General features: G+C 62.2%; 47 protein-coding genes and 4 pseudogenes (2 of these 51 only partly in view). 19 read left to right on the top strand and 32 right to left on the bottom strand.

The annotated features are described in order from the left end of the window. From guaD to MCB86_RS16200, 10 genes are all read right to left on the bottom strand, one after another. Positions 1–801, bottom strand: partial view of a guanine deaminase gene (gene guaD / locus MCB86_RS16155; RefSeq protein WP_239611477.1) — the 5' portion only. Its footprint begins 507 nt before the window's first position; only the first 801 of its 1308 coding nucleotides appear in the window; its start codon is at positions 799–801; its stop codon lies off the left edge, out of view. Between the two features lie 123 nt (positions 802–924). After that, on the bottom strand, positions 925–1773 hold the full coding sequence (gene xdhC / locus MCB86_RS16160) for a xanthine dehydrogenase accessory protein XdhC (protein WP_045163256.1): 849 nt from the start codon (positions 1771–1773) through the stop codon (positions 925–927). A gap of 113 nt (positions 1774–1886) precedes the next feature. After that, complete coding sequence (xdhB, locus tag MCB86_RS16165) at positions 1887–4277, bottom strand: xanthine dehydrogenase molybdopterin binding subunit (protein WP_239611478.1); 2391 nt, start codon at positions 4275–4277, stop codon at positions 1887–1889. Next, entirely contained in the window at positions 4270–5709 is a 1440-nt protein-coding gene (xdhA, locus tag MCB86_RS16170) for a xanthine dehydrogenase small subunit (protein WP_045163254.1), read from the bottom strand. Before xdhA ends, xdhB begins: the two co-directional genes overlap by 8 nt. Before the next feature lie 300 nt (positions 5710–6009). After that, the gene (locus MCB86_RS16175) at positions 6010–7365 is read right to left on the bottom strand and encodes an 8-oxoguanine deaminase (protein ID WP_239611479.1); all 1356 of its coding nucleotides are present in this window, start codon (positions 7363–7365) and stop codon (positions 6010–6012) included. Positions 7366–7576: 211 nt separating this feature from the next. Further along, entirely contained in the window at positions 7577–8278 is a 702-nt protein-coding gene (locus MCB86_RS16180; RefSeq protein ID WP_045163252.1) for an ATP-binding cassette domain-containing protein, read from the bottom strand. Positions 8279–8280: 2 nt separating this feature from the next. Next, positions 8281–9048: a high-affinity branched-chain amino acid ABC transporter ATP-binding protein LivG gene (gene livG, locus MCB86_RS16185; protein WP_045163251.1), complete on the bottom strand. Its 768-nt coding sequence runs from the start codon at positions 9046–9048 to the stop codon at positions 8281–8283. Then, positions 9045–10301 carry a high-affinity branched-chain amino acid ABC transporter permease LivM gene (locus MCB86_RS16190; protein WP_239611480.1) on the bottom strand — a complete coding sequence of 419 codons (1257 nt, stop codon included), beginning with the start codon at positions 10299–10301 and terminating at the stop codon, positions 9045–9047. The genes livG and MCB86_RS16190 overlap by 4 nt, the downstream gene beginning before the upstream one ends. Further along, a complete protein-coding gene (gene livH / locus MCB86_RS16195) occupies positions 10298–11221 on the bottom strand; it encodes a high-affinity branched-chain amino acid ABC transporter permease LivH (protein WP_045163249.1) in 924 nt (307 codons plus the stop codon). Before livH ends, MCB86_RS16190 begins: the two co-directional genes overlap by 4 nt. Before the next feature lie 407 nt (positions 11222–11628). Continuing rightward, complete coding sequence (locus MCB86_RS16200) at positions 11629–12747, bottom strand: branched-chain amino acid ABC transporter substrate-binding protein (protein ID WP_045163248.1); 1119 nt, start codon at positions 12745–12747, stop codon at positions 11629–11631. A gap of 200 nt (positions 12748–12947) precedes the next feature. On the opposite strand from MCB86_RS16200, the gene MCB86_RS16205 reads away from it, so the two are divergent. Further along, entirely contained in the window at positions 12948–13265 is a 318-nt protein-coding gene (locus MCB86_RS16205; protein WP_239611481.1) for a DUF2288 domain-containing protein, read from the top strand. 6 nt (positions 13266–13271) lie between these two features. On the opposite strand, the gene phnE is transcribed toward MCB86_RS16205, so the two are convergent. From phnE to MCB86_RS16245, 9 genes and pseudogenes are all read right to left on the bottom strand, one after another. Beyond that, positions 13272–14039 (bottom strand): phosphonate ABC transporter, permease protein PhnE, encoded by a 768-nt coding sequence (gene phnE, locus MCB86_RS16210; RefSeq protein WP_239611482.1) that lies wholly within the window; start codon positions 14037–14039, stop codon positions 13272–13274. Next, positions 14036–14869: an ABC transporter permease gene (locus MCB86_RS16215; RefSeq protein WP_045163245.1), complete on the bottom strand. Its 834-nt coding sequence runs from the start codon at positions 14867–14869 to the stop codon at positions 14036–14038. Before MCB86_RS16215 ends, phnE begins: the two co-directional genes overlap by 4 nt. Further along, on the bottom strand, positions 14863–15696 hold the full coding sequence (locus tag MCB86_RS16220) for a phosphonate ABC transporter ATP-binding protein (protein ID WP_239611606.1): 834 nt from the start codon (positions 15694–15696) through the stop codon (positions 14863–14865). Before MCB86_RS16220 ends, MCB86_RS16215 begins: the two co-directional genes overlap by 7 nt. Positions 15697–15858: 162 nt before the next feature. Further along, positions 15859–16710: a putative selenate ABC transporter substrate-binding protein gene (locus MCB86_RS16225; protein ID WP_239611483.1), complete on the bottom strand. Its 852-nt coding sequence runs from the start codon at positions 16708–16710 to the stop codon at positions 15859–15861. A gap of 312 nt (positions 16711–17022) precedes the next feature. Further along, a complete protein-coding gene (locus tag MCB86_RS16230; protein ID WP_239611484.1) occupies positions 17023–17292 on the bottom strand; it encodes an HI1506-related protein in 270 nt (89 codons plus the stop codon). 124 nt (positions 17293–17416) lie between these two features. Then, positions 17417–17816: pseudogene (locus MCB86_RS16235) on the bottom strand (Mu-like prophage major head subunit gpT family protein); the annotation flags it as partial. Between the two features lies 1 nt (position 17817). Next, a pseudogene (locus tag MCB86_RS22960) lies at positions 17818–18072 on the bottom strand (Mu-like prophage major head subunit gpT family protein); the annotation flags it as partial. A 7-nt stretch (positions 18073–18079) separates the two neighbouring features. Then, positions 18080–18163, bottom strand: a pseudogene (locus MCB86_RS22965) (hypothetical protein); the annotation flags it as partial. Positions 18164–18413: 250 nt separating this feature from the next. Then, positions 18414–18980 carry a hypothetical protein gene (locus tag MCB86_RS16245; protein ID WP_239611486.1) on the bottom strand — a complete coding sequence of 189 codons (567 nt, stop codon included), beginning with the start codon at positions 18978–18980 and terminating at the stop codon, positions 18414–18416. Between the two features lie 1320 nt (positions 18981–20300). On the opposite strand from MCB86_RS16245, the gene MCB86_RS16250 reads away from it, so the two are divergent. From MCB86_RS16250 to MCB86_RS16285, 8 genes are all read left to right on the top strand, one after another. Continuing rightward, on the top strand, positions 20301–20621 hold the full coding sequence (locus MCB86_RS16250; protein ID WP_045163242.1) for a hypothetical protein: 321 nt from the start codon (positions 20301–20303) through the stop codon (positions 20619–20621). A 185-nt stretch (positions 20622–20806) separates the two neighbouring features. Beyond that, positions 20807–21859, top strand: coding sequence for a M4 family metallopeptidase (locus MCB86_RS16255; RefSeq protein ID WP_239611487.1), 1053 nt, complete (start codon positions 20807–20809; stop codon positions 21857–21859). A 9-nt stretch (positions 21860–21868) separates the two neighbouring features. Then, entirely contained in the window at positions 21869–22192 is a 324-nt protein-coding gene (locus MCB86_RS16260; RefSeq protein ID WP_045163240.1) for a protealysin inhibitor emfourin, read from the top strand. A 66-nt stretch (positions 22193–22258) separates the two neighbouring features. Continuing rightward, complete coding sequence (locus tag MCB86_RS16265; protein ID WP_239611488.1) at positions 22259–23149, top strand: NAD(P)-dependent oxidoreductase; 891 nt, start codon at positions 22259–22261, stop codon at positions 23147–23149. Continuing rightward, positions 23146–23928, top strand: a complete 783-nt coding sequence (locus tag MCB86_RS16270; RefSeq protein WP_045163238.1) for a TIM barrel protein — start codon at positions 23146–23148, stop codon at positions 23926–23928. The genes MCB86_RS16265 and MCB86_RS16270 overlap by 4 nt, the downstream gene beginning before the upstream one ends. A 121-nt stretch (positions 23929–24049) precedes the next feature. After that, on the top strand, positions 24050–25396 hold the full coding sequence (locus tag MCB86_RS16275; RefSeq protein ID WP_045163237.1) for an MFS transporter: 1347 nt from the start codon (positions 24050–24052) through the stop codon (positions 25394–25396). 131 nt (positions 25397–25527) lie between these two features. Next, a complete protein-coding gene (locus MCB86_RS16280) occupies positions 25528–26793 on the top strand; it encodes an Hsp70 family protein (RefSeq protein ID WP_239611489.1) in 1266 nt (421 codons plus the stop codon). Between the two features lie 53 nt (positions 26794–26846). Next, the gene (locus MCB86_RS16285) at positions 26847–27743 is read left to right on the top strand and encodes a CHAD domain-containing protein (protein ID WP_239611490.1); all 897 of its coding nucleotides are present in this window, start codon (positions 26847–26849) and stop codon (positions 27741–27743) included. A gap of 23 nt (positions 27744–27766) precedes the next feature. Here MCB86_RS16285 and MCB86_RS16290 read toward each other — a convergent pair whose 3' ends face one another. The 3 genes from MCB86_RS16290 to MCB86_RS16300 all read right to left on the bottom strand — a co-directional run bounded on the left by MCB86_RS16290 (position 27767) and on the right by MCB86_RS16300 (position 29745). Further along, positions 27767–28180, bottom strand: coding sequence for a DUF6306 domain-containing protein (locus tag MCB86_RS16290; protein ID WP_239611491.1), 414 nt, complete (start codon positions 28178–28180; stop codon positions 27767–27769). Between the two features lie 72 nt (positions 28181–28252). Beyond that, the gene (locus tag MCB86_RS16295; protein WP_239611607.1) at positions 28253–28807 is read right to left on the bottom strand and encodes a peptidylprolyl isomerase; all 555 of its coding nucleotides are present in this window, start codon (positions 28805–28807) and stop codon (positions 28253–28255) included. Then, the gene (locus MCB86_RS16300) at positions 28801–29745 is read right to left on the bottom strand and encodes a LysR family transcriptional regulator (RefSeq protein WP_045163232.1); all 945 of its coding nucleotides are present in this window, start codon (positions 29743–29745) and stop codon (positions 28801–28803) included. The genes MCB86_RS16295 and MCB86_RS16300 overlap by 7 nt, the downstream gene beginning before the upstream one ends. 65 nt (positions 29746–29810) lie before the next feature. Here MCB86_RS16300 and MCB86_RS16305 point away from each other — a divergent pair, with 65 nt between their 5' ends. Next, complete coding sequence (locus MCB86_RS16305) at positions 29811–30149, top strand: hypothetical protein (RefSeq protein WP_045163231.1); 339 nt, start codon at positions 29811–29813, stop codon at positions 30147–30149. A gap of 189 nt (positions 30150–30338) precedes the next feature. Beyond that, positions 30339–31685, top strand: a complete 1347-nt coding sequence (locus MCB86_RS16310; RefSeq protein WP_239611492.1) for a DEAD/DEAH box helicase — start codon at positions 30339–30341, stop codon at positions 31683–31685. Positions 31686–31741: 56 nt separating this feature from the next. Here the strand turns inward: MCB86_RS16310 and MCB86_RS16315 are convergent, their stop codons facing one another. Further along, positions 31742–32035, bottom strand: a complete 294-nt coding sequence (locus MCB86_RS16315) for a hypothetical protein (RefSeq protein WP_045163230.1) — start codon at positions 32033–32035, stop codon at positions 31742–31744. A 154-nt stretch (positions 32036–32189) separates the two neighbouring features. On the opposite strand from MCB86_RS16315, the gene MCB86_RS16320 reads away from it, so the two are divergent. Continuing rightward, on the top strand, positions 32190–32561 hold the full coding sequence (locus MCB86_RS16320) for a transcriptional regulator (RefSeq protein WP_239611493.1): 372 nt from the start codon (positions 32190–32192) through the stop codon (positions 32559–32561). Positions 32562–32609: 48 nt separating this feature from the next. Here the strand turns inward: MCB86_RS16320 and MCB86_RS16325 are convergent, their stop codons facing one another. From MCB86_RS16325 to MCB86_RS16350, 6 genes are all read right to left on the bottom strand, one after another. Then, positions 32610–34700: a glycoside hydrolase family 5 protein gene (locus MCB86_RS16325; RefSeq protein ID WP_239611494.1), complete on the bottom strand. Its 2091-nt coding sequence runs from the start codon at positions 34698–34700 to the stop codon at positions 32610–32612. A 577-nt stretch (positions 34701–35277) separates the two neighbouring features. Continuing rightward, positions 35278–37035 carry a S8/S53 family peptidase gene (locus MCB86_RS16330; RefSeq protein ID WP_045163294.1) on the bottom strand — a complete coding sequence of 586 codons (1758 nt, stop codon included), beginning with the start codon at positions 37033–37035 and terminating at the stop codon, positions 35278–35280. Then, the gene (egtD, locus tag MCB86_RS16335) at positions 37032–37997 is read right to left on the bottom strand and encodes an L-histidine N(alpha)-methyltransferase (protein WP_239611495.1); all 966 of its coding nucleotides are present in this window, start codon (positions 37995–37997) and stop codon (positions 37032–37034) included. The genes MCB86_RS16330 and egtD overlap by 4 nt, the downstream gene beginning before the upstream one ends. A gap of 3 nt (positions 37998–38000) precedes the next feature. After that, the gene (gene egtB / locus MCB86_RS16340; RefSeq protein WP_239611496.1) at positions 38001–39296 is read right to left on the bottom strand and encodes an ergothioneine biosynthesis protein EgtB; all 1296 of its coding nucleotides are present in this window, start codon (positions 39294–39296) and stop codon (positions 38001–38003) included. Positions 39297–39566: 270 nt separating this feature from the next. After that, the gene (locus tag MCB86_RS16345; RefSeq protein WP_239611497.1) at positions 39567–40262 is read right to left on the bottom strand and encodes an SDR family oxidoreductase; all 696 of its coding nucleotides are present in this window, start codon (positions 40260–40262) and stop codon (positions 39567–39569) included. Positions 40263–40292: 30 nt separating this feature from the next. After that, positions 40293–40604, bottom strand: coding sequence for a hypothetical protein (locus tag MCB86_RS16350; RefSeq protein ID WP_045163224.1), 312 nt, complete (start codon positions 40602–40604; stop codon positions 40293–40295). Between the two features lie 121 nt (positions 40605–40725). Here MCB86_RS16350 and MCB86_RS16355 point away from each other — a divergent pair, with 121 nt between their 5' ends. Continuing rightward, positions 40726–45120, top strand: a complete 4395-nt coding sequence (locus tag MCB86_RS16355) for a DEAD/DEAH box helicase (RefSeq protein ID WP_239611498.1) — start codon at positions 40726–40728, stop codon at positions 45118–45120. Between the two features lie 71 nt (positions 45121–45191). Here MCB86_RS16355 and rapA read toward each other — a convergent pair whose 3' ends face one another. Continuing rightward, on the bottom strand, positions 45192–48041 hold the full coding sequence (gene rapA, locus MCB86_RS16360) for an RNA polymerase-associated protein RapA (RefSeq protein WP_239611499.1): 2850 nt from the start codon (positions 48039–48041) through the stop codon (positions 45192–45194). 186 nt (positions 48042–48227) lie between these two features. Between rapA and MCB86_RS16365 the strand changes: the two genes are divergently transcribed. The 4 genes and pseudogenes from MCB86_RS16365 to ccoM all read left to right on the top strand — a co-directional run bounded on the left by MCB86_RS16365 (position 48228) and on the right by ccoM (position 49638). Next, positions 48228–48527 (top strand): hypothetical protein, encoded by a 300-nt coding sequence (locus MCB86_RS16365; RefSeq protein WP_045163222.1) that lies wholly within the window; start codon positions 48228–48230, stop codon positions 48525–48527. Continuing rightward, positions 48514–49145 (top strand): annotated as a pseudogene (locus MCB86_RS16370) (alpha-ketoglutarate-dependent dioxygenase AlkB). Before MCB86_RS16365 ends, MCB86_RS16370 begins: the two are co-directional and overlap by 14 nt. Then, entirely contained in the window at positions 49142–49303 is a 162-nt protein-coding gene (locus MCB86_RS16375; protein WP_196298684.1) for a hypothetical protein, read from the top strand. Before MCB86_RS16370 ends, MCB86_RS16375 begins: the two are co-directional and overlap by 4 nt. Positions 49304–49527: 224 nt before the next feature. After that, the gene (gene ccoM, locus MCB86_RS23030; protein ID WP_045163220.1) at positions 49528–49638 is read left to right on the top strand and encodes a cytochrome c oxidase subunit CcoM; all 111 of its coding nucleotides are present in this window, start codon (positions 49528–49530) and stop codon (positions 49636–49638) included. A 67-nt stretch (positions 49639–49705) separates the two neighbouring features. Here ccoM and pulA read toward each other — a convergent pair whose 3' ends face one another. Then, on the bottom strand, positions 49706–52825 hold the full coding sequence (pulA, locus tag MCB86_RS16380) for a pullulanase-type alpha-1,6-glucosidase (protein ID WP_239611500.1): 3120 nt from the start codon (positions 52823–52825) through the stop codon (positions 49706–49708). 382 nt (positions 52826–53207) lie between these two features. Then, the gene (locus MCB86_RS16385) at positions 53208–53678 is read right to left on the bottom strand and encodes a MaoC family dehydratase (protein ID WP_045163218.1); all 471 of its coding nucleotides are present in this window, start codon (positions 53676–53678) and stop codon (positions 53208–53210) included. 276 nt (positions 53679–53954) lie between these two features. Between MCB86_RS16385 and fadD2 the strand changes: the two genes are divergently transcribed. Together fadD2 and fadD1 are read left to right on the top strand one after the other, a co-directional pair. Next, entirely contained in the window at positions 53955–55643 is a 1689-nt protein-coding gene (gene fadD2 / locus MCB86_RS16390; protein WP_239611501.1) for a long-chain-fatty-acid--CoA ligase FadD2, read from the top strand. Between the two features lie 218 nt (positions 55644–55861). After that, positions 55862–57541, top strand: partial view of a long-chain-fatty-acid--CoA ligase FadD1 gene (gene fadD1 / locus MCB86_RS16395; RefSeq protein ID WP_045163216.1) — the 5' portion only. The gene runs 9 nt beyond the window's last position; the window shows 1680 of its 1689 coding nt (coding positions 1–1680); the start codon lies at positions 55862–55864; its stop codon lies off the right edge, out of view.

Below are 57541 nucleotides of genomic sequence, written 5' to 3' on the forward strand. Positions count from 1 at the left end.
CGAGCGCGGGCCAATCAGGCCGTGGTGGTCGTAGACGTCCAGATAGCCCTTGCGCTCGGGGAACAGCTCCTTGACCCACTCGACCTCCTGCTTGTTCTCGGAGATGTGGGTGTGCATGTACAGGTCGGGGAATTCGGCGAACAGCTTGCCGGCCAGGGTGAGCTGCTCCGGCGTGCTGGTCGGGGCGAAACGCGGGGTGACGGCGTAATGCAGACGGCCCTTGCCGTGCCAGCGCTCGATCAGCTCGCGGCTGTCGGCGTAGCCGGACTCGGCGGTGTCGGTGAGGAACTCCGGGGCGTTGCGGTCCATCAGCACCTTGCCGGCGATCATGCGTAGGTTGAGCTTTTCCGCCGCTTCGAAGAAGGCGTCCACCGATTGCTTGTGTACTGTGCCGAACACCAGAGCCGTGGTGGTGCCGTTGCGCAGCAACTCGCCGAGGAACAGGTCGGCTTGCTCGCGGGCATGGGCCATGTCGCTAAAGCGGCCTTCATTGGGGAAGGTATAGGTTTCCAGCCAATCCAGCAGCTGTGTGCCGTAGGAGCCGATCACCCCAACCTGCGGGTAGTGGATGTGGGTATCGATGAAGCCGGGGGTGATCAGCGCGTCGGGGTACTCGACCACATCGGTGCCGGCTTTCAGGGTTGGAAGCAGGTCAGCAGCATTGCCGATCTGGACGACCTTTCCATCCTCTACAACCAGCAGGCCGTCTTCGAAATATTCATGGGATTGCTCGATGCCCACCTCGCGCGGGTCGGCAAGGCAGTGGAGCAGGGCGGCACGGTAGGCTTTTGATTGGGGCATGGTGAGTCTCGGAATCGTTGTATAGAGGTAAGACGTTTGTGTAGGAGGCCTGCTGTCGGCCTGGCCAGTCTATGGCCGGTTCGCCGCGTGACGGGCCTCCCAGAAAGAGAGCGAGGCCCGTGTTCAGCCCGTCTGAGAGCGGCGCGATGCAGGGACAAGCATGGGCACTGGCTTTTCACCGTCGACGGTCTTTTCACCGAAGTTGGCGTTGTAGGTGGCGATCACTTCACCGGCTATGGACACGGCAATTTCGATTGGCAGCTTGCCCTTCACCTCAGCGATGCCCATCGGGCAGCGCATGCGTTGCACCGTTTCCGGTTGGAAGCCGCGGTCGCGCAGACGGTGTTCGAACTTGGCGCGCTTGCTCTTCGAACCGATCAGCCCGTAATAGGTGAAATCGTTACGTTCAAGGATGGCTGCGGTCAGTTCGAGGTCGAGCTGGTGATTGTGGGTCATGACGATGAAGTAGCTGCCCGCAGGCATCTCTGCCACTTCATCGACCACCTCGTCGTTGACCACCTTTTCGACACCCGCCGGGATATGCACAGGGAACTCGCTTTCACGAGAATCGATCCAACGCACCTTGCACGGCAGGCTGGCGAGCAGGGGCACCAATGCGCGGCCGACGTGGCCGGCACCGAACACCGCAATATGCGCCTGCGGTTGGCCCATGGGCTCGAACAGCAGCACGGTAGCGCCGCCGCAGCACTGGCCGAGGCTCGCGCCCAGGGAAAAGCGTTCCAGCCGCGTATCACGCACCCGGTTTTCAAGCATCTCCCGCGCAATCGCCTGTGCCTTGTATTCCAGATGGCCGCCGCCGATGGTGTCGTACAGTCGATCGCGGCTCACCACCATCTTCGAACCGGCATTGCGCGGCGTCGAGCCACGCTCCTCGATGATGGTCACCAGCACGCAGGGTTCGCCTTTGTGTTGCAGTTCGGCGAGGGCGTCGATCCAGGCGGTATTGCTCATGTATATGTCCTTCGTAGTGCGGGTGGCCGCCCCGTGGAAGACCGAGAAACGTCTTCCACCGAAAACATCATGTTGCGTTGAAGGTGGACAAGCAAAGCGTTGTCCACCTTACGTCAGGCTGGCGTAGTTTCCGTTGCCTCGACCGCGACGGCCGTCCGCTTCAGCTTGCGCATCTGCTCAACCCCCCAGAGCACCCGCTCGGGTGTCGCGGGCGCGTCGATCTTCGGCTGGGCCTTGTAGTCCGCCAGGCTCGCCACCGCATCCTTGATCGCGCACCAGACCGAAATCCCGAGCATGAACGGCGGCTCACCCACGGCCTTGGAGTGGAACACCGTGTCCTCCGGGTTCTTGCGGTTTTCCACCAGCTTGACCCGCAAGTCCAGCGGCATGTCCGCCACCGCCGGGATCTTGTAGCTGGCCGGGCCGTTGGTCATCAGCTTGCCCTTGTCATTCCACACCAGCTCTTCCATGGTCAGCCAGCCCATACCCTGGACGAAGCCGCCTTCCACCTGGCCGATGTCGATGGCCGGGTTCAGCGAAGCGCCGACGTCATGCAGGATGTCGCTGCGCAGCATCTTGTACTCGCCGGTCAGAGTGTCGACGATCACTTCCGAGCAGGCCGCGCCATAGGCGAAGTAGTAGAACGGCCGGCCGCGTGCCTGGCTGCGGTCGTAGTAGATCTTCGGCGTGCGGTAGAAGCCGGTGGACGACAGCGAAACCTGGCCGAAATAGGCCTGCTGGATCAGCTCGTCAAAGGAGACGTACTGGTCGCGAATGCGGACCTGGCCGTTCTTGAATTCCACGTCCTCTTCGGTGACCTGGTAATGCCGCGCGGCGAATTCGATCAGGCGTTGCTTGATGGTCTGCGCCGCGTTTTGCGCGGCCTTGCCGTTGAGGTCGGCGCCGGAGGAGGCCGCTGTCGGCGAGGTGTTGGGCACCTTGTCGGTGTTGGTCGCGGTGATCTGGATGCGGTCGATGCCGACCTGGAACACCTCGGCCACCACCTGCGCGACCTTGGTGTTCAGGCCCTGACCCATCTCGGTGCCGCCGTGGTTCAGGTGGATGCTGCCGTCGGTGTAGACGTGCACCAGCGCGCCGGCCTGGTTGAGGAAGCTGGCGGTGAAGCTGATGCCGAACTTCACTGGGGTCAGCGACAGGCCCTTCTTGAGGATCGGGCTCTTGGCATTGAACGCGCGGATCTCCTCGCGGCGCTTCGCATACTCGCTGCTGGCTTCGAGCTCGGCGGTCATCTCTTCGAGCATGTTGTGCTCGACTGTCTGGTAGTACGGCGTGACGTTGCGCTCGGTCTTGCCGTAGTAGTTGCGCTTGCGCACGTCCAGCGGGTCCTTGCCCAGCTGCCGCGCTACTGCGTCCATGATCTCCTCGATGGCAACCATGCCTTGCGGGCCGCCGAAGCCGCGGTAGGCAGTGTTCGAAGCCAGGTTGGTCTTGCAGCGATGGCCATTGATCGTAGCGTCGCTCAGGTAATAGGCGTTGTCGGAGTGGAACATGGCGCGGTCGACGATGGAGCCAGACAGGTCCGGCGAATAGCCGCAGTTACCGGCCAGGTCGATCTCGATACCGTGCAGCAGGCCGTCATCATCGAAGCCGACGTCATACTCGACGTAGAAGGGGTGCCGCTTGCCGGTCATGGTCATGTCTTCCATGCGTGGCAGGCGCATCTTGGTCGGGCGGCCGGTCAGGTGCGCAATCACGGCGCACATGCAGGCGGGACCTGCTGCCTGGGTTTCCTTGCCGCCGAAGCCGCCGCCCATGCGACGCATGTCGATGACGATCTTGTTCATCGAGACGCCGAGCACTTCAGCGACCAGCTTTTGCACCTCGGTAGGGTTCTGCGTAGAGGTGTAGACGATCATGCCGCCGTCCTCGGTCGGCATCACCGAGGAGATCTGGGTTTCCAGATAGAAATGTTCTTGGCCGCCGATATGCAGGCTGCCCTGCAGGCGGCGCGGCGCGGTGGCCAGTGCGCCGGCCGAATCCCCGCGCTTGTGAGTATGGCTGTCGAGCACGAAATGCTTCTTGCGCAGTGCGTCGACCACATCGATCACCGGCTCCAGATCTTCGTATTCGATGATCGCGGCCAGGGCCGCCTTACGGGCGGTTTCCAGGCTGTCGGCGGCGACGGCGATCACCGGCTGGCCGACGTACTCGACCTTGCCATCGGCCAGCAACGGATCGCCGGGCATGACCGCGCCGATATCCAGCTGACCTGGTACGTCCTTCGATGTAATGGCGATGGCGACGCCCGGCACCTTGTAGCAGGGGCTGGTATCGATGTTGACGATCCGGGCATGGGCGCGGTCGCTCATGCGGGCATACACGTGCAGCTGGTTGGGAAATTCCAGGCGGTCATCGACATAGACCGCCTCGCCGGTGACGTGCTTGGGCGCGCTGTCGTGCTTGACGCTGCGGCCGACGCCGGTGACCAGGTCCTGCGTGAACAGGGCGGCCAGTTCCTCTTGAGATTTGGTTGGCTTATGCATAGCAAGTGACCCTCGTCTCGTACGCCGGCGCTTGTTGTTCGTGGAAGCATTTGCGCAGCAGGTTCTGTGCGACCAGCAGGCGGTATTCGCGGCTGGCACGGAAGTCGGTGAGCGGCGTGAAGTCTTTTTCCAGTGCTTCGCAGGCCTGTTCGATGGTGTCGGCATTGAACGGCGCGCCGATCAGGGCTCGTTCGCAGGCAACCGCGCGCTTCGGAATGGCTGCCATGCCGCCGAAGGCGACGCGGGCATCATCGATAACCCCATCTTCGAGCTTCAGGTCGAAGGCCGCACAGACGGCGGAGATATCATCGTCGAGGCGCTTGGACACCTTGTAGGCGCGGAATACCCGGTTCGCCTGCGCGCGCGGGACGATAATCTTCTCGATGAACTCGCCTTGTTCCCGGGCGGTGACCTTGTAGTCGATGAAGTAGTCCTGCAACAGCAGGGTCCGGCTGTTGCTGCCCTTGCGCAGCACCACCTGAGCGCCCAGTGCGATCAAGAGTGGTGGTGAGTCGCCGATAGGCGAAGCGTTACCGATGTTGCCGCCAAGCGTGCCCTGGTTGCGGATCTGCAGCGAAGCGAAGCGGTGCAACAGTTCGCCAAAGTCCGGGTATTCGTTGGCCAACACTTCGTAGCAATCGGTGAGCGGCGTGGCTGCGCCGATCTCGATACCCGTGTCGGTGACCTCGATCTTCTTCATCTCCGCAATATGGCCGACGTAGATCATCACCGGCAGTTCACGGTGGAATTGGGTGACTTCCAGGGCGAGGTCCGTGCCGCCGGCCAGCAGGCGTGCGTCCGGGTTCGCGCCGTAGATCTCCGCCAAGTCGCCCACGGTCAACGGCGATAGGCAGCGCTTGTCGCCACTGTTCAGCTCGGCGGTTTCGCGTGGCTCGATGGCTTTCAGCTGGGCGATGGTTTCGGCTTCGCGCGCATCGAACTGATCCGGCTGCTGGCCGCAGCAGGCCTGCTCGGCGGCTTCCAGGATCGGACGGTAGCCTGTGCAACGGCAGAGGTTGCCGGCCAGCGCTTCGTGGGTGTCGGCCTTGTCGAAACCATCCGCTGATTTCTGCAGGGCGAACAGGCTCATGACGAAGCCTGGCGTGCAGAAGCCGCATTGCGAGCCGTGGCAATCAACCATGGCTTGCTGAACGCTGTGCAATTGGCCCTGATGTTTGAGGTCTTCCACGGTGATCAGCTGTTTGCCATGCAAGGCGGAGACGAAGGTCAGGCAGGAATTGAGCGTGCGGTAGCGCAGGCGATCACCGTCCAGCTCGCCGACCACGACGGTGCAGGCACCGCAGTCGCCGGAGGCGCAGCCTTCTTTGGTGCCTGATTTGCCACGATATTCGCGCAGGTATTCCAGCACGGTGGTATTCGGATCGAGTGTCTGCTCACGGCGCAGTTCTCGATTGAGAAGAAACTGGATCAAGGCGGGCCTCCGGGGAGTTTTTGTTCTGGGCTCTGGTGGGGAAATTAGCCTTATCTGACTTTTCGGTCAACTAATTCCTGACTCAAAAGTCAGTAGAGCCGACAAGCGAGCTTTCCGCAGCAATGTGCATGCCGCTTCGGCTTCTCAGTTCATGCTTTGAGTGTGGCCCAGGTGGGCGGAGATTGCCGTTCGCCTCGATAGGCGTAGTGCGTCGGAGCAGCGATGCTCGCGCCGTAACTGGAATGACCGTTACGGCGCGAGGCATCCCGCTCGTAGGTACCGCTCAGGATGCACGGCGGGTTAACCCGCTATCAGCGCACGAGCGGCCTGGCTGTGGTCGGCGATCAGGCCGGCGACATCGAGGCCTTCGATCTGGCCATCCATCACGCGCCACTTTCCGCCGATCATTACCCGGTCGGCACGATCGGCGCCGCACAACAGCAACGCCGAAATCGGATCGTGGCTGCCGGAGAAGCGCAGCTCGTCGAGCTTGAACAGTGCCAGGTCGGCCTGCTTGCCGACACTCAGCGCGCCTACATCGTCGCGCCCCAGCAGGCGTGCCGAGCCCCGCGTGGCCCAGCCCAGCACACGCTCCGGGGTGATCTGCTCGGCGCCATAGCGCAAGCGCTGGATGTACAGCGCTTGGCGCGCCTCGAGAATCATGTTGGACGCGTCGTTCGAGGCCGAACCGTCCACGCCCAGGCCGATGGGTGCGCCGGCTGCCTCCAGCGCGACGGTCGGGCAGATGCCCGAAGCCAGGCGCATGTTCGAACTCGGGCAATGGCAAATACCGGTACCCGCTTCGCCAAGCCGGGCGATCTCGTGGTCATTGAAGTGAATGCCGTGGGCCAGCCAGGTACGGTCGGACAACCAGCCGACGCTGTCCAGATAGTCCACGGTGCGCAGGCCGAAGCGTTGCTCGCAGAACGCTTCTTCGTCGAGGGTTTCCGCCAGGTGCGTATGCAGGCGCACATCGTGGTATTCGGCCAGCGCGGCGCTGGCGCGCATGATTTCCGGGGTAACGGAAAAGGGCGAGCAGGGCGCCAGGCCGATCTGAATTTGCGCACCCGCGCCACGCTCGTGATAGGTACTGATCAGCCGCTCGCTGTCGGCCAGAATCGCCTCTGCGGTTTGCACCGTGTGTTGCGGTGGCAAGCCGCCGTCTGCTTCGCCCAGACTCATGGAGCCGCGGGTCAGCATGGCGCGCATGCCGAGTTCGCGTACGGCCTCGATCTGCACGTCGATGGCGTTCTCCAGGCCGCCGGGAAACAGGTAATGGTGATCGGCCGCGGTGGTGCAACCCGAAAGCAGCAGCTCGGCCAGTGCCACCTTGCTGGCCAGCGCCAGCCGGTCCGGTGTCAGGCGTGCCCAGACCGGATAGAGTGTCTTCAGCCAGGGAAACAGCGGTTGGTTGACCACCGGCGCCCAGGCGCGGGTCAGGGTCTGATAGAAGTGGTGATGGGTATTGATCAAGCCAGGCAGCACGGCGTGCTCGCGGGCGTCGAAGGTACTGTCGACAGGAGAAGAGGGTGATTGCCCGGCGGCAAGCAGTTCGACGATGACGCCATTGGCGATCACCGGCCCGCCGGAGGCGTCCTGGTCGTTGGCGGTAAAGATGGCGAGGGGATTCTTGATCCAGATACGGCTGGCAGTCATGGCCGGCTTCTCCTGAGTTGAGTTCAGAATTGCCAGCTCAGTTATGCCCTGTCTGCTGATCCAGGGGCGCGCGACTTAGCTGGGACGCCCAGTCGGACGTCAAGGAAGACACGACGCGAGAGGCACGATAAAGGCTTCGACTTCACTTGTCATCCCCGAACGCGCGCATGAAAAAGCCGGGCAGGTGCCCGGCTTTGTCGGTGCCCTGGTTCTAGCCGCCGAGGTAGGCGTCGCGAACCTTGGGGTTGCTCAGCAGTGCTTCGCCAGTGTCCTGCATGACGATGCGACCGTTTTCCAGCACGTAGCCACGATCGGCCAGCTTCAGCGCCTGGTTGGCGTTCTGCTCGACCAGGAAGATGGTCACGCCGTCTTTGCGCAGCTGTTCGATGATGTCGAAAATCTGCTGGATGATAATCGGCGCCAGGCCCAGCGATGGCTCGTCCAGCAACAACAGCTTGGGCTTGCTCATCAAGGCGCGGGCAATGGCGAGCATCTGCTGCTCGCCGCCGGACATGGTGCCGCCACGCTGCTGGAAGCGCTCTTTCAAGCGAGGGAATAGCAGCAGGACTTTGTCGAGTTGCTCCTGGAAATCCGCCTTGTTGGTGAAGAAGCCGCCCATGGCGAGGTTTTCCTCGACGGTCAGGCGAGCAAAGATGCGCCGGCCTTCAGGTACCACGGCAATGTCCTTGCGCATGATGTCGCAAGTCTGCTTGCCGACTAGCTCCTCGCCTTCGAAGCGGATGCTGCCTTCGGAAGCCATGGGCGTGCCGCAAAGGGTCATCAACAAGGTCGATTTCCCGGCCCCGTTAGCGCCGATAAGGGTGACGATCTCGCCCTTGCGGACCTCGACGTCGACGTTATGCAGCGCCTGGATCTTGCCGTAAAAGGTGGAGACGTTTTCGAAATACAGCATGGTTACGCCTCTCCCAGATAGGCTTTGATCACATCCGGATTATCGCGGATCTGCTCCGGTGTGCCGTCCGCAAGTGGGCAGCCCTGGTTGATCACGACGATGTGGTCGGAAATGCTCATGACCAGCTTCATGTCATGCTCGATCAGCAGAACCGTCACGTTGTGCTCATCGCGCAACATCCCAATCAGCGCCTTGAGGTCCTCGGTTTCTTTCGGGTTGAGGCCTGCAGCGGGCTCGTCGAGCATGAGAATGCGCGGGCGCGTCATCATGCAGCGGGCAATTTCCAGGCGACGTTGCTGACCATAGGCGAGGGTGCCCGCCGGACGGTTGGCGATATCGGTCAGGTTGACCTGCTCGAGCCAGTGCGCGGCGAAATCCATCGCTTCGTGCTCGCTCTTGCGGAAGGCCTTGGTCTTCAGCAGTCCGGAGAGGAAGTTGGTGTTGAGATGCCTATGCTGCGCGACCAGCAGATTCTCCACCGCAGTCATGTCCTTGAACAGGCGAACGTTCTGAAAGGTACGCACCACGCCCTTGCGCGCGATCTTGTGCCCGGGGAGGCCATGGATCGCCTCGCCATCGAGGAGGATTTCGCCCGAAGTCGGCTGATAGAAACCGGTCAGGCAGTTGAACACGGTGGTCTTGCCGGCGCCGTTGGGGCCGATCATGGAAACCACTTGTTTGTCATGGACGGTCAGCCCCACCCCGTTGACGGCCAGCAGGCCACCGAAACGCATGGTCAGGCCGCTTACTTCGAGAATCGGGCGGCTCATCGCTTCAGCTCCAGGTGGGGACGTTGCATGGGCAGCAAGCCCTGCGGACGCCAGATCATCATCAGCACCATCAGGGCGCCGAACATCAGCATGCGGTACTCGCTGAACTCACGCATCAGCTCGGGCAGCAGGATCATCACGATGGCGGCGAGTATCACGCCCAATTGCGAGCCCATGCCGCCGAGTACCACGATGGCGAGGATGATGGCCGATTCGATGAAGGTGAACGATTCCGGCGACACCAGGCCCTGACGTGCAGCGAAGAAGCTGCCGGCGAAACCGGCGAAGCTTGCACCCAGGGTGAACGCCGTGAGCTTGATCACCGTCGGGTTCATGCCCAGCGCGCGGCAGGCGATTTCGTCTTCGCGCAACGCTTCCCAGGCCCGGCCGATCGGCATGCGCAGCAGACGGTTGATGACGAACAGGGTCAGCAGCACCAGCAGCACGGCGATCAGGTAGAGAAAGATCACCTTGTTGATGGAGCTATAGTCCACGCCGAAGAACTCATGGAAGGTTTGCATGCCCTCGGCTGCGCGGCGGTCGAACGACAGGCCGAACAGGGTGGGTTTGTCGATGCCGCTGATACCGTTCGGGCCTCCTGTCAGGTCGGTCATGTTGCGCAGCAGCAAGCGGATGATCTCACCGAAGCCCAGGGTCACGATGGCCAGATAATCCCCGCGCAGGCGCAGCACCGGGAAGCCCAGGAGGAAGCCGAACAACGCAGCCATCAGCCCGGCAATCGGTAGCGCTACCCAGAAGCCGATCCCGTAGTAATGCGAGAGCAGGGCGTAGGTATAGGCACCGACGGCGTAGAACCCGACGTAGCCCAGATCGAGCAGGCCAGCCAGACCCACCACGATGTTCAGGCCCAGGCCGAGCATTACGTAGATCAGGATCAGCGTGGCGATGTCCACCGCACCGCGCGAGCCGAAGAACGGCCAGGCGAGGGCGACCAGGATCAGAGCGATGATGATATAGCGCTGGGTCGACGGTAGTGTCAGGAAGTTGCCTGCACCGGCTGGTATCGTCGGCAGCCTGGGGCTGGCGGCCCACCCGGCTGCGGCGTGATGACGGAACAGCTGCCAGAAGAACATGACCACGGCGCAGGCGGCGATGATCCAGAAAGTCTTGGCGTCGCTTCCGTGAACTTCCAGGCGAATGCCGACGGTAGTGAGCTTCAGGCCGAACACCGGCACCGCGACGGCAACGACCAGCAGCGCGCTGAAAAAGGCAGTACGAAGATTGCGGGTCATACCTTTTCAACCTCCGGACGACCAAGAATGCCGGTCGGGCGGAACAGCAGCACCAGTACCAGCAGGCTGAACGCCACAACGTCCTTGTATTGATCGCCGAAGATGTCGGCACCGAAGGCTTCGGCCACGCCGAGCACCAGGCCACCAAGCATCGCGCCGGGGATACTGCCGATGCCGCCGAGTACTGCAGCGGTAAAGGCCTTGATACCGGCCAGGAAGCCGATATGCGGGTTGATCACCCCGTATTGCATGCTGATCAGCACAGCCGCGATTGCCGCCAGGGCAGCGCCGATGACGAAGGTCAGGGCGATGATGCTGTTGGTGTTGATGCCCAGCAGGTTGGCCATCTTCAGGTCTTCGGCGCAGGCGCGGCAGGCGCGACCCAGGCGTGAGCGGGAGATGAACAGGGTCAGGCCCAACATGGCCAGGATGGTGACCACGAAGATCAGCACCTGCATGTAAGAAATGACGACGCCGTTCATCGCGCTTTCACCCAAAATGAAGTTACCCGGCATCAGGTTGGGAATCGCCTTGTCCTTGGAGTCTTGCGAGAGCAGGACGACGTTCTGCAGGAAAATCGACATCCCGATCGCCGAAATCAGCGGAATCAGTCGATTGCTGCCGCGCAGAGGTCGGTAGGCGACGCGTTCGATGCTATAGCCATAGGCGCTAGTGACGATCATGGCAGCTGCGAACGCACCGATCATGAGGATGGGCAATGAATCGAGCCCCATCATGGTCAGGCCGACAATGGCGATGAAGGTGACATAGGAGCCAATCATGTACACCTCGCCATGGGCGAAGTTGATCATGCCGATGATGCCGTAAACCATGGTGTAACCGATGGCTATCAAGGCGTAGGTGCTGCCGACCGTGAGGCCGTTTATCAGCTGTTGGAAGTAGTGGTAGAGCTCAGGCATTACATTCTCCTGAACACCCGCAGCCCGTGCTGGCAGGCGGCTGAAAAACTGTCTGGGTCGGCTATACATCGTTAAAAACGGTCTCAGCTGCTCATTTAGGGAACCTAAACTGCGTCTCTGAGCCTGTTTCTGCCTTGTATTTGCCTGCCTCGCCTACGTTTTTCAGCGACTGCTCGACCGCCAATGCGGACCTGCTTCGAACACGCGGCACGGAGAAATGCAGCGCCAAGGGCTCCGTGCGGATCACGCACATTGCCGACTTCGAGGCGGGCCAGCGCTATGCAGGCACTCGCTTGGATGAAGGTGTTGCGGGGGGCGGCCCAATTGCTTGTGGCCGGGTCAGCCCCGATCAGCTAAAACAAAGCCCACAGCGGATGCCGTGGGCTTCGGTTGGGTTGGTTAACGGATCACTTGGCTTCGGTCTTGGTGCCGTCCTGATGCCATTCGTAAACCACGAAGTTGAAGTCTTTCAGGTCACCCTTCTCGTCGAAGGCGAGGCTGCCGGTCGGTGTATCGAAGGTGTTGCTGCGCAGCGCTTCGGCGACCTTGGCGGTGTCGGTGCTGCCGGCTTTCTCGATGCCCTCGGCAATGACCTGGACCGCAGCGTAGGCCGGGAATACGAACGGGCCGCTCGGGTCCTGATTCTTCGCTTTGAAGGCGTCGACCAGTTCCTGGTTGCGCGGGTCCTGATCGAAGGATTTCGGCAGGGTCACGTACAGGCCTTCGGAGGCCGGGCCGGCGATGGCCGAAATTTCCTTGTTGCCGACGCCCTCTGGTCCCATGAAGCGCACGTTCAGACCGCGCTCTTTGGCCTGGCGTAGCAACAGACCGAGTTCCGGGTGATAGCCGCCGTAGTAGACGAAGTCGACGCCTGCCTGCTTGAGCTTGGAAATCATCGAGGAGAAGTCCTTGTCGCCGGCATTGATGCCTTCGAACAGGCCGACCTTGACGCCTTTGCTTTCCAGGGTCTGCTTCACTGCCGTGGCGATACCTTCGCCGTACTGCTGCTTGTCATGGATGACGGCGACGTTCTTCGGCTTGACATGGTCGGCAATGAAGTTGCCGGCGGTCGGGCCTTGCAGACTGTCCAGGCCGATAGTGCGGAAGATCAGCTCATAGCCGCGCGAGGTGATGTCCGGGCTGGTCGACGCCGCGGTAATCATCAGAATGCCTTCGTCTTCGTAAATATCCGACGCCGGCTGGGTGGAGCTGGAGCACAGGTGGCCGACCACGAAGCTGATTTCGTCATTGACGATCTTGTTGGCGACCGCAACCGCCTGCTTGGGGTCGCACGCGTCGTCATACACGACGCCTTCCAGTTGCTGCCCGCTGACGCCGCCCTTCTTGTTGATCTGCTCGATGGCCATCTGGGCCCCGATGAACTGCATGTCCCCGTACTGCGCAACGGCCCCGGTGACAGGACCGGCCAAACCGATCTTGATAGTGTCGGCGGCAAGCGTATAGCTCGCTGCTCCGGTCAAAGCGATAGCCATGAAAAGTTTGGACAGACGTTGCTTGGTCTTCATATGCGCTCCACTTGCATCATTATTGTTTGAATCCTGCTGGCTGCAGTGTCGTTAAGGGGCAAACGTCCCCAAACGGTACGGCAACTGTACCGGCACAGTGTAGAAGCGTCAGCACCTGTTTGCCCAGTCAGGATTCGATCCATTTGATGGGATTCGCTCGGGCGCTATCATTACGCCCTTTTGGATAACGAGTGAAACCCATGAGCGAAGATCCAAGCACTCTCTATGCCAAGCTGCTGGGCGAAACCGCGCCGATCACCTGGCAGGAATTGCAACCCTTCTTCGCCCGCGGCGCGCTGTTGCGCGTCGCCAGCGACTTCGATCTGATCGAGGCTGCGCAGGCTGTGGCCCAGGATGATCGAGATACAGTAGCCGCATGGCTGGCTAAAGGCCATATATGCAAGCTCGAGGCCGAACAGGCGCAGGATTGGTTGGCGCGCGATCCCGAATTATGGGCAGTGGTGGTGGCGCCCTGGGTGCTGGTACAGGAAAGGGCAGCGAAACCGAGCCTGCACTGATTCAACTCAGCCACGCACCCATCGCATGCGCGCCCAGCCGCTCAGTGCATCGACCGCCAGCACCATTAGCAGCATGGCCAGGATGACCGTCGAGGCCTGGGCTTCCTGAAACAGGCTGAGGCTCATGTAGAGCATCTGCCCCAGGCCGCCGGCACCGACGAAACCGAGCACGGCGGCCATGCGGATATTGTTTTCCCAGCGATACAGGGTGTAGGCCATCAGTTGTGGCCACAGCGTAGGCAGGGTGCCGTAACAGAATGCGGCGAGGCGATTGCTGCCGGCAAGGCGCAATGCCTCGGCCGGGGCGTTCGGCGTATTTTCCAGGGCTTCGGCAAATAGTCGCCCCAGTACACCGGCAGTGTGTAATGCCAGCGCAAGGGTCCCGGCATTCGGGCCCAGGCCCGCCGCCAGCACCATCAGCGCTGCCCAGACCAGCTCCGGAACGGCGCGCAGTGCATTGAGCAGCAGGCGCGAGAAGCCCTTGGCAACCAGACCGAAGCGGCCTGACGCCGGTAGCGCCAGCAATAATCCGAACAGAGCGGCCAGCAGCGTGCCCACTGCCGACATGGCCAGTGTCTCCAGCGCGCCGTAGCCGATCGCCCGCAGATGATCAGGTGACAGATCGGGGTTGAGAAAGCCCGAGGCGTAACGGGCCATCTGTTCCAGGCCGTCACGGCTGAACATTGCGCTGGCCTCGAATTGCAGAAAGGCGAACGAGCCGATCACCGCTGCGATCAACAACAACGGCAGCGCGTAGCGCGAAAGCGATCTCACACGAATCTCCGGCGCAGTAGCTGGCTGATCAGATCCGCCACCAGCACCAGTCCCAGAAAAGTGAGCAGCATGCTCGCCACCTCGCCACCGGCGAACATGCGCATCGACAGATCCATCTGCTGGCCCAGCCCACCGGCGCCGACGAAGCCCATGACTACCGAGGCGCGCACAGCGCACTCCCAGCGATAAACGGTATAGGACAGCATTTCGCCTGTCGCTTGCGGCAGCACACCATAGGCGAACGCCTGTAACCGTGAACTACCGGCACCGACTAGGGCTCGTGTCGGCAGCGGATCGACCGACTCGAAGATTTCCGCATAGACCTTGCCGAGCATGCCGGCATAAGTGATGGCGATGGCCATCACCCCCGCCGTGGGGCCGAGGCCGACCGCGCGGACGAACAGCAAGGCCCAGACGATCTCCGGCACGCTGCGTAGCAGGATCAGCAGTCCGCGCACCGGCCAGCGCACCGCTTGCGCCCAGGGTCGCGGGCGACCGGCGCGGCTGAGTGCCGAGATCGATAGCGCTCGCGTGGCCAGCAAGGCGCAGGGCAGCGCCACGACCAGCGCTAGTGCCATACCGGCAGTGGCGATCGCCAAGGTTTCCAACGTGGCGCGCCCCAGCAGCCGAATAAAGGCTTCGTCGTGTGCGGGCGGCCAGAAACCGGCGAGGAACGCCCCCATGGTTTCGGCATTGCTGCCATCGAACAGCACACCGAGGTCGAGCTCGCTCAACGACAGGCCTGGCCACAGCAAGACCAGGGCCAGCAGGGTCACCGCCAGGCGCGGGCCGGCGGCCGGGTCGCGGTGGCCGACGACCGGGTTCAACATCGCGGAACGTGCAAAGGCTGGTGGGGCAAGGGCAGTGAGGTCTGCGCAGTGTCCAACTGCTCGTTGGCGTACAGCGCCTCCAGTTCGGCTGCTGTCACCTCTGTCGAACGCTTATCGAACAGGACGCGGCCGGCACGAACCCCAATGACTCGCGGGAAATGCTCGAGTGCGAGCTCGACGGCGTGCAGGCTGGCCAGCAAAGTCGCTTGGCGGCGAAGGCTCTCGCGGTTGAGCACGTTCAGCGAATAGGCCGCGAGCACCGGATCCATCGCTGACACCGGTTCGTCGGCGAGGATCAGCTCGGGCTGCTGATAAAGCACGCGGGCGATGCCAACGCGTTGCAGCTGCCCGCCGGAAAGCTGATCGCAACGCTCGTAGAGCTTGTCGGCCAGATCCAGTCGGCTGAGGGCTTCGGCCGCACCCTGCCTGTCCAGCGGGTAGACCAGACTGACCAGGCTACGCCCCAGTGACCAGGCGCCCAGGCGCCCTGCCAGCACCGCCGTAATGACACGCTGGCGAGGAGGTAGCGGTGGCGCCTGATGAATCAGCCCGATGCGCTTGCGCAATTTTTGCCGTCCGCCGGCGGACAGTGACCAAGGGAAGCAGCCGAACAACTCGAGATTTCCGTCGCTCGGTTGGATGTGGCTGGCCAAAAGGCGCAACAGAGTGGTCTTGCCGGCTCCGGAAGGGCCGATGATCGCGATGCGCTCACCTTTTGCGATAGCAAGCTCGATGTCCTGCAGCGCCACATGCCCGTTCGCATGACGATGCGTCAGGCCGGTCAATCGCAGGAGTGGCGCGGGAACGGCCGTGTGGCGATCCGGCATAGGTGAAACTGTTGTCGAACGGCTCATCTTGGCTACCTAGGCGCTGCACCAGGCGGATCCGCCGGTGCATCGCCATGAGGGCATTGGCGCGGGGCGGTCGGGCGAAAAGCCGAGCCGTCCACTTCTGGCGGCACCTCGACCGCGGCGGTCGAGGGCGGGAAATTACTTCAACAGGCCAGCGGCGCGGGCAGCTTCCTCGATACCTTCATAATTTTCCGGGCGGGTCTCGATGAAGCGGCTGGCAGCTTGCAAATCGAGAATCTTCTTGTGTTCCGGATTCTCTGGATCCAGCGCGAGGAAAGCGGCTTTGATCTTGGCTACCAGAGCAGGATCGAGATTGCCGCGCACCGTCCAGTTGTAGTCGTAGTAGGGCGGTGTCGTGGAGATCACGCGGACCTTGTCGGTATCGACCTTGCCGGCGGCGACCAGCTTGTCCCATACCGAGGCGTTGAGCACGCCGCCATCTGCCTTGCCGGCTTCGACCCAGGCAGCGGTGGCGTCATGCGCGCCCGAATAGGCGATGCGCTTGAAAAACTGCTCGGGATCGATGCCGTCCCGGATCATGAAATAGCGTGGCATCAGGCTGCCGGACGTCGACGACACGGAGCCAAAGGCGAAGGTCTTGCCCTTGAGGTCCTGCAGCGTTTTCACGTCCGGATTGGCCGTGATGAATTTGCTGGTGAATTTCTCGTCCTGCTCACGTTGCACCAGCGGGATCGCGTCGCCAGTCTTCAGGCGGGTCTGGACAAAGGTGAAGCCACCGAGCCAGGCGAGGTCGAGACGGTCGGCAGCAAGGGCTTCGACAACTGCGGCGTAGTCGGAAACCGGGGTGAACTTCACCGGCATGCCCAGTTGTTTTTCGAGATATTTGCCGAGCGGTTCGAACTTGCGGATCAGTTCGGTCGGTGCTTCGTCGGGGATGGCCGATACCCGGAGGGGTTCGGCTGCATGAGCGGTAACAAAAGACAGGGATACGGCAAGGCCGGCAAGGGCTGCCAGGGTTCGCTTCAACATTGTGGTTCTCCGGTTCAATAGCGGAAAAAGCGCGCGGATTATAGAGGTACAGAGGTGCGACGGTGCAAGTCATGTGGCATCGGTGACGATTTGAACGGGCTGTTGGCTTGTAAGCGCGCGCTGGATTTGGCACTCATGCAAATCACAGCGACGCGCTTTGTTTGGCACAGCTGTAACACAACATCAGGATCCTGGGCACGGCGCGGTCGGCGGGGGGAAATTCTCGGACGTAGCGCGCCAGGCCTACGTAATGCGTATGTCAACCATGAAGCCTTTAAACAGCTCGGCACATACGTGGCTCCCCTATCGAGGCTACACCGTAGTACCCGGCTTATATGTTTCAGCAGTATTGACGCCGTTCGCGAAGACGCGCACCCAGCCTGCACGTCGTGTCGCAGCGACGTGGTACCACTGACTGGTCGCGAGCTGGTCGAGCAGCTCGACGACCAACATCGGCTCGGCCTGAAGTCGCTTCAGTTCGGCCGAGGTTAAGCTGTCTGCTGGGTAGGTTGTAGCGACGGCCGAGTGGGCGATTCCGCAACGACGGAAGCCGCCCTGCTTTGCTGTGATACGTACGGTCATGTTGGCGTTTCCTTATGCGAGCCACGGGCAAACCAGCACCTTCGCGATGTGGTACCGCTCGTCCGGAGTCGGTGTCTTTCTCCAGCAGCTTGCGCGCAGCGCCTTCAAGGCGTGGCGGGACAACCGGCCGGTTCGAGGTGATGCCCAGCGGGCGGCCGCCGTCGGCCTTGAATTCGCTCATCGCGGCGCGGGCGTTGCCGTAGTGTTCTTCGGTCAACGGCTGGCGCGAGGCAGGCCATTTGCCAGAAGACGAAACCGCCGTTATTCCGAGCGCGAACGCCATGAACGTATTCGTCGTGATCGAACACGTGATCGCTCTTGGTCGGATCGGTTTTGCTGTCCAGCTCTGGCTTGAGCCGCTCCTGGCAGATCAACGGTTTGATGGCACAAGAGGTATCGAGCAGGTACCAGGATGGGCCTGCGCCGGTTTCTGGAATATCCACGTTGCTGACGGTAGAAGACCGCACCAGTACAGTCGACTTCGGCGTACACGGGGAGGTCCGTGTCGAAGAAGTACCGGCCATCGAAGCACGTGGTGGTGAAGCCGGCAGCGAGCAGCGCAAAGATCCGTTCGTCAGGATGGCTACCAGCCGCGCGGCCCATCTCCTCGAGCATCGGGCGATAGATTCCTGCGGTGTCGTCCTCCACGGCAGTACGCGGAATGGCAACGGTGCCTTCGAACAGCTTGTTGGTGACCGAATACCCATGCGCAGCCATGTCCTTCAGGGACGCGCGCACCCATCCATTCACGCAGCTTGGGAAACTGACCCAGCCAGCCATAGGTACTGCTCGCGGTCGCGCTGGGTACAACCGTGGCGATTTCTTTGAACTGACTGGAGGCGGCTTGCCAGGCTACGCTGGTAATCGGCACGGAAGCCAGCTAACGGCGCCTGCAGTAGAGCCGGGGTTACTAGGCCATTACTTAGCGTCCGGGTTGATTAAGGAGAAATATTCGTTTCGCCCATGCCAAGCAGGGGCGCGGCCGTCTTTTGCTCGTTGAAGGCGGTGCCGGTGTTGGGTTTGAAGGGGGCGGTTTGAGTGTTCATGCCGCCATGGTCGGCGGCATGAGGGGGGCGGGATTAGAGGGCGGGTGTCAGTAAATGACCGGTGCGGGGCCAGCTCTACGTTCGCAGGACGGACGACTTACGGTAGATGTCCGCTCCTTTTTCGGTCAGGCGGTAACGGTTGCCCTCCCAAGTAGTGACCTGCTCGACGATGTCTGCCGCGCCCAGATCTATAAGTGCGTTAGTGAGCAGGTTGGCTGGGACACCCATTGCAAAAAATTTATCGATGGAGATGCCTCCGGTCTGGCCCCTCGTTTGATGCAAGATCTTGATGATCTGGAACTCAACGGAGCTGCGGTCGAAGTACCTCTTTGGAGCGGCGCTAACCGCCGTTGTCGGCGCAGTTTCGGCCTGACTGAGCGTGATGGTTTCGGTCCGTTTCCCCAGGTTCGGCTGATGTTTGTAAAAGAGAGGAGGCGTTGAGTTTGCTTCCACTGTGTCGACACCGAACCCGAACCACAAAAACAAGACCGACAACATTGCTGTCACTGCAATGGCGATTTTGTGGTTCGGAAGCAAAGGGTTTTCAATGGTTGCGATCAAATACACCAAGCCACAGAACACACCTACCAAGGACAGGAACGCGCCGGTATTGAGGCAGCAATCTTCCTTCAAGGTGCTCATCGTCCAAGCCAGCGGATTCCTCATTCGCCACGTTCGTAACCACGCCCAGGTGGCTAAGACAACGGCAAGGATAATGCCGCCGACAACGGTATCCCTGACGCCTGGCGTCCAAATATCTCCCAACCCCATCACGCAGCTGCCTCTACTCCCGAAAGAGAGCGACTTTAACCGCGTTAGAGCTGCGTTAGAATCCGTTTTAGCCTGTTAGCCCTGCATAGCCGTTCGACGCGTAGCGGGCCATTCTGAGCGGTCACTCCTTGGGCGGCGTCGCGGCCTCTTTATCGGCGAGCAGCTGTTGCGCCCTGGCGAGCCTGGACACCCTCCCGGCGTTGTTTGGAATAGTATCGTCCCGCAAATAGGAGCAAGCAGGCCTTATTCGGTTGTTCCGATTCTCTTTTTTGCATACTCACCTCTCGTTTTTTGATATTTTTATTAAAATCAATGATATACGAAGAATCCGAACAAGGTTCGCCATCGGGACAGGCAGTTCCGTTTGCTATAGATGGGATAGGAACCCGAATTTTGACCGTTGCGGATTCTATCCGTCCCGAAAAGCGGCTGCTCAGGCCGCTGGGGTTGCCTTGTCGTCGCTACAGCGGTGGATTGCTGAAGAGGGGACGCCTGCGATCGATTCGGTTGCGCGGCTCGCTTACAACAAGGGCGTATCGCCGGACTGAATTGCCACCGGCTCCGGCAGCATGTATCGAAACGCGGCGGGGAGCCCTCAGACGAGGCGGGCGATCCGTACGCATATATCCCGCTGTACGATGCGCACTGCAATGCAGGCCACGGCTCGTGGAATGAGCGCTGCAAAGTTTTGACCCAGTTAGCCTTTACTCGATACACGCTGCGCAAAAAAGCTCGAACCCGGCGGCCCGATCGGCATTGCGCAAACCGGCTGGATGAGCTGCAGATTGTCGGTCGAACAGTATGGGCTGGTGGTTGGCTGATCTAACTCACTATTTGGTGAGTTACTGGATGCCAAAGAGCCCGCTAAATTGCGGACTCTTGGTTTAAATCGGTCGGCTACCGCTTAGCGCTGCTTTGGCACCGGCCCGTCTGTCGGTTCACCCAACGAACCCGCGCCGCGTCTGGCCTGCCCAGGTCCTCCCGCTTTGTTCCGGCTCATCCCACCGACTTTCCCCCTGTGCCATACATAAAATCTCCCCACACTTGTGAGCCTTTCGCCGAGCGATGGACGACGGCATAAGGACGGTCAGGCGAGACGTCCTGAAGCGGTAAACAAGCCGTTGAAATGTTTTGTGATTCAGCTCACGGTTAATCTAGAATCGCCGCCTTCATGGAAGATGGCTAATTGCTATGGAAGAGCAACAAGACAAACGCACGCTCCACGCCCTTCGAAAACACGTCGACGAAATGCTCGCTGCCGGCGCGACGATCGTCTCGCGGGATCCGGTGACGCTGTTGCGCGACGGCCAGACGCTGAAGATCAGGCATGGGATGCTCGTCGGCTACTCCGCGTTGCTCGATCTGGTCGAACCGATTTCCGACCATGAATGGCCGGACGCCCTGCGGCAGATGGCGATCGATCTTTGCATCCAGCAATTGGACGAAGCGATCCGCGCCCTGGAAGACAAGTCTGCTCCCGCGCGCCTGGGGCATTCGGCGAACGACAGCTAGACTGGCCCTCAGGTCTGCACAGGCTGTTCTTCGCGCCGCTGATGGTTACCGATGGCGCGTGTCGTGTTCCGGTTGCGTTGTTGCCGCTGACAAATAAATGTCCGGACGAAGCAACGCAACGGGCAGGACCTGATCAGAGAGGTATGGGTGCACACCGCAGCCATGTGATTTGAAGGGGGCTCTTCATGCTCGATCGAACTTCGTGCCACGGCTTCATCCCGCCCTACATCCTGCGGCACATCATCGATAACGGCTCGGAATGGCAGCGTGAACGTGCGCTGGGAACGCTGGGCCACGTGCGTGAGCTGTTGCCTAATCCAGGGCCGCCCAATCGCCAGCCAAGGGTCAGCGTGTTGCCCGAACGCGGCCAACCAGGCGAGCCGCGGCGCAGCATTCACGATGCCCAGCAGCAGATGGTGCTGCCGGGCGTGCTGGCGCGGATCGAAGGCCAGCCGCCGGTCGCCGACGCGGCGGTCGATGAGGCCTATGACGCGCTCGGCATCACGCATGAATTCTTCTGGCAAGCGTTCGGTCGAGATTCGATCGATAACCACGGCTTCCCGTTGGTCGGGACGGTGCACTACGGTGTCGGTTACGAGAACGCCTTCTGGAACGGCGCGCAGATGGTGTTCGGTGATGGCGACGGCGAAATTTTCAATCGCTTCACCCTTTCGCTGGATGTTGTGGCTCACGAGTTGGCCCATGGCGTCACCGAAAGCGAGGCCGGGCTGGTGTACTTCAATCAGTCCGGTGCCTTGAACGAGTCGGTTTCCGACGTATTCGGTGTGCTGGTCCGGCAGTTCAGCCTCAAACAGACGGCGGACCAGGCCGACTGGCTGATCGGTGCCGAGCTGCTGACCGACAACGTGCAGGGATCGGCGCTGCGTTCGATGGCCAACCCCGGCAGCGCCTATGACGACCCCGTGCTGGGCAAGGATCCGCAGCCCGGGCACATGCGCGACTTCATAGAAACGCGCGATGACAATGGTGGTGTGCACCTGAACTCCGGCATTCCCAACCGCGCGTTCTACCTGGCCGCCACGGCGATGGGCGGCCACGCTTGGGAGAAGGCCGGGCGCATCTGGTACGACACCCTGTGCGATCCTCGTCTGGCCAATGATGCGGATTTCGTCGCGTTTGCCCGACTGACCGTGGACAACGCGACCGTTCGCTTCGGTGACAGCGAGGCGCAGGCAGTGGAACAGTCTTGGGCGGGCGTCGGTGTGATGGTGAACTGAGGAGGCTCCATGAAACAGTTACCGGCATTGGGCAGTGACGCGACTGTCCGCCTGTCAAGGCAGGGTGGCATTGCCACGATGCAGGCGCTTAGCCGCCCGCGTGAGATTGATTTCGCCCGTTGCGACGAGCAGCAACGCGGGCAGATCTGCTCGGTATTGGAAGGCTGCCTGCCGCTGGCCACCAGTACCAGCGGGCAGGGTGACCGCCGTTATTACCAGATCGAGCTGCGCTACCGAGAAAATGAGCGTGACGACGAACTTGTTCTCCAGATCCCGGAGGAGCGGGCACCCGGTGAACTGGTGCGGCTCTGGGACAAAGGCGAGGTGTCTTGAGGGGCGCTTGTTCGCAGCGGTCATTGCGGCGCTAGAATCGCCGCCATCTTTGCTCAAGGGATTTCATTGATGTCTGAACTGCCATCCATTGCCTTTGCCGGCATCGGCCTGATGGGGCTGCGCATGTGCCGTCGGCTGCTCGCTGCCGGTTTTCCACTGAGTGTCTGGAACCGCTCGCCTGAAAAATGCATGCCCCTTGTCGATGCCGGCGCGCGGCTGGCGAACAGCCCCGCCGAGCTCTGCGCCGAGGCCGATGTGGTGCTGCTGTGTCTGGCCGATACAGCAGTGGTGCGCGAGGTGGTGTTCGGCGCTGGTGGCATCGTCGAGAGTGCTCGGGCGGGTCAGGTGCTGGTCGATCATTCCAGCCTGGAGCCGGCCGCCACGCGCGCCATGGCCGCGGAGCTCGAAGCACGCAGTGGCATGCGTTGGGTCGACGCACCGGTGTCAGGCGGTACGGCGGGCGCCGAGGTGGGGAGCCTGGCGATCATGGCCGGCGGGCGCCGCGAGGATGTCGAGCGGGTGCGCCCCGTATTGGCGTACCTGGGCCAGCGCTTGACGCACATGGGCGATGTCGGTGCTGGCCAGGTGACGAAAGCCTGCAACCAGATGATCGTGGCCTGCAATGCACTGGTCATCGCCGAGGTGGTGGCGCTGGCCGAGCGCTCCGGCGTCGACGCCAGCCTGATCGCACCGGCGCTCGCCGGTGGCTTCGCCGATTCCAAACCATTGCAAATTCTCGCCCCGCAGATGGCTAGCAGCGAGTTCGATCCGGTGAAATGGCACGTGCGGACCCTGCTCAAGGACCTCGACACGGCCGTGCAACTGTCCCGCGAAGAAGGCAGCGCCACTCCAATGACCGGGCTGGCGGCGCAGCTGATGCGACTGCATGGCAGCCAGGGAAACCTTGAAAACGATCCATCCACGCTGGTGAACATGTATCGGGAGCAGAACCCATGAAGATCGCCGCCAACCTGTCCATGCTGTTCAGCGAGCTGCCGCTTGCTGAACGCGTCATGGCGGCCCGCGTTGCCGGGTTCGATGGTGTCGAGATCCAGTTTCCCTATGAACTGCCAGCGATCCATCTCAAGGAACTGCTCGAACGTGCAGATTTGCCTTTGGTGCTGATCAACCTACCAGCCGGCGATTTCATGCACGGCGGTCCTGGCCTGGCTGCGGTACCGGCGCGTCAGGCCGACTTCGATGCTGCGTTGCAGGAGGCGCTGACTTACGCGGCCATGGTACGGCCGGTGTGCGTCAACGTACTGCCGGGCCGGCTGGCCGAAGGCGTGACTCGCGATCAGGCGCTCGAAACCCTGGCGGGCAACCTGCGCAAGAGCGCCGAGGCCTTCGCGTTGCTGGGCATTCGGGTGGTTTGCGAGGCGATCAACCCGTTGGATATGCCGGGCTTTCTGATCAACACGCCGGACGATCTGCACGCGTTGTTGCAGCGGGTCGATCACCCCAACTGCCAGGCGCAGCTGGACCTTTATCACATGGCTCGGCAGCAGCTGGACGTGGCTGCCGGTATTGGCCTGTTGGGGTCGCGCATTGGCCACGTGCAGTTCGCCGACTGCCCCGGCCGCGGCGCGCCCGGCACCGGTTCGCTGGCGTTCGAACCGTTGCTCGATGCGTTGCAGGCGGTGGGCTATGACGGCTGGTTGTCGGCCGAATATCGACCCGAAGGCACAGATACCGCTGCCGGCCTGGGCTGGCTGGAAACGTGGCGAAAACACTGAACGGTCGCATTGCCCGGCATAAGCGAAGATGATGGTGACAGACAGGCGAGCGCCGGCGCTCTAGAGTCGGCGTCGAGTCGGTCAGACGACCGGCGTATAACAATAAATCGAGAGCGACGTCATGCAGCCATCTACCCAAGCCGCGAACGCCTGGCGCGTCCTGTTCCTGCTGTTTCTGGCCAATCTGTTCAATTTCTTCGACCGGACCATTCCCGCCATCATTGCCGAACCGATCCGTCTGGAGTGGAACCTCAACGACTTCCAGTTGGGGCTGATCGGTACCGCGTTCACCATCATCTACGCGATAGCCGGTGTGCCCTTGGGGCGCATGGCCGACGTTGGATCGCGTCGCAAGATCATGGGCTGGGGCCTGACGGCCTGGAGCGGGCTAACGGCTGTAAATGGGCTGGCGTGGAATTTCTGGACGTTCCTGCTGGTGCGCATGGGCATCGGCATCGGCGAAGCCAGTTATGCGCCGGCCGCCAACTCACTGATCGGCGACCTGTTTCCGGCACACAAGCGCGCACGGGCGATGGGCATCTTCATGCTCGGCCTGCCGCTTGGGCTGCTGCTGGCCTTCTTCACCATTGGTTCGATGGTTGAGTACTTCGGCAGCTGGCGCGCACCCTTCTTTATCGCCGCCGTACCCGGGCTGGTGCTGGCGTTGTTCATTTTCTTCGTCAAAGAACCTCAACGCGGTGCCGCCGAGACGGTGAAAGTTTCCCAGGAACGCGTACAGCAGCCGGTACGCAAAGTGCTGGCGATTCGCACGTTCTGGTGGCTGGTGCTGGCAGGGCTGGCGTTCAACTTCGCGACCTACGCCTGCAACGCCTTCATGGTGCCGTTGCTGATGCGCTATCACGCCGTGCCATTGGTCGAAGCATCGATTGCCACCGGCGTGATCGTCGGATTGACCGGTCTTATCGGGCTGACTTTGGGCGGCTGGGTCGCCGACAAGATTCATCAGCGTTTCGCCCGTGGCCGGCTGATCTTCGCCGCCGTGAGCATGCTCATCGCCACGTTCGCCACCGGTTACGCACTGCTGGCGGGGCGCATAGAGGTTGGCGTGTTCGTCGCGGTGTTCAGCATTGGCTGGCTGTTCTCCTACAACTTCTACACATGCGTCTATACCGCCATTCAGGACGTGGTCGAGCCGCGTCTGCGCGCCACCGCCATGGCGCTGTTCTTCGCCGGGCTGTACCTGCTCGGCGGCGGCATGGGCACGGTGGTGGTGGGGCTGCTGTCGGATCATTTCGCCGAAGCGGCAATGCTCGCCGCGGGCGCCAGCGAGATGAGCGAAGTGTTCCGTGCGGAGGGCCTGCACGGCGCCATGTATCTGATTCCGGGCTCGCTGTTACTGACCATGGTATTTCTGTTCCAGGCCTCGCGTACTTTCTGTCATGACTCCAAGCGCATGACGGATGGCATGACCGACTCCGCCGCGGCTGTCGAGGCGGCGCTGGCCTGATCCTTCCCTGGTGCTGTGGTGAACAACCGCAGCACCAGGCGCAGCCTTGCCCTATCAAAACGACGATTGGCCGACATTTGGCTGCTGGCTCGCATAAACTGCGCGGCCGTTTTTGGCAGTCCGGAACGCACATGCACAATTCGTCACCCGCCCGCGCCTGCGGCATCGATTTCGGTACCTCCAACTCCACTGTCGGCTGGTGGCGTCCCGCCAGCGAGCCGCTGATCGTGCTCGAAGACGATCAGCACACGCTGCCATCGGTGGTGTTCTTCAACGCCGAGGAGCGTCGTCCTGTCTATGGACGTCTGGCACTGTCTGAATACCTGGAAGGCTACGAAGGGCGGCTGATGCGCTCGCTCAAGAGCCTGCTGGGCTCGAAGCTGCTGAAGAGCGAAACGACCGTGCTGGGCAGCGCCATGCCATTCAAGGACATCCTCGGATTGTTCCTCGGCACGCTCAAGCAGCGCGCCGAAACCCGCGCTGAACGAGTCTTCGACGAGGTGGTGCTGGGTCGCCCGGTGTTTTTCGTCGATGATGATCCGCAAGCCGATCGGGAAGCGGCGCAGACCCTGGCTGCGGCGGCGAACAAGATCGGCTTCAAAGATGTGTCGTTCCAATACGAACCCATCGCCGCGGCGTTCGATTACGAGTCGCGCATCGAGCAGGAAGAGCGGGTGCTGATCGTCGACATCGGCGGCGGTACCTCGGACTTTTCGCTGGTGCGGTTGTCTCCGCAACGTCGCCACATCGATGATCGACAGGACGACATCCTCGCCACCTCGGGCGTGCATATCGGCGGTACCGATTTCGACAAGCAGCTCAGCCTGCAGGGCGTGATGCCGCTGTTCGGCTATGGCAGTCGGATGAAAAGCGATGCGCCAATGCCCACTAGCACGCACCTCAATCTCGCGACCTGGCACACCATCAATGCGGTGTATGCGCCGGCCTCGCTGCGCGCGTTGCAGAGCATGCGCTACGACATCGTCGACCCGACGGGGATCGATCGCCTGTTCAGCCTGATCGAGCAGCGTGCCGGGCACTGGCTGGCGATGCAGGTGGAGCAGGGCAAGATCGAGCTGACCGAGCGGGACCGCTATCTGATCGACTTCGCGCGGATCGAGGCGGGGCTTCAGGCGAATCTGACCCGTGACGGCTTTGAGGCCGCAATCGACCCGTTGCTCGAACGAATCCGTAGCACCGTCAGTCAATTGCTGGCCAGTGCCGGGCTCAAGCATGAGGAAATCGACACGGTGTTCTTTACCGGCGGTTCCAGCGCGATTCCGGCACTGCGCGACAGTGTCGCCAGATTGCTGCCACGGGCGCGTCACGTCGAAGGGAATCGCTTCGGCAGTATCGGCAGCGGCCTGGCGATCGAGGCGCGTAAGCGCTACGGTTGATTACCCGTTAACGCCGGCGAAGTCGCACCGCGGCGGGCCTGATAGGAGTCCTCATGGGGTATAAGCTGCGTCCGCACGATCCTGCTGCCGAAGTACGCAAGGTGGCGCGTCAGGGTATCGACAAAGCCATGGAAGCGCTGGGCGCGCCGGTCGCGGAACGTGCCGAAGGGATTCACCAGGCGCGCAAGCGCTTCAAGGAGCTACGCGCGCTGTTGCGCTTGGTACGCGAGCCCTTGGGCGGCGAGTTCAAACGTGAGAACCAACGCTTGCGCGACCTTGGGCGTGCCTTGGCCGAGTCCCGCGATGCCGCTGCGATGCTCGAAAGCTGGGAGTTGCTGGCGAAGCGATTCCCGGATGCTTTTGCGGAGGCGGGGTTAAAGAACACGCGGCGGCGGCTGCGGGACCGGGCGCGACGTGGTGAGACCGAGACCAGCGGCATCGATCAACGAATTGTTGAGGCGAAAGCCGAGCTTCAGTCGCTACGCGAGCGGGTCGAGAAGTGGAAGCTGGCGACGAACGACTTTGATTTGTTCGCCGCTGGCGTGCACCGCACTTACGCGGATGGCTGTGCGGAGCTGGCCAAAGCCCGTCTTGATCTGAGCGATGAGCAGCTTCACCAGTGGCGCAAGCGGGTCAAGGATCACTGGTACCAGACGCGACTGCTCGCGCCGAGCTGGCCGACGCTGATGCAACTGCGTAGCGATACGCTCAAGCGCCTGGCCGACATGCTCGGCGACGATCACGACCTGGCGATGATGCAGCAGCTGAAACAACGGCAACCCGAGCTGTTTGGCGAGCCGAGCCAGCATGAGCGGCTAGACGTAATGATTGCCGAGCGTCGCAGCGAGCTGCAGAGCGGTGCGCTGAAGATCGGCAGCGAACTCTATGTCGAAGCTCCAGAGCAGTTGGTTGCGCGCTGGCGGCGCTATTGGAACGACGCACAGCGCTGAGCATCCCATGGCGGTCGATTTGCTCAGGCGGCCCGGCTGTTGATCTCGTGGATAGCCAGCATCTTTTCCAGTTCGGTACGGATGAAGGCGTCCTCACAGCCCGGTAGGTATTCGCGCAGCTTGCGGATCACCCACTGCTGCCCCCGATCAACGAAGGGCAGGCGCTCGTCCAGCGACTCGATAGCCATGGCCTTGTCATAGAACGCACCGGTTTCGCGGTTAGGCTCGATACCCAGGTGATTGAGGCAGTTGAGCACCAGCCTGCAGCTGTCGACCTCGCCCTGACGAATCTGCTCCAGAAGTTTTCGCTGCGCCGGATCTTTGCAATGCTGCAGGCTTTCACCCGCGACCTTGGCGCCCGCGCGTTCGGCACTCAGCAGATCCTGCAGCAATTGGGCTTCGCCTTGCGCCGTATTCAGGGGATGCTGATCATTCATGCGGGATCTCCTGTACTGGTGGCAATGACGCACGGCTGCGAGCGGCGTGCGTCAGGATGACTGCGTCGGGGGTTACAGCTTCTTCGCGGTCACGATCTTCACCGGCGTCAATGGCACGTTCTGCATCATGCTGCGATTGCCGGTCGGGACCTGGGCGATCTGGTCGACCACGTCCATGCCGCGCACCACCTTGGCGAACACCGCATAGCCGAAGTCGCGGCTGCCGTGGTCGAGGAAGGCATTGTCGCGGTGGTTGATGAAGAACTGGCTAGTAGCCGAATTAACATTCTGTGTGCGGGCCATGGCCAGGGTGCCGCGGACGTTGTGCAGGCCATTGTCGGCCTCGTTCTTGATGGGTTCGCCGGTCTTCTTCTGGTTCAGGCCTTCATTGAAGCCGCCGCCCTGCACCATGAAACCGGGGATCACGCGGTGGAATACGGTGCCGTCGTAAAAGCCGCTTTCGACGTAGCTGAGGAAGTTCTTCACGCTGATCGGCGCTTTCTCGGCCTCCAGCTCGATTTCGATTTCGCCCATGCTGGTGTTCAGCAGCACGCGCGGGTTTTCCGCCGCCAGCAGGTTTCCAGCGAGCAGCAATGAGCAGGCGGCGAGTAGGAGTCGTTTCATGATGTAGTCCTGGTGAGGGAGGAAGCCTGGGTGAGCCCACCGTTGGCAGGCTGCGATTGCGCATCGTACGTCTTGATCAGGTCGATGAGAATCTGGGTTGCCGGGCCGAGCGGCTTGTTCGGGTTAGTGTAGAGATAGAACAACGGGCGACGAATACTGCCTTGGACCAATGGCAACGGTTTGAGCACGCCTTCGGCCAGCTCGCGTCCGATCATGTGGCGCGGCAGCCAGGCGAAGCCGAGCCCGCTGCTGACGAAGCCCACCGAGGTGGCCAGGCTGCCCACGGTCCAGCGCTGTTCGGCGCCCAGCCAGCCGCTGTCGCGTGGTTGTCGCTGGCCGGAATCGCGCACCACCACCTGCATCTGGCTCTGCAGGTCCTGCACGCTGAGCTTGCGCTGCAACTGGTGCAGCGAATGGTCGGCGTGGGCGACGGCGATGAATTCCACGTGGCTCAGCTCCGCGCCGAGGTAGCCGGTGATATCCAGGGCGCTGATGGCGAGATCGGCGGTGCCGTCCTTGAGTACGTCCTCGACGCCGGACAGTACCTCTTCGCGTAGCCGAACCCGGCAACCGCGGCTTTTGGGCATGAACTCGGTCAACGCACGGATCAGTTTGGCGTTGGGGTAGGCGGCGTCCACCACCAGGCGGACCTCGGCTTCCCAACCCTGCTCCATGTGATGAGCCAGTTCTTCGAGCTGTCCGGCCTGGACGAGCAGTTGCCGGGAGCGGCGCAACAATACTTCGCCGGCGTCGGTGAGCACCGCCTTGCGGCCGTCGATACGCAGCAGTGGTACGCCCAGCTGCTCCTGCATGCGCGCTACGGTGTAGCTGACCGATGACTGCGAGCGGTGCAGCATCTCGGCGGCCTGGGCGAAGCCGCCGTGGTCGATCACCGCCTGCAGGGTTCGCCATTGATCGAGGGTCACGCGTGGCACTTTCATTCCATGGTTTTCCTGTGGCGTCTGTCTGGTACGCTGGCAAGCCTTGACAAGGAGCCCTTACAAAAATGAAAAGCATCTGCTTCGCCGCGCTCGCTTCGCTCGCCATCATCCCACTGAGCGCCCTGGCCGTCAGCTACCCAGTGGAAGTTGAGCAGGAACTCAACGGCGCCGACGTGCTGGCCACCACTGAAACCATCGACCGAGACATGGCCGGCCTGATACTGCAGAACTTCAGTGAACACCCGGTCGACTGCACCGCGGTGTTCCGCAATGGGCCGGAGGCGCCGCGAACCCGCCACACCGTCCTGAAGGCGGGCGAGCGTAAACCCATGGTCGCCAAGTTCAAGCGTGATGTGATCCGCCTGCGCATCAAGCTGACCTGTGAGCCGCAAACGTCTTCCTGACGGGCCGCTAGCGCCGCGTCCGCGGGCTCGGCTTGGCTGCGGCCGCATCGCCAGGCACCGGTCGCGCTCGCACGATCCGCAGATGCTCGCCGGGCCGGTTGAGCAGCTCAGGCCGCATAAAGGCGCCTCCGCGGCGGCTGGACGCGTTAATCTATGCGACGTTTTTTCGACCTACCCGAGGTGTCACCCTTGTTTGACCAATTCGCCCTGCACGAACGCCTGCTCAAGGCGATCGCCGAACTCAAATTCGTCGAGCCGACGCCGGTGCAGGTGGCGGCCATACCTCCGGCGCTTGAAGGGCGTGACCTGCGGGTAACGGCGCAGACCGGCAGCGGCAAGACCGCAGCTTTCGTGCTGCCTATGCTCAACCGTTTGATCGGCGATGCGGTGGTCCGCACCGATGTGCGTGCGCTGATTCTGTTGCCGACCCGCGAACTGGCCCAGCAGACCCTCAAGGAAGTCGAGCGCTTCGCGCAATTCACCTTCATCAAGTCGGCGATGATCACCGGCGGTGAGGATTTCAAGGTCCAGGCCGCGATCCTGCGCAAGGTGCCGGATATCCTCATCGGCACCCCGGGACGCATGATTGAGCATCTGAACGCCGGCACGCTGGTCCTCAAGGACGTTGAGCTGCTCATCCTCGATGAAGCCGATCGCATGCTCGACATGGGCTTCGCTGACGACGTGCAGCGCCTGGTCGGCGAATGCGCCAAGCGCCAGCAGACCCTGCTGTTCTCCGCCACCAGCGGTGGCGCCGCGCTACGCGAGATGTCAGCCAGCGTGCTGCGCGATCCGCTGCATCTGCAGCTCAACCGCATCAGCGAACTGAACGAAGGCACCCGCCAGCAGATCATCACCGCCGAAAACACCGAGCATAAGGAAAAACTGGTGCATTGGCTGCTGGCCAACGAGACCTACAAGAAGGCGGTGATCTTCACCAACACCCGCGTGCAGGCCGACCGCTTGTACGGCCGTCTGGTGGCCGAGGGTGTGAAGGCTTTCGTGCTGCACGGCGACAAGGACCAGAAGGACCGCAAGCTGGCCATCGACCGGGTCAAGGAAGGTGGGGTCAAGGTTCTGGTGGCCACCGATGTGGCGGCGCGAGGGCTGGATATCGAAGGCCTGGACCTGGTGATCAACTTCGACATGCCGCGTTCCGGCGACGAGTACGTGCATCGGATCGGCCGGACCGGTCGCGCCGGTGCCGAAGGGCTGGCGATCTCGCTGATCTGCCACAACGACTGGAACCTGATGTCGAGCATTGAACGCTATCTCAAGCAGCGCTTCGAGCGACGCGTCATCAAGGGGCTGAAGGGCAGTTACATGGGCCCGAAGAACCTCAAGGCTTCAGGCAAGGCGGCGGGCACCAAGAAGAAAAAGGACGACAAGAAGAAGGCCATCGACAAGAAGGCCAAGCCGACTGGCAAACCGACCGCCAAGCGGCCGAAGAACGCCAAGCGTGAGACGCCGCCATCACAGATCGTGAGCCAGGACGGCATGGCGCCGCTGCGTCGCAAAAAGCCCGCCGCTGAATAATCGGTTCAGAGCCGGGGCGGCCTCACTGCCCCGGCTTAAGCGCCTCTCAGCGCCTCTCAGCGCTTCTCAGCCGGTGCGATATCGGCTTTCTTCTCCGCTTCTTCCACGTGCTGCAGGCGCTTGTCATAGGCTTGACATTCGTCGCCAAGCTGCTCGGCAGTCTGCTTGACCTCCATCTCTCGCAGTTCCTCGTTGATCTCGGCCGCGCGCTCGGGGTCGCTTTCGGTCAGCTGATTCACCCGTTGGGCAAGCTCCTTGGCCTTCGCATCGATCTGATCGGTGGTGCATTCGGCGAATACCGGCTGGCTGGCGAGCAGGGCGGCGGCGAGGGGAATCATCAGGTATTTCATGGTGCGCTCCTTCTAACGACTTGTTCGGTGGATCGCCGTCGACGCGCTTTAGTTCAGCCTCTGCGGCCGCACCGGTGATCGAACCATGCCGCCATCGGCAGGGTCCGTATTAGCAAGAGCCGCCCTGCTGAAGCGGTGCAACAGGAGAAAGGACATGACTTACGACTGGGATCTGATGCTGCGCCTGCTGCGAGAAGCGCAGAAGCCCGGCAACGAGGCTTTCGCCCCGCGCCAGTACGCCGACGAACACGCGATGGCCATGGAGGACGCCGGTCAGCCGTTACCCAACATGGATTCGTTGAAGGCCGAGGCGCAGAACTACGAAAGCCTGCTGTTCGAGGGCGGCTTCATGGTGACGCGGCCGGAAGAAGAGGGCGGCAACGGCGAGAACTTCGTGTTGACCGAGCGCGGCACGCAGTTGCTGCGCATGCTCGAAGGTGGCGATGGCAGCCACCGCCAACGGCTGGAAGAGAAGGGGGAAGCGGCGCTCACCCCGGAAGTCTTCGATACCCTGGCGACAGGGTGAGGTCGGCTGTGCGCCGTCGAATGGGACGCAGCCGACCACGATGGCCGATTACAGCGGGCCGACCGCTCCGCACGTCTTGTTGGCGGCGTGCTTTTGCAATACCGGCAGCTGCGGACGTGGCTTACCGTTTTTGACGTCCAGCGACAACGGATAGTCGTTCCACCAGGGCCCGGCTGCCCAGTAGGTGCTCGGAATGCAATGCTGGCCCAGATAGCGGAGCAGGTTGTCCGTCGCGGCGACGGCCGAGGGTGAGAAGTCCGGTGCGCCGTGTTCGCCGATAAAGCCTCGCAGGCGGTACTTGCTAAGCCATTCGACGAAAGGCTTGGCTCTGACCACGCCGATCATCGGGTCATAAACCTCGTTCCTGTTCGTGTAGTAGCCGGAGTAGTCCTTGTCGAAATACAGGTGGGCTTCGAACATCAGGTTGTTTTTCGCATCGCGCATCCAAGGGTCGCTGACCAGCTTGGTGTTATAGGACGGCCAGTGGAACGCGCTCGACCAACGATCGCCGGCGATGATCACCCAGCGTTGCGAATCGACGCTGCGAATGCTTTTCGCGGCCGCAAGGGCGGCGACGGGCCACTTGCCGTTGGTGGTGTGCGGCTCGTTCATCAAACCGTAGCCATAGACCGCCGGGTGATTGGCGACCTGCTGCGCGATGCGCTTCCAGGTATCGGCGAAGGCGCTCACCGGTACTTCATTGGAGCCAATCATTTTTCCGTAGTAGCGATAGTAGTTATGCATGTCGAGGATGACCTGCATGTCGTATTTCCTGGCATGGTTGAGCGTCGCCAGAAGACGTCCAAGCTCGGCGCGGTTCAATTCGCCGTTAAGCCGCGGTTGGATGCGCTCCCAGCGAAACGGCAGGCGTACCAGCTTCAGGTTGCGTTCGGCGTAGCGTTTGAAGTCCGCTTCGCCGGGGTAGATGTACTGTTTCAGATAGGTGCCGGGTAGCGCGACGTCGGCGCCGAATTCGGCACCCGCCAGGTTGATGCCCACCAGATTGATCGGGTTTGCCGGCGCGCCGCCGGTAGCGGGTGTCTGGCTGCCGGCGTTCGGGGTCTGCGTGTTGAATCCCGTGTTGCTGACCGAGACGGTGCGCGGATAACCCACGGCCTTACCGTTGAGGGTGCCGCCATCGACCATGACGGTCATGTTACCGCCAGATTGGTAGATCAGCTTGATGGTGCGAATCTGGCCATCGGCGAATCGGATCTTCGCGCCTTTATGGAATGCGGCCTTGTTCTCAGCCGTCGCCTTGACCGATACGCCGTTGAACTTGCTGGTGTTGTAGATGCCATTGACGAAGTCGCCGCCGTTGAAGGCGTTCAGTGCCACGACCTGAGCTGGCGTCTGGTTCGCAGGCGGCGTGACCACGGGCGTAGAGGGTTGACTCGGCGCGGACGGGGCCGGGGTTGGTGCCGCCGTGCTGGTAGTCGAGAACAATTTGTTCGGGTAGCCGAGCGTACCGCTGAGGGTGCTGCCCGAGAGCATCACGCTCATGTTGCTGCCGGAAGTGTACACGGCGGTAATGGTGCGGATCTGGCCGTTTGCGATTTTCACCGAGGCGCCGGGTTTGAATACAGAGCGGTTGGTGGTGTTCAGGGGAATCGAGAAGCCCGCCGACTTACGCCACACCCCATTCAGCCAGTCGCTGTTGGTGTAGTTGTTGATGGCGCTGCTGTGGGTCGTCGTGCTCGGCGTCGGTGCGGATGTCGCCGGCGGCGTGCTGGAAACCGGCGCCGAGCCCAGCGCTGCAACGGTGCGTGGATAGCCGGCGGCCGCAGCGTCGAGCGTCGCACCCGACAGCATCACGCTCATGTGGGCGCCGGAAAAATAGACGACCTTCACGGTGCGAATCTGGCCATTCGCCAGCCTCACCTGCGCACCTTTCTTGAAAGCTGCTTTGCTGGCTGACGTCGCTGGAATGGAGAACCCGGCGGACTGGCGCCAGATGCCCTTGTTCCACTGGGGGCTGGTGAAGTCGTTGACCTGAGCGGTGGCGACGGTCTGAAGGGTGTTCGTTGTTGACGTGGCTGCGTATGCCTGCTGGATCGGCGTCGCGACCCCGAACATGGCGGCCAGCACGACGGCACCCAGTACCGCCCTTGGCACGTTCGAAACTGCTCTGAGGGACATTGATATCTCCGGACTTAATACGACAAAAGGCACGAGTGCCTTTTAAAAAATTCGGAAGCATTCTCGGAGTGATGTAACAAACGAAGCACTGCCGACGACGCCACCTAATACACAACGCAGCGAAACGACGGAGCCGGCGACTCGCTTTGTATGGATAGGCGTTATATAGATCGAACAACGGATAGTAAAATTATTTTGGCGCCGGTAAATCGCCAATAACCATATCTTTGATTATTTAATTGCATAGTGACATTATTTGATAGCAATCAGCTATTAGTTATATGTGTACATAAATAGCTGATATATAAGTATTTTTAATTGTATTTGCTGGAGGTGCGATTATTTCGCGCTGACAAGTGCCGTTTCGTTTGTTAGTTCTGTTAGGCGGAGGTAGCGATGATTGTTTATTACAGGATGTTTCGCGAGGAGCAAGATAAGAGAACAAGCGAAGCGTTAACGACGCACTTGTAGGCGCTGCAATAAAACGCGTTAGATGAAAGAGCGGCACTTCTGGGAGTGTGCTTCGGCATGCAACCGCAGCAGCCGGGAGGCTGAATGGCCCAGTTGACCGAGGCGGTTAACGCGCCTGATTCAGACTGTCGAAAGTCAGCTCCAGCGCCTTGCGCATGTCCAGCCGAGCCGAGCGGCCGATGTCCTGATTGTTCAGCTGATAGCTGCGCTCCGATGGCAGGATCGGTGCGGTCAGGTCGTCGGCCTCTGCCGCTTCGAAATCATGGTCGCGGCCGATGGTCAGTGCGCTGCGGCGCAGCAGCTCACGCAGCTGATCAGGTGCAAGCTGCGGATTGATCGAGAGCATCGCCGCAACGACCCCGGTCACCATCGGCGTGGCGTATGAAGTACCGCAATGCACGTCGCCGCGTTTGCCGGGTTCCAGCGTTGCAGCGCGGGTGCAGGCCGAGGCGGTGATGTCGACACGCATGTCGACATTCGACGAAGGCCGTTTGGTGACGTATTCGGGATGCGTGACCGGAACGTCACGCTTGCCGTTGCGCTGGTGGCCCCCGACGACCAGCAATTGCTCGGTGATGAACGAGGAGGGCAGCCGGTAGTCGTCCTGGCCGGAATGGGCCGAGCCATTGCCCGCAGAGTTCACCACCAGCACATCGGGATGCTCGCGGCGCAGCCAGAGAAAGAACTCCTCGAGCAATTCCTCGTAGCCGCTCATGGCAATGCCGGAGCGAATCAGCGAATCGACCTCTTCGCCCTCGACGTCCCGCGCGCCAACGCGGTGGATGCCCCAACTCCAGTTCAGTACTCGCACACCGTCCTCGACCAGATTGACCGAGGCGGCGACGTTGGCGGTGATGCCAGCATCGGAGTTGCGCTCGACGATGACCTCGAAGCCGGCGCTGGCCGGTTCCAGTGCGCTCAGAAAGCCGCTGTCGCCGGGTTCCTCACTGCGCGCGGCGAGAATGCCGGTTACCGTGGTGCCGTGCTCGGTGGGGTCTTCAGCATCCCTGGCGTAGACGCAGGTGCGCGGCGCCTGCGGTTCGCAATCACCGATGTATTGGGCGAATTCGGGCGAGTCGAAGTCGAGATTGCGTTCGATGACGCCGATGCGCACCGGATGCATCTTGGCCGAGCTCTGTTGGGCCGGCAGGCGATGCCGGTAATAATCCACGGCGTCGAGGAACCGATTGGCGACCCATTCACTGTTCCGGGGCTTCTTGCCACGGTCCTGTTCCACCGGCTCCTCAGGGCCGGATTCTTCGACGACCACCGCATCCACGCTCACCTCACTACCCAGACGCAGCACCATGGCGTCTCGCTCGGTCAGGTCTTTCACCGGCAGGCGCAACTGATAGGTATTGAGCGGTGCGATGGCGCCGACCACTTCGGCGCCATATTTGCTGGCCAGGCGGCGCGCTTCGTCCAGGCCGTCGTGGTTTTCTTCGATGATCAGGCTGATCAGGTTCAGATAGGTATTCAGCCCGTCCATGTTCTTCGCCACCTCGTCAGGGCCCGCCGCCAGCACATGGCTGCCGTTCAGTGACAGCCACACCGGGTTGCTCCGGCGTTCGCCCTGTTCGAGCCAGAGCGGTCCGCTCTGGTGCTCAGCCTTACGCAGCGACAGGCGCAGGTTGCCTTCGCCGGTCGGCGAGCTTTCGACCGGTTTTCCGCCGAGCATCAACCTGGTCTCGCCGTCGCCGAGCCCGGTACCGCGCAGGCAGAAGGTCAGCAGATCGGTGGCGAAGAGGTCACCGCAGCGTTGTACCTCCTTGATGCGTAACGGAGCGGGCTCGGCCATTGCCGGGCTCGGATTCAACGCTCCGAGCACAAGACCGATCGACAGGAAAAGCCGTGCTGTCCTCATTGCCGACATTGCAGATAGTGCACGCTGAACAGGTCGCGGGAATCGGTCCATTGACCACTGCAGTCGAAGCCAGCGCTATTGGCCAGGTCGGCGAAAGATCCCAAGGTGTACTTGTAGGAGTTCTCGGTGTGCAGGCTTTCGCCGGCATCGAAATGAAAGCGCTGGCCTTCGATGGTCACGTCCTGTGCCTCGCGGCTGACCAGGTGCATCTCGATGCGCGAATCCTGTTCATTGAAGAAAGCCCGGTGGGTAAAGCGTGAGGGGTCGATATCGCTATCCAGCTCTTGGCGGATGCGCTGCAGCACGTTGAGGTTGAAGGCCGCCGTCACGTGAGCACGGTCGTTATAGGCCGCCTCAAGCACATCTCTGTCCTTGATCAGGTCGACGCCAATCAACACGCCACCACCGGGCGGAAGGATTTCGTGCAGGTGGCCGAGCAGCTTGCGAGCCTCCAGTGGAGTGAAATTGCCGATGCTTGAACCGGGGAAAAACACCAGCGGATGGTGAAGCGTGAAATCGTCCGGCAGCTTCAGCTCGTCAGAGAAATCAGCGCACGCCGCATGCACCTCCAGCCAGGGGTAGTCCGCCGCCAGACGCTGGGTGCTGGTGAGCAGAAAGTCTTCGGAGATGTCGATGCCCAGATAGCTGACCGGTCGCAGGCCTTCGAGCAGCAGGCGCACTTTGCGGCTGGCGCCGCTGCCCAGTTCGATCAGGTCGGTCTGTGGCCCGGCGATCTCGAGGATGTCGTTCGCTGCGTTTGCAAGAATCTTTTCCTCGGTGCGGGTCACGTAGTACTCCGGCTGCAGACAGATCTGCTCGAAAAGCTCGGAGCCGCGCCGGTCATAGAAGAACTTCGGCGAGATTCGCTTGGGCGCCGCGGCGAACCCCGCCAGCGCTTCGTCACGCAAGGACGTATCGTGTGCCGGTTGTGTCTGGTCATGGAAATGAACGGCTAATGCCATTGGTCATAGCTCCCTGGCCAGGCGCAGCCCGGCGAATTGCCAGCGCATGGCCGGTTGGAAAAAGTTGCGGTAGGTGGCGCGGATATGGGCTTCCGGCGTAGCGCAGCAGCCGCCGCGCAGGACCATCTGGCCGGACATGAATTTGCCGTTGTATTCGCCCAGGCTGCCTTCCAAAGGATGGAAACCGGGGTAGGGGCGGTAGGCACTGGCAGTCCATTCCCAGACATCACCGAACAGTTTCGCCGGCCCTTCATGGGGCGTGTTCGCCGCGACTGGCTGTAGATGGTCGCTCTCGAGAAAATTGCCGCGCAGTGGCTGGTCCGTCGCCGCGACTTCCCACTCGGCCTCGCTGGGAAGCCGGGCGCCGGCCCAGCGTGCGTAAGCATCGGCCTCGTAGAAGCTGACGTGGCAGACCGGCGCCTCCAGATCCAGTGGTCGTAGACCGCCCAGGGTCATCTCATGCCAAGCATCGTCCAGGCGCTGCCAGTACAGCGGCGCGTGCCAGCCGCACTGCTGGATTTGCGCCCAGCCATCAGACAACCAGAGCTCGCTGCGGGCATAACCGCCATCGGCGATGAACGACAGATACTCTCGGTTGCTGATCGGCCGATCGGCCAACTGGAAATCCTCAAGGAACTGCCGATGCCGCGGTGTCTCGCAATCGAAGGCGAAGCCGCTATCGGCGTGGCCGATGTGGCGCACGCCACCGGCATAGTCGTGCCAGCGGAGACGGTCGTTGTGCAGTGTCGGCGCCGACTTCAGGTCGCTCCGGTAAACCGGGTGCAAGGGGTTCTGCGCCAGGATGTGTTTGATGTCCATCAGCAGCAGTTCCTGATGCTGCTGTTCGTGCTGCAGGCCCAGTTCCACCCGGCGCAGGATCTCGGCGGCATGCTGCTGTGGAGGATTGGCCAGCAGTTCGTCCATGGCACGGTCTACATGCTGGCGGAAGCGATACACCTCGTCCACACCGGGCCGTGAGATCAGACCGCGTTGGGCTCGGGGGAAGGGCGTGCTGTGCGTTTCGTAGTAGGAATTGAACAGATGGTCATAGGTCGTGTCGAGCGGCTTGTAGCGCGCAAGATAGGGCTTGAGCAGGAAGGCCTCGAAGAACCAGCTGACGTGCGCCAGATGCCATTTCGGCGGGCTGACGTCGGGCATGCTCTGGATGACGTAATCCTCGATCTGCAAGGGTGCACAGATCGCCTCGCTGGTGGCGCGCACCTGTCGGTAGCGCTGCAGCAGATAGTCCAGCTCGGCGAGTGCCGGTTGCTGTTTTGGCTGTTCGGCCAGGTTGCCCATGGGCTTCCCCCTTTGTTCGATACCCGAAGTTCGATCCCCGAATGCTCAACGCCTGGAACGGCCGCAAGGCGCCTCTATAGCGACCCGAAGCGAGGCGCAAAAGTTTCTGCCGCTGCTGCTGCGAGAGCCTTGCATGGGTTCATGTCGCCTTTGATGAAAGCAGTACACATCCGAATGCGAAAGGCGCTGCCGGCTAATCGCTGGAAAACGCGCCGAACGAACAGGCGAGACGTCTTGGTCAAGCCCGCTCGGTCCCTGCGCTCCATCGGCTCAGCGGTTTTCGATCGGCGGGGTAGGCCGGATCAGCATCTCGTTGACATCCACATGTGCTGGCTGCGAGAGCGCGTAAACCACTGCCCGGCCGATGTCCTCGGGCTGCAGGGCATAGGCGGGCGGCTTGTCGAACAACGGTGTGTCGACCATGCCCGGCTCGATCAGCGTGACCCGCACGCCGGTGCCGCGTAATTCTTCGCGCACGCTCAGCCCCATCCCGGTGATCGCCCACTTGCTGGCGCTGTACATCGAACCGGGAATGACGAAACGCCCGGCGGCGGAGCCGGTCAGGAGCAGGTGACCACGGCTGGCCTTGAGCGCCTCGAGACTGCAGCGTAGGGTCAGGCCGACGCCATAGACGTTGGTCAGTAACATCTCACGCCACACTTCAGGGTCGGCACCGCTGAAGCCACCCTCGCTGCCCGGTATGCCGGCGTTGGCGTAGACCGCATCGAGCTGTCCGAAATGGTCCAGCACCTGCTGCACCATGGCCTCCTGGTCTCCGTATTCCTTGACGTCGCAGCGGATCGCCAGGGCGTGCGCCGGCCCGCCGAGATCGCTCACCAATTGCGCGAGCTTCTGTTCGGAGCGCGCGGCCAGCGCCACGCGATAACCCGCCTCGGCGGCCAGTCGGGCCGTGGCCGCGCCGATCCCGGAGGACGCGCCGGTAATCAGAAGAACGAAGTCGCTCATGTCATCCTCGCTCGGTGGCTGCTAAAGGCTTCAGTAGTTCGGTGGCGTTTCCGGAATGCCGGTGTCATCAGCGAGCACCGGCATGGTCCAGGGTTCGAGTCGATGATCCTTGTCCTCAACCTCCAGTCGCGCCTGCTCGATGACGCTGCCCAGATGTTGCGGGTTGCTGTATTGCTCCCTGGACACGCTGGGCACCCGCAGCACTTCGATGCCGCTGCCGGACATGACGGTAAAGCCGAAACTGTCTTCGTCCGGGTTGGCACTGGTCACGCAGCCGCATGGAAGGAAGGCTTCGCTGACCAGTTGCATCGCATCGTCGAGATTCAGTGGTGGGGTTCTCATGGCGTTCTCCGTCGTCTGACTGTCTGAAGTGGACCGCCGCGGCGAGCCGCCGTTTCCGGCAGGCGACGGGCTGCGCTTGCTCGCTCTTGTAGCCGAGCCGCGGCGGCAGCATATTCGGAGCATGAAACCGATCCCTGACTACGACCCGCTGGCCGCTTTCCACCCGGCGGTTGCCGGCTGGTTCAACCGCAGCTTCGCTGCTCCGACCCCGGCCCAGACGCGTGCATGGCCGCTGATCCGTTCCGGCCAGTCGACTCTGGTTGCGGCGCCAACCGGCTCGGGCAAGACCCTGACGGCCTTTCTCGCGGCCTTGGATCAGCTGGTCAAACAGAGCCTGGACGAGGGTGGCCTGCCGGACGAAACGGCGGTGCTCTACGTGTCGCCGCTCAAGGCGCTGTCCAACGATATCCATCTGAATCTCGAGCAGCCGCTGTCAGGAATATCCGCCGAGCTGGAGCGACTCGGCCTGCCGACGCTGCAAATCCGGACGGCCGTGCGCACAGGCGATACCCCGCAAGCCGAGCGCGCGGCCATGCGCAAGCGGGTCCCGCATATCCTGGTGACCACCCCGGAATCCTTCTATGTGCTGCTAGGCTCCGAATCCGGTCGGCAGATGCTGGCGGGCGTGCGCAGCGTGATCGTCGACGAGATTCATGCGATTGCTGGCAACAAGCGTGGCAGTCACCTCGCCTTGTCACTGGAGCGGCTCGAAGCGCTCTGCGGGCGCCCGCTGGTGCGGGTCGGTCTGTCGGCGACACAGAAGCCCATTGAAGCGGTGGCCGATTTTCTCGTTGGTGTCGGGCGCCGCTGCGAAATCGTCGATATCGGTCATGGTCGCGCGCGCGACCTGGCGCTGGAGGTGCCACCGGTGCCGCTGGAAGCGGTGATGAGCAACGACGTATGGGCACTGGTTTACGACCGGCTGGCGGCGTTGGCTGGCGAGCATCGCACCACCTTGGTCTTCGTCAACACGCGCCGCATGGCCGAGCGCGCCGCGCGGCATCTCAGCGAGCGCCTCGGCAACGCGGTGGTGGCTGCGCACCATGGCAGCCTGGCGCGCGAACAGCGATTGGACGCCGAACAGCGGCTCAAACGCGGCGAACTGCGCGTGCTGATTGCTACCGCATCGCTGGAGCTGGGCATCGATATCGGCGATGTCGAGCTGGTCTGCCAGTTGGGTTCGCCGCGCTCGATCGCCGCCTTTCTGCAACGTGTCGGTCGGGCTGGACACCAGGTCGCTGGCGTCTCCAAAGGGCGATTGTTCCCCAGCTCGCGCGACGACCTGATCGAATGCGCCGCCTTGCTCGACAGCGTGCGTCGCGGTGAACTGGATAGGCTGGTGGTCCCAGACGCGCCGCTGGACGTACTGGCGCAGCAGATCATCGCCGAGGTGTCCTGCCGTGAATGGACCGAGGATGAACTACTGGCGCTGATCCGACGTTCGATGCCCTACGCGACCCTCGGCGAGGCGCGCTATCAGGCTTTGCTGACTATGCTCGCCGAGGGTTACACCACCCGCCATGGTGCGCGAGGCGCCTATTTGCATCGTGATGTGGTCAACCATAGCTTGCGTGGCCGGCGCGGCAGCCGGCTGACGGCGCTGACCTCCGGCGGAACCATCGCCGACAACGCCGATTACGCGGTGCTGCTCGAGCCGCAGGGCTTCAACATCGGCACGGTGAACGAGGATTTCGCCGTGGAGAGCCTGGCCGGCGACGTGTTTCAGCTGGGCAATACCGCCTATCGCATCATCAGGATCGAGCCCGGGCGGGTCCGGGTCGAGGACGCCCAAGGCCAGCCGCCGAACATCCCGTTCTGGTTGGGTGAGGCGCCAGGGCGTAGCGATGAGCTGTCGTTGGCGGTGGCGAGGCTGCGCGGCGTGATCGATGCACGTCTGGGCGCCGCCGAAGCCTGCAGGCGCGAGCAGGCTCACGAGTATGAGTCGGCCTCGGCGTTGGCCGGCGAGCTGACGCCTGTAGAAACTGGCGGACGGCTTCAGCCCGCCATTGATTGGCTCACCGACGCCCTCGACCTGCCGGACGCCGCCGCTCGGCAGATCGTCGAATACCTGGCGCGCTCGCGTTCCGCGCTGGGCGCGCTGCCGACTCAGCAGCGGCTGATCATGGAGCGCTTCTTCGACGAGTCCGGCGGAACCCAATTGGTCATCCATTCGCCGTTTGGCAGCCGGATCAACCGCGCCTGGGGCTTGGCGTTGCGCAAGCGATTCTGTCGCACCTTCAACTTCGAACTGCAAGCCGCCGCGACCGAGGACGCGATTATCCTCTCGTTGTCCACCAGTCACAGCTTTCCGCTTGAGGAGGTGTGGCGGTACCTGCACTCCAATAGCGCCGAAGGCGTGCTGATCCAGGCACTGCTCGATGCACCGCTGTTCGGCGTGCGCTGGCGCTGGAACGCGACCACCGCGTTGGCGTTGCCCCGGATGGCGGGCGGACACAAGGTGGCGCCGCAGCTGCAGCGGATGAAAAGTGAAGACCTGCTCGCCACGGTCTTTCCCGATCAGGTGGCCTGCCTGGAAAACATCGTCGGCGAGCGCGAGATTCCCGAGCATCCGCTAGTGGCGCAGACGCTGGATGACTGCCTGCATGACGCCATGGACAGTAAGGGCTGGCTGGCTCTGCTGCGGCGCATCGAAAACGGCGAGATCGAAATCTTGGCGCGCGACCTGCCGACGCCATCACCGTTGGCAATGGAAGTGCTCGGCGCGCGCCCTTATGCCTTCCTCGATGATGCACCGCTGGAAGAGCGCCGCACCCAGGCGGTGCTCAATCGGCGCTGGACCGATCCTGAGTCCAGCGCCGACCTCGGTGCACTGGACGCCGCAGCCATCGACGCGGTACGTGAGGAGGCCTGGCCACAGGCGCGCCATCCGGACGAATTGCACGAAGCGCTGATGGGGCTGGGTTGCCTGGCCGAAGCCGATACGCAGGCCGATTCGCAGTGGCCTGCCTGGTTGAGCGAACTGGCCCGTGGCGGACGCGCGACCCGCATGCAGGTCGCGCAGGATCGCGCGCTCTGGCTGCCCATCGAGCGCCTGGCGCTGTTGCAGTCGATCTACCCCGGCGCTCGTTGCGAGCCGGCCCTGACGCCATTGCCAGGCTTCGACCAGCTGTCGAGCGAAGAAGACGCATTGGTCGAGCTGATCCGTGCGCGGCTGACCGGCTTCGGCCCCTTGCCGGTCCCGCTGATCGCCAGGCCGCTGGCCTTGCCGGCGTCGGCCGTAGCGCTGGCGCTGACTCGACTGGAATCCGAAGGTTATGTGCTGCGCGGTCGCTTCACGCCAGGGGCAAGTGAGGAAGAATGGTGCGAGCGGCACTTGCTGGCGCGCATCCACCGCTACACGGTCAAGCGCCTGCGCCGCGAGATCGAGCCGGTGGAGCGCGCCGATTTCATGCGGTTTCTATTCGACTGGCAGCATCTTTCCGACGCGACACGAATGCAGGGGCGTGACGCGCTCGGCCCCGTGGTCGAGCAGCTTGAAGGCTTCCAGGCCGCCGCCGGGGCCTGGGAAAGCGAACTATTGCCTGCACGGTTGCACGACTACGGCGGCACCTGGCTGGACGAACTCTGTCGTGCCGGGCGTATCGTCTGGACCCGTCTGGCCGGACGTATCAAGGCCAGCAGCGGTCCGGTGCGCGGTACACCGATCGTCTTGCTGCCGCGCCGGCATCTGGCCGCCTGGCATGCGCTGGCCAGCGAAGCACCGCAGCCAGAACTGTCGTCACGCGCGCAGCGGGTGTTCGAGACATTGCAGGCGCAGGGCGCACTGTTCTTCGACGAGCTGCAACACGAGGCGCATCTGCTACGTAGCGAGTTGGAGGATGCGCTCGGCGAGCTGGTCGCCGTGGGATTGGTCAATGCGGACAGCTTCGCGGGCCTGCGCGCGTTGTTGGCGCCGGCGGCCAAGCGTCCGCGCGCTACGCGACAGAGCCGCGGCGGCGCGTTCATCGGCGGTATGGCCGATGCGGGGCGCTGGGCGCTGGTACGCAAGGGACCCGCTCCGATGGTCGATCCCACGCCGCTACGCCGATCATTCGATCCTGACGCCTTGGAACACATCGCCATGGTGCTGCTGCGCCGTTACGGCGTGGTGTTCTGGCGATTGCTGGATCGCGAAGCGGACTGGTTGCCGCCGTGGCGTGACCTGCTGCGCGTTTACCACCGGCTCGAGGCGCGTGGCGAAATTCGGGGCGGTCGCTTCGTTGCCGGCCTGCCTGGCGAACAGTTCGCGTTGCCGGAGGCCGTCGGTCTGCTGCGCGAAATCCGCAAGCGGCCAACGTCAGGGGAAATGATCGCGGTCTCAGCGGTCGACCCGCTGAATCAGGTCGGGACCTTACTGCCGGGTGATCGCGTGCCAGCGGTGGCGGGCAATCGAATTCTCTATCGCGACGGTGTCCCGCTGGGTTGGTTGATCGCCGGCAAACCGGAGCTGCTGGCGGAACTCGACGAAGACGATCAGCGCAAGGCGCGGCAACTGCTCGCGGTGACGCGCCGTTAGGTGCGAGGCTGCCAATGAAAAGGCCGGCTGCGAGCGCTCGCAACCGGCCTTCCGGACCCTCCAGGCCTGAATCAGCCGGCGACCAGCACCCGAATTGCCTCCAGGCGCAGTGCGGCTTTTTCCAGCATCGTCAGGCCTTCTTCACGCTGCTTGCGCAGAGCTTCGATCTCGCTGTCGCGCACGCTCGGATTGACCGACTGCAACGCGGTCAGGCGCGCCAACTCTTCGTCGAGACTGGCCTTGAGCTTGCGCTGCGCTTCGGCGACACGCTCGTTATGACGCGGGGCGATCTTGGCTTCGGCATCGGAAATCTGCACCGCCAATACATCGCGCTGGGCCTGGATGAATTTGTTGGCGCTGGCCCGCGGGACGCTTTCCAGCTGATCGGTCAGCGTCTCGAACGCGACTTTGGGTGCCAGGTCGTTGCCGTTCGAGTCCAGCAGGCAACGCAACGCCAGCGGCGGCAGGAAGCGATTGAGCTGCAGCGCACGCGGCGCCACCACTTCACTGACGAACAAGAGTTCCAGCAGGACGGTGCCGGGCTTGAGTGCCTTGTTCTTGATCAGCGCCACCGCGGTGTTGCCCATGGAGCCGGACAGCACCAGGTCCATGCCGCCCTGCACCATGGGATGTTCCCAAGTGAGGAACTGCATGTCTTCGCGCGCCAGTGCCTGCTCGCGGTCGTAGGTGATGGTCACGGCTTCGTCGTCGCCCAGCGGGAAGCTGGCGTCGAGCATCTTTTCGCTGGGACGCAGAATCAGCGCGTTCTCGGAATGGTCTTCGCTGTCGATGCCGAAGGCGTCGAACAGTTCTTCCATGTAGATCGGCAGGGCGAACTGGTCGTCCTGCTCCTCGATGGCTTCGACCAGCGCCTTGCCCTGTTCGCCACCGCCGGAATTGAGCTCCAGCAGACGGTCACGGCCGGCGTGCAACTCGGCTTCCAGCCGCTCGCGCTCGGCGCGGGCTTCGTCGATGAGTTTCTGGAATTCGTCGTCGTCACCTTCCTCCAACTGGTTCAGGAGGCGCGGGCCGAACTGATGCTGCAGGGCGTTGCCGGTGGGGCAGGTGTTGAGGAAGGCGTTCAGCGCTTCGTGATACCACTTGAACAGGCGTTCCTGCGGGCTGGTTTCCAGATAGGGCACGTGCAGCTGGATGATGTGCGCCTGACCGATCCGGTCGAGACGACCGATGCGCTGTTCCAGCAGGTCGGGGTGAGACGGCAGATCGAACAGCACCAGGTGATGGGCGAACTGGAAGTTACGGCCTTCGCTGCCGATCTCGGAGCAGATCAGCACCTGCGCGCCGAACTCCTCGTCGGCGAAGTAGGCGGCGGCGCGGTCGCGCTCGAGGATGCTCATCCCTTCATGGAACACGGTAGCGGGGATGCCTGAGCGCACGCGCAGAGCGTCTTCGAGATCCAGCGCGGTCTCGGCGTGGGCGCAGATAACCAGCACTTTGAATTTCTTCAGCATCTTCAGGGTGTCGATCAGCCATTCGACACGCGGATCGAACGTCCACCAGCGATTCTGCGCATCGGGTACTTCCTGCTGGGTCTGGAAGCTGACTTCCGGATACAGCTCTGCATGCTCGCCCAGTGGCAGCTCCAGATATTCGGCCGGGCAGGGCAGCGGATAAGGATGCAGCTGGCGCTCGGGGAAGCCGCGTACGGCGGCGCGGGTGTTGCGGAACAAGAGGCGGCCGGTGCCGTGGCGGTCGAGCAGTTCGCGGATCAATCGGCTGCTGGCTTCGATGTCGCCATCGGTGGCCGCAGCGAGCAGCGCTTCGCCTTCGGCTCCGAGGAAATCGTGGATGGTCTGGTGCGCTTCCTGTGACAGGCGGCCCTCGTCGAGCAGCTCCTGTACCGCCTGGGCGACCGGCTGGTAGCTGGCGCTTTCGGCACGGAAGGCTTCGAGATCGTGGAAACGGTTGGGGTCGAGCAGGCGCAGGCGGGCGAAGTGGCTTTCCTGGCCCAGTTGCTCGGGCGTCGCGGTCAGCAGCAAGACGCCGGGAATCACTTCGGCCAGCTGTTCGACCAGCTTGTATTCGGCGCTGGCATCTTCCGGATGCCAGACCAGGTGGTGCGCTTCGTCCACCACCAGCAGATCCCAGCCGGCAGCGAAGGCGGCGTCCTGGGCACGTTCGTCGTCCTTCAGCCATTCCAGCGAGACCAGAGCCAGCTGAGTGTCTTCGAACGGGTTGCTGGCATCGCTCTCAATGAAGCGCTCGTCGTCGAATAGCGCGACCTGCAGGTTGAAGCGGCGACGCATTTCCACCAGCCACTGATGCTGCAGGTTCTCCGGAACCAGGATCAGCACGCGGTTGGCGCGCCCCGACAGCAGTTGGCGATGGATCACCAGGCCGGCTTCGATGGTTTTGCCCAGACCCACTTCGTCGGCCAGCAGCACGCGCGGGGCGATGCGGTCGGCGACTTCGCGGGCGATGTGCAACTGGTGCGCGATGGGTTGCGCGCGCACGCCGCCCAGGCCCCAAAGTGAAGAGGTCAGCTGTTTACTCTGATTTTCCAGTGTGTGGTAACGCAGCTTGAACCAATTCAGCGGGTCTATCTGGCCAGCGAACAGGCGGTCGCTGGCGAGGCGGAACTGGATGAAGTTCGACAACTGGGTTTCCGGCAGAGTACGGGCTTCGTTCTGCGCGGTCAGACCGTGATAGACCAGCAGCCCGTCGACGTCGTCGACTTCGCGCACGGTCATCTTCCAGCCTTCGAAATGGGTGATTTCATCACCGGGAACGAAGCGCACGCGGGTCAGCGGGGCACTGCGTGCGGCGTATTGGCGGGTTTCGCCGGTCGCCGGGTAGAGCACGGTGAGCATCCGCCCATCCTGCATGAGGATGGTTCCCAGACCGAGTTCCGCTTCGCTGTCGCTGATCCAGCGTTGCCCCGGTAGATACTGCTGCGCCATGCTGCCTCCCGCCTGTGAAAAAAGCGCGCTATGGTAACGGAACCCTGCCGATAGAGCGACGACAGATGCCGATTCGATAGGCAGTGTAGCGTTGCTGTTAAAGTCGACCGCAATTCAGCCGATCAACTGGTGCAAGCCCGCATAAAGACACCGATCGAACTTGGGGCTGCTCATGGGAGAGCACAGATGCTGCCAATCATTCCACCGGGCACCGTTCAGGTTACCGCCCAACAGGATGTGGTCAAACCGCGGCCGGAGGTGGCCCCGGTAGCTCCGGTGCAGCCAAGCGCCAATGAAAGTTCGGTGGGGCTCGATCGGCGACACCCGCAAGAAGCCGAACAGATGCTGCGCGACGAACAGCGTAGGCGGCAACGTCGGCGTGGTTACAGCCCGCAGGAACTGGCCGAAGGCGAGACTGCCGAAGAGGATCAGGACGCACTCGAGGAGCTGCCACGCCAAGGTCTGTGGGTTGATGTCGAGGTATGACGAGCCGCCTGCTGAGCACAACGGCGATCCAATGAACGACCTGCCGCAGGCTGATCTGCGCTACCTGCCACAATGGATCAGTGCAGAAACCGCCGATCAGTGGCTGGAAGAGCTGCTGGTACAAACGCCCTGGTCGCAACCCGAGCTCAAGCTATATGGCCGTCGCTTCGCCATGCCCCGGCTGGTCGCCTGGTACGGCGACCCTGGCGCGCGCCTGCGTTACTCGGGTCTGATCCACGATCCATTACCCTGGACGCCTTTGCTGGCCGAGATTCGCCAGCAGGTGCAGCGAGAGTTGACCGGGACATGAATGGCGTGCTGCTCAATCTTTATCGCAACGGCCAGGACGCGATAGGCTGGCACAGCGACGACGAGCCGGAACTGGGTTCGGAACCGCTGGTGGTCTCGCTCAATCTGGGCGCGACGCGGCGCTTCGATTTCCGTCGCAAGGGTGCCAGCCGTATCCAGCACTCAATCGCTCTCGAGCATGGATCGCTACTGGTCATGGGCGGACCGACGCAGCATTATTGGCAACATCAGATCGCCAGGACGCGCAAGGTAACCGAACCGCGCCTCAACCTGACATTCCGTCAGATCACTTGCGAGCCAGCCGTATGAGCCATGAAGTAAAGCTGATCGACCTCAGCACCGAACGTGAAAAGCGTATCCACGACATCAAGGAGAAGCGCCTTGCCGAGATGCGTGAGGCGTTCGAGCAGGCGCTGCCGCTAGCCAAGCCGAAGAAGAAGTCCAAGACCAAGCCGAAGAAGCGCTGACAGGCCTCATAACCAGGCGCCGCTCCAAGCCTCACCGCGACGGTTCGATGCTGTCGCGCCCTCCGTAGCTCCCTCCGATCCCCTCCGTTTTTTTGACTCAGATCAGCTTCCGCGATGCCTTTTGCCGTCGGCTTGGGGCCTATTGACGTCGGTCAATTTTTTATTGGCGGGAGAGGACGACTATGCAGCCATCAGACAGCACAACGGCTTGGGAGGCAGGAATCATGTTCGTCGATAATGTGGTGCTCGCAGGGGTGGTCACGGTCGGCCTGATGGTCGCCTTCCTCGGCGGTTTCGGATATTTCATCTGGCGGGATGCACACAAAAAGCAGTGATTCCGCAGATAGACAGAGCACGCAAGGCATTTGGGCGACTTAGGTCGCCCTTTTTTTTGCCTGTGAATCAACGACGGCGTTGGGGTTGCAGGAATACGGCGCTGGTGAACGGCGGTACCTCGAACTCGCCAGCGACGACCCTGGCTTGACGGCTGATCGGGTCGCTTGAATCCCGCTGTACCGGATGCGGCTGGTAGCCGTCAGCGCCAGGTAGGCGAACCCGCTCTGCAGAGGCGTTGAACACCACCATCAGCGCCTGGTAGCGCCGGTCGAGATCGCGGCCGTCGCCAGGGCCATCGGCCAGGCTGAAGGCGATCACACCCGGCTGCTGCGTTGGACCTGTGTTGTGAAAACGCAAACGGCGCTGCACCTCGCGCGCGCTGTCGAGCTGAAACAGCGGGCTGTCGCTCCGGATCTTCAGCAGTTCCAGAAAGCGCCGCTTGGCCGCGACTATGTTCACGGCGCTCGGCTTGGTATGGGGGTTGGCGATGACTTGGCGGACCAGCGGCCAGTTGTCAGCATCCTTATCGGCCCGCGGCAGGCCCTTGTTCCAATTGTTGTCCTGGTAGCTGAAATCCACCGCATTGAACCAGTCGCCCGAGTCGTAGCTGTCGCGTTGCATGGATTTGGAACGGAGGATATCCGAGCCGAGGTGAATGAAGGGCACGCCTTGACTGAACAGCGGCACGGACAACGCCAGCAGTTGCAAACGGACACGGTCGGCGACGGGCAGACCCACCGGCAGCTTGTACTGGTTGTTGTCCCATAGCGTCTGGTTGTCGTGCTTGGAGACATAGTTGATGGTCTCCTGCGGGTCGAGCGTATAGCCGGCGGGCTGCCCGTTGTAGTCGATCTGACTACCACTGCGCGTGCTGCCGTCGGCGGTGACGAACTGGTAGTCGCGCAGTCCGCCGGCGATGCCAACGCGGACCAGGTCTGCGGCATGCAGCAGCTGCGCCTTTTCCTGCGCGCCGGCGCCGGTCAGCTCGTTCGGCGCCACATAAAGGCCATTGGCGAAGCCCTGATTGCGCCGGATGCTTTCGCCGCTGTCGAAGGGACTGCCGCCGCGAACCGCGTCGCGCTGCCGATCGTTGAAGGTGCCGATGCCGGTACCGGCCATGTTCAGCTGGGTGGCATTGATGCCCCGGGCATTGCCGGCGACTTCGCCGAAATCCCAGCCCTCGCCGTAGAAATAGGTGTCCCGGTCGATCTTGCGCACCGCGCGGTACGCATCGACCAGATTCTTGCGCAGGTGATGGCCCATCAGATCGAAGCGGAATCCGGCGATCTTGTAGTCGCGTGCCCAGACCTCCAGCGAATCGGTCATCAGCTTGGCCATCATGCGGTGTTCGCTGGCGGTGTTTTCGCAGCAGGTCGAGGTTTCGACGGCACCGGTGGATGGGTTACGGCGGTGGTAGTAACCGGGCACGATCTTGTCCAGCACCGACTTGTCCGTCAGTCCTGATGCGTTGGTGTGGTTGTAGACCACGTCCATCACCGTGGCGAGGCCGTCGTTGGCGAGCGCCTGGACCATCTGGCGGAATTCGATGATGCGCTGCGCGCCCTCGGCATCGCTGGCGTAGCTGCCTTCAGGTGCGCTGAAATGGAAGGGGTCGTAGCCCCAGTTGAAGTTGTCCAGGGCGCGCAGGTCGTTATACAGCGCTTGCGCCTGGCCGCTGGCCGGATCGAATCCTTGCAGCACCAGGCGGATGCTCGCGGCGCTGCAGTATTGCGACCAGTTTTCACGGGCCTGGGTAGACAGATCGCAAAGCTTGGCGAACGGGTCGTCGAGGTCGACGCGGCGGGTCGGGTCTTCATCGATGGTGGCGATATCGAATACCGGCAGCAGCTGCACGTGGGTCAGCCCGGCATTTTTCAGGTCGCGCAGATGCCGCATACCGTTGCTGTCCGGGTGGGTGAAGGCGCCGTAGGTCCCGCGTAGTTCGGCAGGCAGGCTGGCGTCGCTGGCACTGAAGTCGCGCAGATGGGTTTCATAGATCACGCTCGCTTCGGGGCGTGCCGGGTGCGGTGGGCGCAGCGCATCCCAGCCGGAGGGCTTGAGATCGTCGGCGTCTAGGTCGACGACCTGAGCGTACTGGCTGTTGCGCGACAGGCTCAGGGCGTAGGGATCGCTGACCAGCGTCGTCTCGATCTTGCCGGTACTGGGCCGGTAAGCCGTGACCTCGTACTGGTAATACTGCCGATCCAAGGAGCGCGGGCCGTCAAGGCTCCACACGCCGAGACGTTCTCGCATGATCTTCGGATAACCGGGCAACAGGCGCTTGGCCTCGTCGAACACATGCAGGCGCACCCGCTGCGCGGTGGGTGCCCAGAGCGTGAAGGACACGCCACGTGCATCGACGCGTGCACCGAGTTCGCCGTTATAGGCGAACAGCAGGTCGAGAATCCCGGCCGTTTGCACTTCAGTGGCGTCGAGCACCTTGTCATCGTCGTCATAGGTGACCACCACCAGCTGGCTCATTACGGCGCGCCGCAGGTCGCGGGCATGGGCGGAGAGATGGAACGCCGGTGCCTCGGCCAGGTGTGGATGCTGGCGTTTGAGGCCGTCGCGCAAGGTCGCCGGTTGCAGTGCGAGCGCGGTGCCGCCACGGACCGTACGTGTTTCACTGTCGATGCGAATGTCGGCGCTGGTGGAGTAGCGCAGTTCGATTCGGCTGGCGTCGGGGGCGCCATCGACGAGTGCCAGGGTGAACGGGTCGAGCCAGTGGGCTCGGGCGCCCTTTATCGCCACGGCGGGCCCGCTCATGGGGGTGCCGGAGAGCTGTGCGTTGCCGCTGAGGGTAAAGGCGCGGCGACCGATTTCGTCGAAGCGCCAAACCAGGTCATCACCACCCAGATCCTTTTCGTCGCCCTTGTGCATGATCAGATTCAGGCAACCGGCGTCGGCGGTGAGGGCGATGCGGTAGTAGGCGCCATGGTCCGGGTCGATACCGGCGGCGGGCAATGGCTGATCCCAACTCGTCTCGTTCAGGCTGCCGGCGCAGCTCGCCGTGTTCCACAGATGTGGACCCCAGCCGGCATAGTTGCCATCGGCCCGTTGGTAGTACAGCAGAGCCTCGTCGGGGCCAGGGTCGAGCGGCACGGCCGAAGCCGCTTGGATGGCTAGCGAAAAGCCGCCGAGGACGAGCGCCGCCAGGCGCCGATAAGCAATCGAGCGTATGAGCATGGATGAGGTCCCGGTGTTGTTCTTGTTGTACCGCTTGCGGGATGGTCGGTGCGTGGCCGACTGTGCGCATCCTCCATGGAAGATGCTTTCGGGGCGTAGCCGAGGGCCGTAATAGCGTTCTGCTGGTATTCGTCCGGCTTAGTTTTTCGCTGGTTCGCTCGACTGTCTGCCGCAACTGCTACAAACCGAGCTATCGACCGTTCATGAACGGTATGCGGCGGATGCAACGCCTGCGGGAAGGCGTTGCGAGCAGACCTTGCGTCGCGGAGATTCTACTGGCTGAGCGCAGAAGGAAGGCGCCGCGGAGGCGCCTATTGGCTGTCGCCGTCAAGCGCTGGGCTTGTCGGCCAAAACTGACGCTAGTGAGCGCGCGTCCCCTGTATCAGCCGATGCTGACCGGTGGCAGGGCTTTGATCTCGACGGTTTGCGCTTTGCGCGGTGCGAGGATTTCGGCCTCGCCATCGACGACCATTTCGTCGCGCTGGTTGAACACCTGGGTGGCGATGCGGACGCGAAACTTCGGCAGTTTCTCTAGAATCTCCAGGCGCACGGTCAAGGTGTCGCCGAGCTTGACCGGCAGGGCGAAGCGCATCGTTTGTCCCAGATAGATGGTGCCCGGCCCCGGCAATTCGCAGGCCACTGCGGCACTGATCAGCGCACCACTGAACATGCCATGGGCGATGCGCTCGCGGAAGATCGTCGAGGCAGCGAATTCGGCGTCCAGGTGGACCGGGTTGTGGTCGCCAGACATCGCGGCGAACAGCTGAATGTCGCGCTCTTCCACCGTCTTGCTGTACGTGGCCTTCTGGCCGACTTCCAGATCGGCGTAGGGTGTGTTGCTTAGCGTACTCATGCGTAAACCTCTGAATGCGATAACAAACGGAAAACCCCGTCGCGGCAGGGGTTGCCGCACGGCCATGACGGGCACGCCGTGGAGGGCGCTTGGGTGGCTGCATTCTAGAGGGCGGCAGGCCGGTTGTCCCGGTTCGCTTTGGCTTTGCCGCCGTGGGCCGAGATTCACGTCGCTGATTTACACGGTCGACCTATTGCTCTGCAATGCGGAGCTGTTAAGTTCGCCACAGCCCGCGACGAGTGGGCCAGACACTCTCAGGTAACGAGGCCAATAACAATGCAACCTGACTTCTGGAACGACAAGCGTCCCGCCGGTGTGCCCGACGATGTGGATATGGGGGGCTTCCGCTCGGTGGTGGAGGTGTTCGAGCGCTCCTGCAAAACCCATGCGAACCGCCCTGCTTACAGCAACATGGGGGTGACGTTCAGCTACGCCGACCTGGAACGCTACTCGGCCGCATTTGCGGCCTGGCTGCAGAACCATACTGATCTGCAACCGGGAGATCGCATCGCGGTGCAGATGCCCAACCTGTTGCAGTACCCGATCGCGGTTTTCGGCGCCTTGCGTGCCGGGCTGATCGTGGTCAATACCAATCCGCTGTACACCGCGCGTGAGATGCGCCATCAGTTCAAGGATTCCGGCGCACGGGCGCTGGTGTACCTGAATACGTTCGGCAAGCTGGTGCAGGAAGTGCTGCCCGATACCAGCATCGAAGTGCTTATCGAGGCGCACATTGGCGACATGCTGCCGCCGGTCAAGGGGCTGCTGGTCAATGCCGTGGTCAAGCATGTGAAAAAGATGGTCCCGGCCTACAGCCTGCCCCAGGCCGTTTCGTTCAAACACGTGCTCGCCGAGGGGGGACGCCATAGCCTCAAGCCGGTTCCGTTGACGCTCGACGACGTCGCGGTGCTGCAATACACCGGCGGCACCACCGGCGTGGCCAAGGGCGCGATGCTTACGCACGGAAATTTGGTGGCCAACATGCGCCAGGTCCATGCCAACATGCAGCAACTGGGCGCTGACGGCCATCCGCTCATCAAGGATGGGCAAGAGGTGATGATCGCGCCGTTGCCGCTGTATCACATCTACGCCTTCACGGTTAATTGCATGTGCATGATGGTGACCGGCAACCATAACGTGTTGATCACCAATCCTCGCGACATCGACGGCTTCGTCAAAGAACTGCAGAAGTGGCGCTTTACCGCCTTTCTCGGGCTGAACACGTTGTTCGTTGCGCTCATGTCGCATCGAGACTTCAAGAAAATCGATTTTTCGGCGCTCAAGGGCACCAACTCGGGTGGCACCGCGCTGGTCTCCTCGGTGGCCGAGCGCTGGAAGAGTTTGACCGGTGTCACCGTGACCGAAGGCTACGGGCTGACCGAGAGTTCGCCGGTGGTCTGCGCCAACCCGCACGGCGACCAGTCGCGTCTGGGCACCGTTGGCCTACCGGTACCGGGTACGACGCTCAAAGTGATCGACGACGAGGGCAACGAGTTGCCGTTGGGCGAGCGCGGCGAACTCTGCGTCAAGGGTCCGCAGGTGATGAAGGGGTACTGGCAGCGGCCTGAAGCCACCGCCGAAGTACTCGATAGTGAAGGCTGGTTGAAGACCGGCGACATCGCGGTGATCGATCCGGACGGCTTCGTGCGCATCGTCGACCGCAAGAAGGATTTGATCATCGTCTCTGGTTTCAACGTCTATCCCAACGAGATCGAAGACGTGGTCATGGCTCATCCGAAGGTCGCTGCTTGTGCCACGATCGGCGTGCCGGACGAGAAGTCAGGAGAGGCGGTGAAGCTGTTTGTGGTCCGTAGCGATCCCAGCCTGACCCTCGAAGAGCTGCAAGCCTATTGCCGGGAGAATTTCACAGGTTACAAGGTGCCGCGGCACTTCGTGTTCCGTGACTCCTTGCCAATGTCCCCGGTTGGCAAGATTCTGCGCAGGGAGCTGCGCGATCAGGCCTGAGTCCACCAAGACGCGGCTCTCTAAGCTCGCACTGAGTGACTGGATTTGTCCTGTCAGTCACTTTGTGTGTGCTCGCATCACTCGGAGCCACTGTTCGGGCTGTTGCAAAACTGCTAACCTCGCCCCGCCTTTTGCGCGGAACTGCCGTACAAAAGTTAACAAAACACAACAAAACAGCTGCCATATGCAGTAAAGCTGTCGCTTAGGAGTGGGGTTTCATGACCGATAACTTCTGGAAGGATAAATATCCTGTCGGGGTCGAAAGCGAGATCGATACCGATGAATACCGGAACATCCAGGCTGTGCTCAAACAATCCTGCGAGCTGTTCGCGGGCAAGCCGGCCTTCAGCAATCTCGGCAGAACCCTGACCTACGGCGAGCTGTACACGCTGTCCGGCGAATTTGCCGCCTATCTCCAGCAGCACACCGATCTACAACCGGGCGACCGGATCGCGGTGCAACTGCCCAACTTGATCCAGTATCCCATCGTGGTATTCGGCGCCATGCGCGCCGGCCTGATCGTGGTCAACACCAACCCGCTGTACACCGCGCGGGAGATGGAGCATCAGTTCAACGACTCCGGCGCCAAGGCGCTGGTGTGCCTGGCCAACATGGCCCACCTGGCCGAAGACGTGTTGCCGAAGACTGGCATTCGCCATGTGGTCATTACCGAGGTCGGCGACATGCTGCCGACCATCAAGCGACTGCTGGTCAATGCGGTGGTCAAGCACGTGAAGAAGATGGTGCCTGCTTACCATCTGCCCAAGGCGGTCAAATACAACGAGGCCATGGCCCTTGGGCGTGGCAAGGTGCCGAGCGAGGCCAACCCGAGCGGTGACGATATCGCCGTGCTGCAGTACACCGGTGGCACCACCGGAGTCGCCAAGGGCGCCATGCTGACCCATCGCAATCTGGTCGCCAACATGCTGCAGTGTCGTGGGTTGATGGGCACCGAGCTGGGCAGTGGCTGCGAGACCATGGTCGCGCCGCTGCCGCTTTATCACATCTACGCGTTCACCTTTCACTGCATGACAATGATGTTGATCGGCGCGCACAACGTGTTGATCACCAACCCGCGCGACCTGCCGGCTTTCGTCAAAGATCTGAGTAAGTATCGGTTCACCGGCTTCGTCGGCCTCAACACGCTGTTCGTGGCGCTGTGCAACAACGAGAGCTTCCGTAAGCTGGACTTTTCCGCGCTCAAGGCCACCTTTTCCGGCGGTATGGCATTGCAGCTGGCGGCGGCGGAGCGTTGGCAGCAGGTGACTGGCTGCTCGATCTGCGAAGGCTTCGGCATGACCGAAACCAGTCCGGTGGTGTCGGTCAATCCGTTCGGTGGCATTCAGATTGGCACCATTGGCATCCCGATGCCCTCGACCCAGTGCAAGGTCATCGACGAGGATGGCAACGAACTGCCGATAGGCGCTACTGGCGAACTATGCGTGAAGGGCCCGCAGGTGATGAAGGGCTACTGGCAGCGTCCGGAAGCCACGGCCGAAGTGCTCGACGAGCAGGGTTGGCTGAAGACGGGCGACATCGGAATCATCCAGGACGACGGTTACATGCGCATCGTCGATCGCAAGAAGGACATGATTCTGGTATCCGGTTTCAACGTATATCCCAACGAATTGGAAGACGTGCTCGCCACGCTGCCTGGCGTGTTGCAGTGTGCCGCGATTGGCGTACCGGACGACAAGTCTGGCGAGGCGATCAAGCTCTTCGTGGTGGTCAGGCCGGGCGAGAGCCTGACCAAAGAGCAGGTCATGCAGCACATGCACGACAACGTCACCGGTTACAAGCGTCCCAAGACCGTCGAGTTCCGCGACAGCCTGCCCACCACCAACGTCGGTAAGATTCTGCGACGTGAACTGCGTGACGAAGAGTTGCGCAAACTCGGC

The organism is Pseudomonas sp. KSR10 (assembly GCF_022355455.1).
In the GTDB taxonomy this organism is placed as follows: Bacteria; Pseudomonadota; Gammaproteobacteria; order Pseudomonadales; family Pseudomonadaceae; genus Stutzerimonas; species Stutzerimonas stutzeri_E.

What these genes read in the sequence shown, in the direction of transcription:
- egtD (WP_239611495.1), bottom strand. Translation starts at nt 37,997, where the DNA reads ATGGCATTAGCCGTTCATTTCCATGACCAGACACAACCGGCACACGAT.
- MCB86_RS16320 (WP_239611493.1), top strand. Translation starts at nt 32,190, where the DNA reads ATGACTTACGACTGGGATCTGATGCTGCGCCTGCTGCGAGAAGCGCAG.
- MCB86_RS16355 (WP_239611498.1), top strand. Translation starts at nt 40,726, where the DNA reads ATGAAACCGATCCCTGACTACGACCCGCTGGCCGCTTTCCACCCGGCG.
- MCB86_RS16260 (WP_045163240.1), top strand. Translation starts at nt 21,869, where the DNA reads ATGAAACAGTTACCGGCATTGGGCAGTGACGCGACTGTCCGCCTGTCA.
- MCB86_RS16245 (WP_239611486.1), bottom strand. Translation starts at nt 18,980, where the DNA reads ATGAGCACCTTGAAGGAAGATTGCTGCCTCAATACCGGCGCGTTCCTG.
- pulA (WP_239611500.1), bottom strand. Translation starts at nt 52,825, where the DNA reads ATGCTCATACGCTCGATTGCTTATCGGCGCCTGGCGGCGCTCGTCCTC.
- MCB86_RS16280 (WP_239611489.1), top strand. Translation starts at nt 25,528, where the DNA reads ATGCACAATTCGTCACCCGCCCGCGCCTGCGGCATCGATTTCGGTACC.
- MCB86_RS16200 (WP_045163248.1), bottom strand. Translation starts at nt 12,747, where the DNA reads ATGAAGACCAAGCAACGTCTGTCCAAACTTTTCATGGCTATCGCTTTG.
- MCB86_RS16250 (WP_045163242.1), top strand. Translation starts at nt 20,301, where the DNA reads ATGGAAGAGCAACAAGACAAACGCACGCTCCACGCCCTTCGAAAACAC.
- MCB86_RS16375 (WP_196298684.1), top strand. Translation starts at nt 49,142, where the DNA reads ATGAGCCATGAAGTAAAGCTGATCGACCTCAGCACCGAACGTGAAAAG.
- MCB86_RS16175 (WP_239611479.1), bottom strand. Translation starts at nt 7,365, where the DNA reads ATGACTGCCAGCCGTATCTGGATCAAGAATCCCCTCGCCATCTTTACC.
- MCB86_RS16275 (WP_045163237.1), top strand. Translation starts at nt 24,050, where the DNA reads ATGCAGCCATCTACCCAAGCCGCGAACGCCTGGCGCGTCCTGTTCCTG.
- MCB86_RS16285 (WP_239611490.1), top strand. Translation starts at nt 26,847, where the DNA reads ATGGGGTATAAGCTGCGTCCGCACGATCCTGCTGCCGAAGTACGCAAG.
- xdhB (WP_239611478.1), bottom strand. Translation starts at nt 4,277, where the DNA reads ATGCATAAGCCAACCAAATCTCAAGAGGAACTGGCCGCCCTGTTCACG.
- MCB86_RS16305 (WP_045163231.1), top strand. Translation starts at nt 29,811, where the DNA reads ATGAAAAGCATCTGCTTCGCCGCGCTCGCTTCGCTCGCCATCATCCCA.
- MCB86_RS16255 (WP_239611487.1), top strand. Translation starts at nt 20,807, where the DNA reads ATGCTCGATCGAACTTCGTGCCACGGCTTCATCCCGCCCTACATCCTG.
- MCB86_RS16190 (WP_239611480.1), bottom strand. Translation starts at nt 10,301, where the DNA reads ATGACCCGCAATCTTCGTACTGCCTTTTTCAGCGCGCTGCTGGTCGTT.
- MCB86_RS16230 (WP_239611484.1), bottom strand. Translation starts at nt 17,292, where the DNA reads ATGACCGTACGTATCACAGCAAAGCAGGGCGGCTTCCGTCGTTGCGGA.
- egtB (WP_239611496.1), bottom strand. Translation starts at nt 39,296, where the DNA reads ATGGGCAACCTGGCCGAACAGCCAAAACAGCAACCGGCACTCGCCGAG.
- MCB86_RS16345 (WP_239611497.1), bottom strand. Translation starts at nt 40,262, where the DNA reads ATGAGCGACTTCGTTCTTCTGATTACCGGCGCGTCCTCCGGGATCGGC.
- ccoM (WP_045163220.1), top strand. Translation starts at nt 49,528, where the DNA reads ATGTTCGTCGATAATGTGGTGCTCGCAGGGGTGGTCACGGTCGGCCTG.
- MCB86_RS16300 (WP_045163232.1), bottom strand. Translation starts at nt 29,745, where the DNA reads ATGAAAGTGCCACGCGTGACCCTCGATCAATGGCGAACCCTGCAGGCG.
- xdhC (WP_045163256.1), bottom strand. Translation starts at nt 1,773, where the DNA reads ATGAGCAATACCGCCTGGATCGACGCCCTCGCCGAACTGCAACACAAA.
- MCB86_RS16325 (WP_239611494.1), bottom strand. Translation starts at nt 34,700, where the DNA reads ATGTCCCTCAGAGCAGTTTCGAACGTGCCAAGGGCGGTACTGGGTGCC.
- livH (WP_045163249.1), bottom strand. Translation starts at nt 11,221, where the DNA reads ATGCCTGAGCTCTACCACTACTTCCAACAGCTGATAAACGGCCTCACG.
- MCB86_RS16350 (WP_045163224.1), bottom strand. Translation starts at nt 40,604, where the DNA reads ATGAGAACCCCACCACTGAATCTCGACGATGCGATGCAACTGGTCAGC.
- livG (WP_045163251.1), bottom strand. Translation starts at nt 9,048, where the DNA reads ATGAGCCGCCCGATTCTCGAAGTAAGCGGCCTGACCATGCGTTTCGGT.
- MCB86_RS16225 (WP_239611483.1), bottom strand. Translation starts at nt 16,710, where the DNA reads ATGTTGAAGCGAACCCTGGCAGCCCTTGCCGGCCTTGCCGTATCCCTG.
- MCB86_RS16315 (WP_045163230.1), bottom strand. Translation starts at nt 32,035, where the DNA reads ATGAAATACCTGATGATTCCCCTCGCCGCCGCCCTGCTCGCCAGCCAG.
- MCB86_RS16220 (WP_239611606.1), bottom strand. Translation starts at nt 15,696, where the DNA reads ATGCCGGATCGCCACACGGCCGTTCCCGCGCCACTCCTGCGATTGACC.
- MCB86_RS16290 (WP_239611491.1), bottom strand. Translation starts at nt 28,180, where the DNA reads ATGAATGATCAGCATCCCCTGAATACGGCGCAAGGCGAAGCCCAATTG.
- rapA (WP_239611499.1), bottom strand. Translation starts at nt 48,041, where the DNA reads ATGGCGCAGCAGTATCTACCGGGGCAACGCTGGATCAGCGACAGCGAA.
- fadD2 (WP_239611501.1), top strand. Translation starts at nt 53,955, where the DNA reads ATGCAACCTGACTTCTGGAACGACAAGCGTCCCGCCGGTGTGCCCGAC.
- MCB86_RS16215 (WP_045163245.1), bottom strand. Translation starts at nt 14,869, where the DNA reads ATGTTGAACCCGGTCGTCGGCCACCGCGACCCGGCCGCCGGCCCGCGC.
- MCB86_RS16180 (WP_045163252.1), bottom strand. Translation starts at nt 8,278, where the DNA reads ATGCTGTATTTCGAAAACGTCTCCACCTTTTACGGCAAGATCCAGGCG.
- MCB86_RS16330 (WP_045163294.1), bottom strand. Translation starts at nt 37,035, where the DNA reads ATGAGGACAGCACGGCTTTTCCTGTCGATCGGTCTTGTGCTCGGAGCG.
- MCB86_RS16270 (WP_045163238.1), top strand. Translation starts at nt 23,146, where the DNA reads ATGAAGATCGCCGCCAACCTGTCCATGCTGTTCAGCGAGCTGCCGCTT.
- MCB86_RS16205 (WP_239611481.1), top strand. Translation starts at nt 12,948, where the DNA reads ATGAGCGAAGATCCAAGCACTCTCTATGCCAAGCTGCTGGGCGAAACC.
- MCB86_RS16365 (WP_045163222.1), top strand. Translation starts at nt 48,228, where the DNA reads ATGCTGCCAATCATTCCACCGGGCACCGTTCAGGTTACCGCCCAACAG.
- MCB86_RS16385 (WP_045163218.1), bottom strand. Translation starts at nt 53,678, where the DNA reads ATGAGTACGCTAAGCAACACACCCTACGCCGATCTGGAAGTCGGCCAG.